The organism is Stenotrophomonas sp. 112478_Sma, assembly GCF_056479905.1.
In genome coordinates this window covers 2,349,560-2,406,684 of the sequence record NZ_CM151072.1, presented here as the reverse complement: position 1 = coordinate 2,406,684, position 57,125 = coordinate 2,349,560, and the positions used below count along the sequence as shown (strand labels likewise).

At 68.3% G+C, this 57,125-nt stretch carries 50 protein-coding genes (2 of these 50 running past the window's edge); 31 read left to right on the top strand and 19 right to left on the bottom strand.

The annotated features are described in order from the left end of the window. Window positions 1-6,540 carry the 3' portion of a filamentous haemagglutinin family protein gene (locus ACZK08_RS11110; protein WP_065182988.1) on the top strand. It extends 5,859 nt beyond the left edge of the window, so the window shows 6,540 of its 12,399 coding nt (coding positions 5,860-12,399); its start codon lies beyond the left edge, outside the window; it ends in the stop codon at window positions 6,538-6,540. Between the two features lie 222 nt (window positions 6,541-6,762). Here ACZK08_RS11110 and ACZK08_RS11105 read toward each other — a convergent pair whose 3' ends face one another. The 3 genes from ACZK08_RS11105 to gspH are packed head-to-tail and all read right to left on the bottom strand — an operon-like array spanning window position 6,763 to window position 8,179. Next, complete coding sequence (locus tag ACZK08_RS11105) at window positions 6,763-7,377, bottom strand: prepilin-type N-terminal cleavage/methylation domain-containing protein (RefSeq protein WP_065183019.1); 615 nt, start codon at window positions 7,375-7,377, stop codon at window positions 6,763-6,765. Then, window positions 7,374-7,733 (bottom strand): type II secretion system minor pseudopilin GspI, encoded by a 360-nt coding sequence (gene gspI, locus ACZK08_RS11100; RefSeq protein WP_219631540.1) that lies wholly within the window; start codon window positions 7,731-7,733, stop codon window positions 7,374-7,376. The genes ACZK08_RS11105 and gspI overlap by 4 nt, the downstream gene beginning before the upstream one ends. Beyond that, complete coding sequence (gene gspH, locus ACZK08_RS11095) at window positions 7,733-8,179, bottom strand: type II secretion system minor pseudopilin GspH (RefSeq protein WP_065183020.1); 447 nt, start codon at window positions 8,177-8,179, stop codon at window positions 7,733-7,735. Before gspH ends, gspI begins: the two co-directional genes overlap by 1 nt. Window positions 8,180-8,294: 115 nt before the next feature. Between gspH and ACZK08_RS11090 the strand changes: the two genes are divergently transcribed. Beyond that, entirely contained in the window at window positions 8,295-8,753 is a 459-nt protein-coding gene (locus ACZK08_RS11090; RefSeq protein ID WP_053516310.1) for a general secretion pathway protein, read from the top strand. A 7-nt stretch (window positions 8,754-8,760) separates the two neighbouring features. Here the strand turns inward: ACZK08_RS11090 and ACZK08_RS11085 are convergent, their stop codons facing one another. After that, window positions 8,761-9,036 carry a hypothetical protein gene (locus ACZK08_RS11085; RefSeq protein ID WP_231107814.1) on the bottom strand — a complete coding sequence of 92 codons (276 nt, stop codon included), beginning with the start codon at window positions 9,034-9,036 and terminating at the stop codon, window positions 8,761-8,763. 261 nt (window positions 9,037-9,297) lie between these two features. Between ACZK08_RS11085 and ACZK08_RS11080 the strand changes: the two genes are divergently transcribed. From ACZK08_RS11080 to ACZK08_RS11055, 6 genes are all read left to right on the top strand, one after another. Next, window positions 9,298-10,920 carry a ShlB/FhaC/HecB family hemolysin secretion/activation protein gene (locus ACZK08_RS11080; protein WP_478452184.1) on the top strand — a complete coding sequence of 541 codons (1,623 nt, stop codon included), beginning with the start codon at window positions 9,298-9,300 and terminating at the stop codon, window positions 10,918-10,920. A gap of 38 nt (window positions 10,921-10,958) precedes the next feature. After that, window positions 10,959-12,743, top strand: a complete 1,785-nt coding sequence (locus ACZK08_RS11075) for a DUF2341 domain-containing protein (RefSeq protein WP_053516304.1) — start codon at window positions 10,959-10,961, stop codon at window positions 12,741-12,743. A 10-nt stretch (window positions 12,744-12,753) separates the two neighbouring features. Then, window positions 12,754-13,167: an ExbD/TolR family protein gene (locus ACZK08_RS11070; RefSeq protein WP_053516303.1), complete on the top strand. Its 414-nt coding sequence runs from the start codon at window positions 12,754-12,756 to the stop codon at window positions 13,165-13,167. Between the two features lie 39 nt (window positions 13,168-13,206). After that, window positions 13,207-13,878, top strand: coding sequence for a TonB family protein (tolA, locus tag ACZK08_RS11065; RefSeq protein WP_476341363.1), 672 nt, complete (start codon window positions 13,207-13,209; stop codon window positions 13,876-13,878). Between the two features lie 35 nt (window positions 13,879-13,913). Then, window positions 13,914-15,659: a putative porin gene (locus ACZK08_RS11060; protein ID WP_065182344.1), complete on the top strand. Its 1,746-nt coding sequence runs from the start codon at window positions 13,914-13,916 to the stop codon at window positions 15,657-15,659. 98 nt (window positions 15,660-15,757) lie between these two features. Beyond that, window positions 15,758-16,087, top strand: coding sequence for a hypothetical protein (locus ACZK08_RS11055; RefSeq protein WP_065182343.1), 330 nt, complete (start codon window positions 15,758-15,760; stop codon window positions 16,085-16,087). Here the strand turns inward: ACZK08_RS11055 and ACZK08_RS11050 are convergent. Further along, window positions 16,084-16,497 carry an OsmC family protein gene (locus ACZK08_RS11050; protein WP_065182342.1) on the bottom strand — a complete coding sequence of 138 codons (414 nt, stop codon included), beginning with the start codon at window positions 16,495-16,497 and terminating at the stop codon, window positions 16,084-16,086. The genes ACZK08_RS11055 and ACZK08_RS11050 overlap by 4 nt on opposite strands. A 222-nt stretch (window positions 16,498-16,719) precedes the next feature. On the opposite strand from ACZK08_RS11050, the gene ACZK08_RS11045 reads away from it, so the two are divergent. The 7 genes from ACZK08_RS11045 (at window position 16,720) to ACZK08_RS11015 (ending at window position 26,085) form a co-directional block, all read left to right on the top strand. Then, window positions 16,720-17,220, top strand: a complete 501-nt coding sequence (locus ACZK08_RS11045) for an RNA polymerase sigma factor (protein ID WP_065182341.1) — start codon at window positions 16,720-16,722, stop codon at window positions 17,218-17,220. An 82-nt stretch (window positions 17,221-17,302) separates the two neighbouring features. Further along, on the top strand, window positions 17,303-18,259 hold the full coding sequence (locus tag ACZK08_RS11040) for a FecR family protein (RefSeq protein ID WP_065176175.1): 957 nt from the start codon (window positions 17,303-17,305) through the stop codon (window positions 18,257-18,259). A gap of 171 nt (window positions 18,260-18,430) precedes the next feature. After that, on the top strand, window positions 18,431-21,565 hold the full coding sequence (locus ACZK08_RS11035; RefSeq protein WP_065182340.1) for a TonB-dependent receptor: 3,135 nt from the start codon (window positions 18,431-18,433) through the stop codon (window positions 21,563-21,565). A gap of 54 nt (window positions 21,566-21,619) precedes the next feature. Further along, the gene (locus ACZK08_RS11030) at window positions 21,620-22,384 is read left to right on the top strand and encodes a Slam-dependent surface lipoprotein (RefSeq protein ID WP_065182339.1); all 765 of its coding nucleotides are present in this window, start codon (window positions 21,620-21,622) and stop codon (window positions 22,382-22,384) included. Between the two features lie 91 nt (window positions 22,385-22,475). Beyond that, window positions 22,476-23,930 carry a surface lipoprotein assembly modifier gene (locus tag ACZK08_RS11025; RefSeq protein ID WP_065182338.1) on the top strand — a complete coding sequence of 485 codons (1,455 nt, stop codon included), beginning with the start codon at window positions 22,476-22,478 and terminating at the stop codon, window positions 23,928-23,930. Window positions 23,931-24,075: 145 nt separating this feature from the next. Continuing rightward, the gene (locus tag ACZK08_RS11020) at window positions 24,076-24,480 is read left to right on the top strand and encodes a response regulator (protein ID WP_065176179.1); all 405 of its coding nucleotides are present in this window, start codon (window positions 24,076-24,078) and stop codon (window positions 24,478-24,480) included. A gap of 9 nt (window positions 24,481-24,489) precedes the next feature. Then, on the top strand, window positions 24,490-26,085 hold the full coding sequence (locus ACZK08_RS11015) for a sensor histidine kinase (protein WP_065182337.1): 1,596 nt from the start codon (window positions 24,490-24,492) through the stop codon (window positions 26,083-26,085). Between the two features lie 29 nt (window positions 26,086-26,114). Here the strand turns inward: ACZK08_RS11015 and ACZK08_RS11010 are convergent, their stop codons facing one another. Continuing rightward, on the bottom strand, window positions 26,115-26,339 hold the full coding sequence (locus ACZK08_RS11010; RefSeq protein ID WP_053516280.1) for a hypothetical protein: 225 nt from the start codon (window positions 26,337-26,339) through the stop codon (window positions 26,115-26,117). A gap of 166 nt (window positions 26,340-26,505) precedes the next feature. On the opposite strand from ACZK08_RS11010, the gene ACZK08_RS11005 reads away from it, so the two are divergent. From ACZK08_RS11005 to ACZK08_RS10995, 3 genes are all read left to right on the top strand, one after another. Next, window positions 26,506-26,922 (top strand): baeRF12 domain-containing protein, encoded by a 417-nt coding sequence (locus ACZK08_RS11005; RefSeq protein ID WP_053516277.1) that lies wholly within the window; start codon window positions 26,506-26,508, stop codon window positions 26,920-26,922. Window positions 26,923-26,927: 5 nt separating this feature from the next. Continuing rightward, window positions 26,928-27,251, top strand: a complete 324-nt coding sequence (locus ACZK08_RS11000) for a thioredoxin family protein (RefSeq protein ID WP_053516275.1) — start codon at window positions 26,928-26,930, stop codon at window positions 27,249-27,251. 91 nt (window positions 27,252-27,342) lie between these two features. Continuing rightward, the gene (locus ACZK08_RS10995; protein ID WP_065182336.1) at window positions 27,343-29,697 is read left to right on the top strand and encodes a GH92 family glycosyl hydrolase; all 2,355 of its coding nucleotides are present in this window, start codon (window positions 27,343-27,345) and stop codon (window positions 29,695-29,697) included. Window positions 29,698-29,731: 34 nt separating this feature from the next. On the opposite strand, the gene ACZK08_RS10990 is transcribed toward ACZK08_RS10995, so the two are convergent. Next, window positions 29,732-30,475: an SDR family oxidoreductase gene (locus ACZK08_RS10990; protein WP_065182361.1), complete on the bottom strand. Its 744-nt coding sequence runs from the start codon at window positions 30,473-30,475 to the stop codon at window positions 29,732-29,734. A gap of 107 nt (window positions 30,476-30,582) precedes the next feature. Between ACZK08_RS10990 and ACZK08_RS10985 the strand changes: the two genes are divergently transcribed. Further along, on the top strand, window positions 30,583-31,476 hold the full coding sequence (locus tag ACZK08_RS10985; protein WP_065176182.1) for a LysR family transcriptional regulator: 894 nt from the start codon (window positions 30,583-30,585) through the stop codon (window positions 31,474-31,476). Here the strand turns inward: ACZK08_RS10985 and ACZK08_RS10980 are convergent. From ACZK08_RS10980 to ACZK08_RS10960, 5 genes are all read right to left on the bottom strand, one after another. Continuing rightward, complete coding sequence (locus tag ACZK08_RS10980) at window positions 31,436-32,830, bottom strand: heavy metal sensor histidine kinase (RefSeq protein WP_065182335.1); 1,395 nt, start codon at window positions 32,828-32,830, stop codon at window positions 31,436-31,438. The two genes, ACZK08_RS10985 and ACZK08_RS10980, sit on opposite strands and share 41 nt — an antisense overlap. Continuing rightward, window positions 32,827-33,525, bottom strand: a complete 699-nt coding sequence (locus ACZK08_RS10975; RefSeq protein ID WP_053516367.1) for a heavy metal response regulator transcription factor — start codon at window positions 33,523-33,525, stop codon at window positions 32,827-32,829. Before ACZK08_RS10975 ends, ACZK08_RS10980 begins: the two co-directional genes overlap by 4 nt. Before the next feature lie 31 nt (window positions 33,526-33,556). After that, complete coding sequence (gene copD, locus ACZK08_RS10970; RefSeq protein ID WP_053516365.1) at window positions 33,557-34,441, bottom strand: copper homeostasis membrane protein CopD; 885 nt, start codon at window positions 34,439-34,441, stop codon at window positions 33,557-33,559. Window positions 34,442-34,450: 9 nt separating this feature from the next. Beyond that, window positions 34,451-34,828 (bottom strand): copper homeostasis periplasmic binding protein CopC, encoded by a 378-nt coding sequence (gene copC, locus ACZK08_RS10965; RefSeq protein ID WP_053516266.1) that lies wholly within the window; start codon window positions 34,826-34,828, stop codon window positions 34,451-34,453. 116 nt (window positions 34,829-34,944) lie between these two features. Then, entirely contained in the window at window positions 34,945-35,433 is a 489-nt protein-coding gene (locus tag ACZK08_RS10960) for a MerC family mercury resistance protein (protein WP_065182334.1), read from the bottom strand. 31 nt (window positions 35,434-35,464) lie between these two features. On the opposite strand from ACZK08_RS10960, the gene ACZK08_RS10955 reads away from it, so the two are divergent. The 8 genes from ACZK08_RS10955 (at window position 35,465) to ACZK08_RS10920 (ending at window position 42,044) form a co-directional block, all read left to right on the top strand. Further along, window positions 35,465-35,995: a ZrgA family zinc uptake protein gene (locus ACZK08_RS10955; RefSeq protein WP_065182333.1), complete on the top strand. Its 531-nt coding sequence runs from the start codon at window positions 35,465-35,467 to the stop codon at window positions 35,993-35,995. Continuing rightward, window positions 35,992-36,684, top strand: a complete 693-nt coding sequence (locus ACZK08_RS10950; RefSeq protein WP_065182332.1) for an ABC transporter ATP-binding protein — start codon at window positions 35,992-35,994, stop codon at window positions 36,682-36,684. The genes ACZK08_RS10955 and ACZK08_RS10950 overlap by 4 nt, the downstream gene beginning before the upstream one ends. Further along, window positions 36,677-37,930 carry an ABC transporter permease gene (locus ACZK08_RS10945; RefSeq protein WP_081284414.1) on the top strand — a complete coding sequence of 418 codons (1,254 nt, stop codon included), beginning with the start codon at window positions 36,677-36,679 and terminating at the stop codon, window positions 37,928-37,930. Before ACZK08_RS10950 ends, ACZK08_RS10945 begins: the two co-directional genes overlap by 8 nt. A 2-nt stretch (window positions 37,931-37,932) precedes the next feature. Further along, window positions 37,933-38,478, top strand: a complete 546-nt coding sequence (locus ACZK08_RS10940; protein WP_065182331.1) for a DUF3299 domain-containing protein — start codon at window positions 37,933-37,935, stop codon at window positions 38,476-38,478. Continuing rightward, a complete protein-coding gene (locus ACZK08_RS10935) occupies window positions 38,468-39,088 on the top strand; it encodes a DUF3299 domain-containing protein (RefSeq protein WP_065182330.1) in 621 nt (206 codons plus the stop codon). The genes ACZK08_RS10940 and ACZK08_RS10935 overlap by 11 nt, the downstream gene beginning before the upstream one ends. Beyond that, on the top strand, window positions 39,088-39,834 hold the full coding sequence (locus tag ACZK08_RS10930) for a hypothetical protein (protein ID WP_065182329.1): 747 nt from the start codon (window positions 39,088-39,090) through the stop codon (window positions 39,832-39,834). Before ACZK08_RS10935 ends, ACZK08_RS10930 begins: the two co-directional genes overlap by 1 nt. 127 nt (window positions 39,835-39,961) lie before the next feature. Continuing rightward, window positions 39,962-41,494, top strand: coding sequence for an MFS transporter (locus tag ACZK08_RS10925; RefSeq protein WP_065176191.1), 1,533 nt, complete (start codon window positions 39,962-39,964; stop codon window positions 41,492-41,494). A gap of 4 nt (window positions 41,495-41,498) precedes the next feature. Then, on the top strand, window positions 41,499-42,044 hold the full coding sequence (locus ACZK08_RS10920; protein WP_065182328.1) for a TetR/AcrR family transcriptional regulator: 546 nt from the start codon (window positions 41,499-41,501) through the stop codon (window positions 42,042-42,044). Between the two features lie 44 nt (window positions 42,045-42,088). On the opposite strand, the gene fdhD is transcribed toward ACZK08_RS10920, so the two are convergent. Further along, window positions 42,089-42,943: a formate dehydrogenase accessory sulfurtransferase FdhD gene (fdhD, locus tag ACZK08_RS10915; RefSeq protein WP_065182327.1), complete on the bottom strand. Its 855-nt coding sequence runs from the start codon at window positions 42,941-42,943 to the stop codon at window positions 42,089-42,091. Window positions 42,944-43,156: 213 nt separating this feature from the next. Here fdhD and ACZK08_RS10910 point away from each other — a divergent pair, with 213 nt between their 5' ends. Together ACZK08_RS10910 and ACZK08_RS10905 are read left to right on the top strand one after the other, a co-directional pair. Continuing rightward, window positions 43,157-45,448 carry an FdhF/YdeP family oxidoreductase gene (locus ACZK08_RS10910; protein ID WP_065182326.1) on the top strand — a complete coding sequence of 764 codons (2,292 nt, stop codon included), beginning with the start codon at window positions 43,157-43,159 and terminating at the stop codon, window positions 45,446-45,448. A gap of 504 nt (window positions 45,449-45,952) precedes the next feature. After that, entirely contained in the window at window positions 45,953-46,480 is a 528-nt protein-coding gene (locus tag ACZK08_RS10905; protein ID WP_081284412.1) for a DUF411 domain-containing protein, read from the top strand. A gap of 40 nt (window positions 46,481-46,520) precedes the next feature. Here ACZK08_RS10905 and blaL1 read toward each other — a convergent pair whose 3' ends face one another. The 6 genes from blaL1 to ACZK08_RS10875 form a co-directional block, all read right to left on the bottom strand. Beyond that, window positions 46,521-47,387 (bottom strand): L1 family subclass B3 metallo-beta-lactamase, encoded by an 867-nt coding sequence (gene blaL1, locus ACZK08_RS10900; protein WP_065182325.1) that lies wholly within the window; start codon window positions 47,385-47,387, stop codon window positions 46,521-46,523. A gap of 85 nt (window positions 47,388-47,472) precedes the next feature. Further along, window positions 47,473-48,114 (bottom strand): response regulator transcription factor, encoded by a 642-nt coding sequence (locus tag ACZK08_RS10895; protein ID WP_065182324.1) that lies wholly within the window; start codon window positions 48,112-48,114, stop codon window positions 47,473-47,475. Next, the gene (locus ACZK08_RS10890; RefSeq protein ID WP_065182323.1) at window positions 48,107-49,162 is read right to left on the bottom strand and encodes a sensor histidine kinase; all 1,056 of its coding nucleotides are present in this window, start codon (window positions 49,160-49,162) and stop codon (window positions 48,107-48,109) included. Before ACZK08_RS10890 ends, ACZK08_RS10895 begins: the two co-directional genes overlap by 8 nt. A gap of 119 nt (window positions 49,163-49,281) precedes the next feature. Beyond that, window positions 49,282-50,022, bottom strand: coding sequence for an MgtC/SapB family protein (locus ACZK08_RS10885; protein WP_065182322.1), 741 nt, complete (start codon window positions 50,020-50,022; stop codon window positions 49,282-49,284). Window positions 50,023-50,052: 30 nt separating this feature from the next. Next, window positions 50,053-52,812: a magnesium-translocating P-type ATPase gene (mgtA, locus tag ACZK08_RS10880; RefSeq protein WP_065182321.1), complete on the bottom strand. Its 2,760-nt coding sequence runs from the start codon at window positions 52,810-52,812 to the stop codon at window positions 50,053-50,055. Between the two features lie 64 nt (window positions 52,813-52,876). After that, window positions 52,877-53,176 (bottom strand): hypothetical protein, encoded by a 300-nt coding sequence (locus tag ACZK08_RS10875; protein ID WP_065182320.1) that lies wholly within the window; start codon window positions 53,174-53,176, stop codon window positions 52,877-52,879. 374 nt (window positions 53,177-53,550) lie between these two features. Between ACZK08_RS10875 and ACZK08_RS10870 the strand changes: the two genes are divergently transcribed. Both ACZK08_RS10870 and ACZK08_RS10865 read left to right on the top strand, forming a co-directional pair. Then, complete coding sequence (locus ACZK08_RS10870) at window positions 53,551-54,732, top strand: efflux RND transporter periplasmic adaptor subunit (protein WP_053515919.1); 1,182 nt, start codon at window positions 53,551-53,553, stop codon at window positions 54,730-54,732. Then, window positions 54,729-57,125 carry the 5' portion of a multidrug efflux RND transporter permease subunit gene (locus tag ACZK08_RS10865; RefSeq protein ID WP_065182319.1) on the top strand. 717 nt of this gene lie beyond the right edge of the window, so only the first 2,397 of its 3,114 coding nucleotides appear in the window; its start codon is at window positions 54,729-54,731; its stop codon lies off the right edge, out of view. Before ACZK08_RS10870 ends, ACZK08_RS10865 begins: the two co-directional genes overlap by 4 nt.

Sequence of the window (57,125 nt, the reverse complement as noted above, 5' to 3'; positions counted from 1 at the left end):
CAGGTCAATGGCGGCCTGCTGGCCGTCTCGAACCAGCGCCTGAACCTGATCACCGGTACGACCGGCGTGGCGGCCGGGCCGGTCGCGATCGACATCGGCGGCTGCCAGACGGACTGCGAAGGCGAGGCACGGCTGGTATCCGATGGCAGCATCGGGGTGGCCACCGATGGCGTGCTGCAGATGCGCGATTCCGCCCGTTATGGCACGCGCCAGCTTGGCGTGAGCATGGCGGCGCTCAACCTCGGCAGCGCCGAGGCGATCGCGCAGGCAGCGGCCGCAGGGGCGTTGCCAAATGGCATGACCATGAACCAGTCCGTGCTGCAGCAGCTGCTGCGCGGCAATGATGCCACCGGCGCACCGGCGCTGGATACGCTGAGCCTGGTCGCACGCGATTCGGTCAACGTGTTCGGCAGCGTCGACCTGGATGCGCGCGACAGTGCCACCGGCCGCGGCGGCCTGCAGACGCTGGTACTGGGCGCGCAGGCCATCCATGGCTATGGTGCGGCGAGCGACCGTGCGCGCATCCTGGTGGACACACTGGTCTGGGACGGTTCGCTGGCGGCGACGCAGGCGGCGGGCAGCGATGCATCGGTGCCGCCGGCCGATCCCATGGTGGACCGGCTTGGCGCGGGGCAGCTGGACATCGTCACCCGCAACCTGCAGCTGGCGCGCGCCCCGTTCAGCCGTCCCAGCTCCGAGGTGCCCGCGAACCGCCAGGTGCTCGGCTTCAGCGCGCTCAACCTCAGCGCGTCCGGGCAGCTGCTGTTTTCCGCGCAGGGTACGCTGGACGTGTACCAGCAGCGCGGCGACTATCTCGCGGACAAGGGCTGGCAGTACAGCGGTGGCAGTATCGGCATCGACACGCCGCTGCTGACGGCCGATCCGGGTGCGCAGCTGCAGGTACGGACCGGCGGCGACTTCCGCCTGCAGGGCGGCAGCGGAAGGGCCGGCGGCGACGCACTGGGCAGTGAACTGAGCATCGATGCCGAGCGGATCGCGCTGGACAGCACGATCGCACTGGCCTCCGGCCGCCTGTCAGCGAGCGCACGCGAAGGCATCGCGCTCGGCAGCCAGGCGGCGCTGGACCTGGCAGGGCGCAGGGTTACGCTGTACGACGTGGACCGGTACAGCTGGGGCGGCGACGTGCTGCTGTCCAGCGATGCGGGTGACGTCAGCACTGACGCCGCCTCACGCATCGATCTCTCGGCGCGCAACAACCGCGGCGGACGGCTGACGGTGAACGCCCTGGCCGGGAGTGCCGATCTGGCCGGCGGCATCGAGGGGGCTGCCAGTGGCCGTTACGACGCAGGTGGCACCGTGGTGCCTTACGACGGCGCAGACCTCGTGGTTCGCGCCGGCACGTTGCAGGACTTCGCAGGCCTGAACCAGCGCTTGAACGCAGGCGGTGTCACCGGCGGGCGCACGTTCCGGATCGGTGAGGGTGATCTTCTGATCGGTGATGAGGTGAAGGCGCGCAGGGTCGACATCAGCCTCGACGCAGGCAGCCTGCGCGTGGCGGGGCGCATCGACGCCAGTGGCGAGCAGGTCGGCGCGATCCGCCTGTACGCACGTGACGGTCTGCAGGTGGAGGGAACGCTGGATACGCATGGCACCGGCCTGCGCGTGGACAGCCAGGGCAAGATCATCGACAGCCCGAACCGGGCCACGATCGAACTGGGCAGCGCCGCCGGCGGGATCGACATCGGCGCCGGCGCCCATCTCGACCTGCGCGCGGGCACGGCGGTGGCGGTGGGCGGCGGCCTCGGGCAGAACGACGGCGTGGCCCGCGGCACCCTGAAGATCGATGCGCCCCGCATCGGCGGCAACGATGCGGCGATAACGGTCGCCAACGGTCTGCGCGTCGAAGGTGCGGCCGATATCCAGGTCAATGCGGTGCGACGCTATGAGGACGCGCCCTTGGCGGACACTGTCGACGTCAACGGCAACCGCGCGCAGCGCGTCACCCAGCAGTGGCTGGACCAGATCGTCGATCCGGACAACCGCGCGTGGATGGACGGCGCGCTGGCCAATGCGGATCTCCGACAACGCACGGCTGCGCTGGGCACGCATCGCCTGCGCCCCGGCGTGCAGGTCCTCGCCCGCCGCAGCGAGGCCAATCCCGGAGGTGACCTGACCGTATCCGGTGACATCGACCTGTCCGGCTACCGCTATGGGCCTGAGGCCGATCGCAATGATCCGGCGCGGCGCGGCTTCGGCGAGTCGGCGTCGCTGGTGCTGCGCGCGGAGGGCAACATCAACGTGCACGGCAGCATCAACGATGGCTTCGCGCCGCCACCGGCCAATCCGGACGAGGCAGGATGGCAGTTGCATGAGAGCCGCAACGGCACCGCCGGTCACACCCCGTTCGGCGGCGACCTGGTGGTGCCGGTGGAGGGCGTGAGGCTGCAGCCCGGTACGGAGTTCCGAGCCGGTACCCGCCTGAACTATGACGTGCCGGTCGAATCGGTAACGCTTCCGGTCGGTACCGTGCTGCCCGCGCCGATGGTGATCTCGCAGAACCTGCGCCTGCCCGCGGGCACGGTGCTGGGTGCGGCGGTGACCACCGACTCCGGGCAGACGCTGGCGGCGGGCACCGTGCTGCAGGAGCCGCTGGTGCTGGCGGCCGGTGCGCGACTGGGGGCTGGCTTCCGCCTGCGCAGCGATGTGCAGATGGCCGCCCAGGACTGGCCGGCCGGCGCGATGCTGCCGGTGACCCTGCGCCTGGCACGGGAAGTCGAGCTCAAGGTAGGCGCGTACATTCCATCGCTGACCAAGGTGGAGCTGCCCGGCGACGCATCGGTGAACCTGCGTCCTGCCGACGCCAACGGCAACCAGGGACGCAACTGGGCGCTTGCCCCGATGCTGGCCGAAGGTACGACATCGTGGGACATGACACTGGTGGCGGGGGCTGACAGCGACGCCGCGGATCCGCGTTCGCGACGCTGGGGAAGCGACGGCAGCGTGGTGCTTGCCGATACCCATCAGGGCTCGGTCGGCACCGTGACGACCGAGATCATCTGGGTGGGCGACCGGGTCCTGACCGAACAGGCGTCACTGGACTGGATGGGCGACACCTCCTATGCCGGCCGTCCGATTTCCGAGCTGGCAGACATGTTCGGCTTCAGCGAGGATGAGTTCTGCGCGCTTTCCGATGGCTATTGCGGCCCCGCGCCGCGACAGGTCGCCGCGCAGGGTTCGCTGGATTTCTGGGGCGATGAATCCTACGTCGGCACGCCGGCAAAGGACTTCGCCGAGCTGTTGGGCATGACCGAGGACGAATTCTGCGGAATGGCACCGGGCTACTGTGCCGGCGGTGGCACCCAGACCGAGGTCACCACCTACGGCAAGCGCGCCGGTACACCGGCCTGGAGTGTCCTGCGCACCGGCAAGGGCGACCTGGAACTGCTCGCGGCGGGCGACGTTGCGATGAAGTCCGGGTTCGGCGTCTATACCGCCGGTACGCCCAGCTCACTCGGCGAGGGCCGTGACGCCGCGTTTGATTCACCGCGCGCGGCGGCGCCCTGGAACACCACGCTGCTGGGTGAGAACCTGGTGCCGGGCAGCTATGACGCCGCAATCGCGGGATACCAGGCCTGGTATCCCGATCATGGCGGCAACCTCCGCGTCGAAGCCGGGCGCGATATCGTCGGTGACGTCTGGACCGGGCGCGCAGAGTCCGGCACCAGCGAGCGCGACTGGGCGCTGTACTCCAGTGCCGCGGTCGGCAATTGGCTGTGGCGGCAGGGAACCGGCAGCACCACCGGCGTGGAGCCGGTGCCGACCAGCTGGTGGGTGAACTTTGGCGCCTACACCAACGTGTCCGCTGCTGCTGGCGCCTCTCCGCGGATGGTCGGCTTCACCGGCTTCGGCACATTGGGCGGCGGCAACTTGACGCTGGAGGCCGGGCGTGACGCCGGCGTGCGCGATGCGATAGGTGACGCGCTGGATTCGACGATCGCACCGCGCTCGGGTGCGATCATCGCGGCGGTGGGATCGACCGGCCGGGTCAGCGATGGCCAGCTGCACCTGACCGGCGGCGGTGACCTGCAGCTGCGTATCGGTGGCGCACTGAATCCGAATCTGCGGGCGACGTTCTCCAGCCTCAATGCCTCCAGGGCGGGACAGAATCTCGACCTCAACGGTACCTTCAGCAACCTGCGTGGCAGCCTGCTGCTCGATGCGGGCCGCATCGGTGCAATGGGTGTCACCCTGGACAGCTACGGGACGCTGGGCCAGCTGCGTGCGGCCGATCTGTTCGCCGCCGACGCCGCCCGCCCGATGGGCGGGCCGGTGCTGGTGCTGGGCGATGCGGTCGCACAGCTGCAGGCGCGGGGCGATGTCGTGCTCGGCGGCGTCGCCGATGCCGGCCGGGTTCCACTGGCCAACTACAGCACGGTGGTGCAGGACAACGGCAGCCGCGCTGCGGGCAGCACCTGGTTCTCCCTATGGACCGACGCGACCGCCGTGGATCTGTTCAGCGCCGGTGGCGACCTGGCGCCGGGCCTCGCCGGGCCGGAGAATGTGACCGGCAGCAATCTGTGGCCCGAGCAGGTTGCCCTGGCACCGGGCAGCCGGGAGGAGCTGCTGAACTACTGGCTCTATCCATCGCGCTTCAGCGCCGTTGCCGCCCAGGGTGACATCAAGCTGGACCGGATCAGTGCCGTGACGGGGACGCAGGATGTGATCCTGCTGGCGCCCTCGGCTACCGGGCGGCTGGACGTCCTGGCGGGCGGCAGCATCTTCGCCCGCAGCGGCGCGACCCAGATCACGCGCTCCGGCGCGGATGCGCGCCTGCCGGGGCCGTTCGACCCCGCATTCGTTGCCGAGCAACGCGATGCCAGCGGTAATGTGACGCGCCCGCGGCACAACCTGTCGGTCGATGGCAACATCGCCTCGCCGGAGGCATCGCTTCCGCTGTTCGCGTTCGGCCCCGGTACGCCGTTGTCCACGGTCTCCGCGGCACTGGCACCAAGCCGCTTCTACGCCGTGCAGGGCGACATCATCGGCCTGGCGACAGGCGCCCAACGCACGCTCGACGGCACCGCCTGGCAGCGCACGCAGCTGAACTGGTTCGAGGCAGCAGGCGCGGTGCAGCTGCGGGCAGGGCGGGACATCCTCGGCGTGTCGATGACCGCGTTGAACAGCGCGCCCACCGATATCACGGTGGCGGCGGCGGGACGTGACATCGTGCATCTGGACGCGACGATCGCCGGCCCCGGCAACGTCGAGATCAGTGCCGGCCGTCAGCTGCGCCAGGAGGAGGCGGGCAGCATCGTCAGCCTCGGTGGCATCGTGCAGGGTGACACCCGTCCGGGTGCCAGCATCGCGCTGACGGCCGGCAACCAGCAGATCGATTTCGCCGCCCTGCGTGCCCGCTATCTGGATCCCGCAAACCTGGCCGATCCCGCGCAATCGCTTGCGTCGCAGCCGGGCAGGGCAGTCAAGGTCTACGACCAGGAACTGAAGCAGTGGCTGCAACAACGCTTCGGCATGGCCGCCGATGGCGAGGCAGCGCTGGCTGCGTTCGATGCGTTGCCGCAGGAACAGCAGCGCATCTTCCTGCGCCAGATCTACTACACCGAGCTGCGCGAAGGCGGACGCGAGTACACCGATGCGGAAGGGCCGCGCTTCGGCTCCTATCTGCGCGGGCGCGAGGCCATCGCCACGCTGATGCCGGACAGGAATGCGGCCGGTGCGACGATCGACCGAACCGGCGATATCGTGATGTACGGTGGCTCCGGTGTGCGCACCGAGGCGGGCGGCAACATCGAACTGATGGCACCGGGAGGCCAGATCGTGGTGGGTGTACAGGGGGTGGTGCCGCCTGCCAGTGCCGGCCTCGTCACCCAGGGGCAGGGCGATATCCGCCTGTTCAGCCAGGACAGCGTGCTGCTGGGCCTGTCGCGGGTGATGACCACCTTCGGTGGCGACATCCTGGCGTGGTCGGAACAGGGCGACATCAATGCCGGTCGCGGCTCGCGCACCACGCTGTTGTACACACCGCCACGGCGCGTCTATGACACCTGGGGCAATGTGATCCTGTCGCCCCAGGCGCCGGCCAGTGGTGCGGGCATTGCCACCCTCAATCCGATCGCGGAAGTCGCGCCGGGCGATGTGGATCTGATCGCGCCGCTGGGCACCATCGATGCGGGCGAGGCGGGCATCCGTGTCTCGGGGAACATCAATCTGGCCGCGCTGCAGGTACTCAACGCGGCCAACATCCAGGTGCAGGGAGACAGCAAGGGCCTGCCGGTGCTGGCGTCGGTGAACGTCAACGCGCTGGCTTCGGCCAGCGCCGCCGCCAGCAGTGCCAGCCAGGCGGCACAGGATGTGATCCGCAAGAGCCAGGAGGATGCCCGGCGCAACCAGCCTTCGGTGATCAGCGTGCAGATCCTGGGCTTCGGCAACGCCAGCAGCAGCATCAACCCGCCGGCACGCGGCACGACCGCGGCCAGCGGCTACAACGTAGACAGTGCTTTCCAGTTCCCGCAGGCCCGCGAACCGCAGGCGCGTGGAGAGGGTGGCACACAGCGGCGATAGTTGCCGGGGATGATCCACGCGGTGCGTGGAGATCCGCAATCGGGCCCGCTGCCACGGAGCGGTGGCGGCCCCCCGCCAGGACGGCACGGAGGGCAGGGAGCAGCCATCGGCGGTGAGGAGCACCGACAGGCGCCACCGGGCGCGGGACAGCGCCCGGTGGCCGGGATGGCGGACGCTGCGCCCCGGATGACGTGGATCGACGGCGTGCGGGTGCGTCTGCGGCTAGAGTTCAAGGACGCGACGGTAGCTCAACGGACCGCGGCCATCACGCAGCCGCAGCCTCAGTTCCAACCCGGTGGCCGGCAGCAGCACGCCCTGACTGGGCAGCGTCGTCCAGCCGGCGCCCGGCTGCCAGGCGCGCACATCGAAGAACTGGACATCGTGCGCTACGGCCAGCCCGCGTGACTGTTCAGGTGGCGGCAACGGATAGCGATCCGATGGCGGCCCGCTGGCCCGCCACAGGGTATTGCCCTGGCGCCACCAGCGCACCCGCTGCCAGCGCAGTCCGTCGCTGCCGACGCTGCGGGTGATCTCCAGCGCGAAACTGCCGTCGGCCTGCCGTTCGCTGACCAGCGCCGGCGGCAGCAGGCGCTGTGGCTGGTCAGCGGGGCGTACCGCACCATTCATCAGGGCATCGTCCGCGCGCATCTCGATGTCGCGCTGGAACTGCTGCAGCACCCGCAATGCGGCATTGGTTCCTGCATCAGCCTGGCGCAGTCGCTGGTCACTGGTGGACACGCTGTCCAGCGCACGCCAGCAGATCACGGCCAGCACGCCCATGAGGGTGATCGCGATCATCACTTCGATCAGGGTGAAGCCCTGCATGCGCCGTTTCACGGTGCAGCGGTCCATGGCAGCAGCATGCGTGCCAGCGACTGCGTTGGTGCATCCTCCGCCACCACGATGAGCTCCAGCTGAGGCTGCCCGTCGCTGCCGCTGCCCAGATGCTGCCGCACCAGGAAGCGGCTGCGACCCTGCACGCAGCGCTGCTGCACATCCGCGGGCGGTTGCGCGGCCAGCCGCAGTTCCTGCCAGCGGTCCTGTGCGCACAGCAGTGCCAGACGTCGGTCGCGCAGCCGCGACTGGTCATCGGTTGCCACTGCCACCGAGCGCATCACCGCCGCCAGCGCGACTGCCACGATGGCCAGTGCGATCAGTACCTCAATCAAGGTGAAACCCCGCCGCGGCCGCATCACTGCACGACCTGCAGCTGTCCACTGCCGTCGTCGCGAAGGCGCAGCTGTCGCCCCTGCAGCGACAGCGCCAGCTCCCACGGCACGCCGATCCATTCCGGACTCAGTTCGATGGCTGCCGCCGGCTGTACGGCGATGCCCGGGCTCTGCCACCGCTGGGGGCGCAGCAGGTCGTCGCGCTGCACGTCGGTCCAGCGGTCGCCCTCGCGTCGGCTGAAGCGGTAGCCCTCGGCATCCGCCTGCCAGCGGAGGCTGCGGCCATCGATGCGGGCCTCATCGCGTGCCAGCTGCAGGCGTTGCGCCAATCGCTCGCCTTCCTGACGGAGCTGGCGCGCAGGATCGAGCAGTGTGCCCAGGCCCAGGCCGATGGCCGTTGTACAGATGCCGATGATGACCAGCACCACCATCAGTTCCAGCAGGGTGAAGCCGCGCGGGATGCGCCGCATCGACATCGCCTCCTGTGCCTGCCGATCGCGGACAGGGTAGCGGCGGATGATGAAACAAAAGCGTCAGCGGCGACTGCTAGCGTGGTGGCCGTCAATGTCGACGAAGGTGCGGAACATGGACGGCAGGCGCTGGGATCGCAATCACCTGCTGACACTGCTGGCGGCGACGCTGCTGCTGGCCGTGATGGCCTACTGGGGCATTGCCCTGTTCGCTGCAGGACCACCCGCGGCGGCCAGCGCGGTAAGGCCGTCGACACCGGCCCGGCCACCGTTCGACGCTGCGGCCAGCGCTCCGCTGGTGCGGCTGCTGTCACCGGGTGCGATCCACACCGAGGTAGTGGTACTGGGTGTGATGGCCAGCGCGCACGCACCGCTGGCACTGCTGTCGGTCGATGGTGGCGCGGTCGATGCCTATGTGCCGGGGCAGCGCCTGGGACCGTCCACGGTACTGGCCGGCATCGGCGCAGAGACCATCGAACTGCAGCAGGCGGGGCGGTCGCGCAGCCTGCCGGTGCCCGCGCTGCCGCCCGTTCCTGCCGACGGCATCGTGCCTGCCGCTGCGGGGCGGCACTGAGGCGCGATCAGCGAGAGGGGCGCTGCGGTGTCACCGAGCGACCAAAGGCGTCGCCCATCCGTTGCCGGGTGCCTTCCAGGTTGTACTGCATGAGCTGGTTGCCGGGCTGCCGCATCAGCCGCTCCGACTCGGACAGGCGCGGTGATCGTGCACGTGGCGGTGCCGGTGCGAGCCTGCGCTGCAGACATTCCCAGGCCGGAATGCGCTCTCCGTTGACCTGCACGTCGATGCAGGGCGGTGTGTCCGCGCGCGTTGCGCGGTCATCGGCGTGCGCAACCGGCATCGCGATGGACGCGAGCAACGCCACGGCAGGCCAGCGCCATGCAGTCAGGATCATGCTCATCTCCTATCTCCCGCCACCCCATGTCGGCTGCTTCATGGACGGGTGGCGGGCGCAGTGTCCGCCTGCGCGCATTCCGCCGCCGTCAACAGATGACAGTGCTGTCACAAAACTGTTGGCGGCTTTGACGCGCCCTGCACGTCCTGTGGGTAGACCCACGCGCCGCTCCCTGGCCACTTCCTTCGATACGACGCGATGCCTTCAATGACGCCTGTTCCGTGCCGAGCTGTCCGACTCCCGCTGCGCCTGCGTCCGCGGGCACTCGCGCTGGCCGTGGCATCCCTGCCATTGCCGCTGCTCGCGCAGGATGCCACGCCGGCGGCCAGGGTGAACATCAACGAGTACATCGTGCGCGGCAACACCGTACTTGATCCGCGTCTGATCGAGCGTGCCGTTGAACCCTATCTCGGCCCGGGCAGGACGCTGGCCGACGTCGAGCAGGCGCGCGATGCGGTCAGCGCGCTCTACCAGCAGGCGGGATACCAGTCGGTGTACGTGGAACTGCCCGAGCAGCAGGTCAGTGCCGGCGTAGTGCTGCTGAAGGTGCAGCAGACGCCGATCGGCGAACTGCGCGTGGTCGGTGCGGCGCCTGCTGCGGCGGCGCGGATCCGCGCACGGGTACCGGCGCTGGCCGAGGGCCAGGTGCCGGATTTCGACCGGGCGCAGAAGGAACTGACCGCGCTCAACGAAGGCGGTCGCCGCCAGGTGATGCCGCTGGTCCGCGAGGGAAAGACGCCCGGCACGATGGACGTGGATCTGCAGGTGGAAGAAAAGTCGCCCTTGCGAGCGAGCGCCGCACTCAACAATGACCGCAGTGCCGACACCGAGAAACTGCGCCTGAGTGTCTCGCTGGCGCATGACAACCTGTGGGGACGCGGGCACAGCGCCAGTCTCGGCGTGTTCCTCGCTCCGGAAGATACTGATCAGGCCAAGGTGTTCTCGGCGTCGTACACGCTGCCGTTTGAAGGCAGCCCCTGGAGCCTGGAGGCATCGGGCTATACCTCCGACAGCCGCGTGCTCAATGCCGGTGGCCAGGGGGGCGCGGGAACCGGCACCAACGTGATCGGCAATGGTCATTCGATCGGCCTCAAGCTCAATTACCGCCTGCCCGGCAGCACTGCCTGGTGGCGGCAGCTCAGCCTCGGCGTCGACTTCAAGGACACCGAGGAGGACACCTGGATGGGCAGCGACAACCTGAAGACTCCCCTGAAGTACGCACCGCTCACGCTGGCATTCGTGGGTGTGCGCCAGGGCGAACAGGACCAGCTGAGCATCAGCACGCAGCTGGTGGCCGGAACCCGCCGCCTGTTCGGCTATGGCAGCAATGGGTACGACTTCAGCCAGAAGCGGGCGTGGGCCGATCCCAGCTTCGTCGCACTCAAGGCCGATGTGTCGAATACGCATACCTTCGGCAGCGATTGGCAATGGTATGCACGCGGGGCCCTGCAGGTGACCGATGCGCCACTGGTCTCGGCCGAGCAGTTCGCCGCCGGTGGCATGTACACCGTGCGCGGCTACCTGTCGGCCGAGGCGATCGGCGACTACGGCGGTGTGGCGAACCTGGAATGGCGCACCCCGGCATGGCCGCTGTGGAGCGGTAGCCAGCTTCGCGTGTACAGCTTTGCCGACGCGGCCTACCTGCGCCTGCGGCGGCCGCTGCCCGAACAGCGCGACCAGTACAACCTGGCCTCGGTCGGGCTCGGCGCGCAGCTGCGCCTGGGAGATCACCTGCAGTTGCGCCTGGACTATGCGTGGCCCTATGCCGATGGGCCGGTGACCCGCAAGGACGACCCGCGGCTGCATTTCAACATCAGCACCAGTTACTGACCCTTCCCTTGAACATGCGTTCTCCGGAGACCCCTCGCATGGACCGTTTGCTTTCCCGGATGTTGCTGCTGCTGGCCGCGCTGATCGCGCTGCCCGCCGCTGCGGCCGATGCCAGCTGGTGGCAGGCCGAATGGAAATACCGCAAGCCGATCACGATCGACGCAGGCCCGCAGGGTGCCGGTCTGGCAGGCGACCCCGGTCGAACCCCGCTGCTGCTGCGCTTGCATACGGGCAACTTCGGTTTCGACGGCACCCAGGATGCCGGCAGCGATCTGCGTTTCGTGTCGGCGGACGGGCGCACCGTGCTGGCGCACCAGATCGAACAGTTCGACCCGGCGCTGGGGCTGGCCCTGGTGTGGGTGGATGTGCCGGCCGTCAGCGCCGCCGCACCTCAGACGATCTGGATGTACTACGGCAACGACAAGGCGCCGGCCAGTGGGAATGGACAGCAGGTATTCGATCCGGACTACACGCTGGTCTACCACTTCGCCGACGCCAATGCCCCGGCACGTGACACCACGGCCTACGGCAACAATGCGGGCGCAGTGGTGCCGGCCGCCGAAGGTTCGGTGATCGGTCGCGGCGTGCAGTTCGCCGGCACTGCGCTGCCGCTGCCAGCCAGTGCTTCGCTGGCGCAGGAGGCCGGCGCGCCATTGACCGTCTCTGCGTGGATCAAGCCGGGTGCACAGAATGCGGCGCAGGCCATCTATGCCCGTCGCGATGGCAGCGCGGAACTGCTGCTGGGCATCGACAACCGGGTGCCGTTCGTGCAGCTCAATGGCCAGCGCAGCACGCCTGCGCAGCCGATTCCGGAGGGACAGTGGGCGCATCTGGCGCTGACGGCGGAGAAGGGGTCGCTGCAGCTGTATCTCAATGGCCACGTGGTGGCGCAGCTCAGCGGCGAACTTCCGGCCATGTCCACCGCAGCGGTGGTGGGTGCTGACGCGCCGGGTGCCGAGCAGCCGCTGGCCAGCTTCGACGGTGCGCTGGATGAACTGCGGATTTCTCGGGTTGCGCGTCCGGCGGCACTGCTGCTGGCCGATGCCACCGCGCAGGGCGCTGACTCACGCCTGATCAGCTATGGCGCCGATGAGCAGTCCACGGGCCAGAGTCACTTCGGCTTCATCCTGAAGGCGATGCCGTTCGACGCCTGGGTGGTGGTGGCCATCCTCGGCCTGATGATGCTGATGTCGTGGGCGATCATGATCGCCAAGAGCCGTCACTTCGGCCGCACCGGCAAGGCCAATGCGGTGTTCACTGATGCTTTCGGCAAGCTGGCCGGCGTGCCGCTGCGCACGCTCTCGGACATGGACCGGCAGGGCCAGGCACCGGCGGCCATGCGCGACGGTTCGCTGTGGCGCATCTATCAGGTGGCCATCGATGAGATGCAGCAACGCCACCAGCGCGACGGCAACGGCGGCTATCTGAGCGCGGCGACCATCGCGGCGATCCGCGCATCGATGGATGCGGTGATGGTGCGCGAGCAGGAGGCGATGTCGCGTCGCATGAACTGGCTGTCCACCACGATCGAAGGCGCGCCCTATGTGGGCCTGTTCGGTACGGTGATCGGCATCATGCTGGTGTTCGTGGTCGCGGCGATGGCCGGTGCGGTGGACATCAACTCGGTCGCGCCGGGCATGGCGGCGGCTTTGCTGTGTACGGCCGCCGGCCTCGGCGTCGCGATCCCGGCACTGTTCGGCTACAACTGGCTGGGCGCACGCGCCGAGGCCATCGGTGCCGACATGGCCGTGTTCATCGACGAATTCGCCGCCCGCCTGGCTGAAGAGCAGGACGGGCGCGGCCCGGCCACGGCGCAGGGCTGAGGAGCGCGTCATGGCCCAGAAGGCGAAGTTCGGCATCAAGAAGCGCGAGAAGGGCATCAACGTGACGCCCTTCGTCGATGTGCTGCTGGTGGTGCTGGTGATCTTCATCCTCACCAGCAACGCCTCCATTCCCGGCATCGAGGTCAACCTACCGAAGGCCAGCAACAGTGTGGCGCTGGAGAAGCCCAAGACCAAGGCGATCACCATCGATCCCAGCGGCCAGGTGTTCCTTGACGCCTACCCGGTGACGATGGCCGAGCTGGAGGACCGCCTGAGGACAGAGCGCGCGACCTCGCCGGACTTCCCGGTAATCGTGCGTGGCGACGCCCAGGTGCAGTACGCGCGCGTGGTCGAGGTGCTGGATCTGCTGCGGCGGCTGGAACTGGCCCAGGTTGGCCTGGTCACCGGCAAGGCACAGGGCTGAGGCATGACCGGCCCTCATTCCCCACGGCCGGAGCCCGGCATGCGTGACCGCCCGCTGCTGGTGACCGTCGCACTGGTGCTGGCGGTGCTGCTGGTAGTGGGCGCCGTGCTGTGGTGGCTGCTGTTCAAGGACACGGCCAGCACCCGCCGCCCCGTGGTGCAGCCGCCGATGCTGGCGTTGCCACCCCCGCCGCCACCCCCACCGCCGCCGCCTGAGAAGCCCCCCGAACCGGAGACCCCGCCGGAGGAGACCCTGCCCGAGCCAGAGCCGCTGGATCAGCCGACCCCGGCCGAGGAGCCGACGCCGACGCCGGACAACGCCGACCCGGTGACCATGAACGCCGACGCGCAGGCGGGCGGTGACAACTTCGGCATCCAGGCGGGCAGTGGCGGCGGCGCGTCCGGTACCGGTCGCGGTGGTGCCGGCAATGCCACCTATGGCCGCTATCTGGGTTACCTGATGCAGCAGGCGATTGCGCGCGATGCGCGGGTCAAGCGCCTGGCCTTCCAGTTGCAGGTGAACGTGTGGCTGGCGCCGGATGGGCGCCTGGAGAAAGTCGAGCTGGTGCGCGGCAGCGGCAATGAAGAGGCCGACGCCGCCGTGCTCGACGCGCTGCGCCAGATCGGCCGGGTGGACCAGCCGCCGCCACCTTCACTGGACTTCCCCGCGCGCGTGCTTGTGCAGGGCCGCAGGCCGGGGCGTGAACCGTGATTTCCCCGATTTCCCTTCTTCCGATGAGAACCGTGATGAACAACCACGTCCGCGCTCGAACCGACTCCCGCCCGTCGCGGCCGGCCCGACGGGCGCTGCTGTGCTGCGCTGTGCTGCTCAGCCTGGCGGCGCCGGCCGGTGCAATGGCTGCTGAGACCACCATGATCAAGCTGATCAAAGGCCTGATGGCCAGTGGCGCGCTCAAGCCCGAGGACGGCCAGGCGCTGCTGGTGCAGGCCGAAGCCGAGGCAGCAGCAGCCCAGCGCGGTGCTGCCGGTGCTGCATCGGCCAGCAGTGGAGGCATCGCGCTTGAGGCGGGCGATGTGCGTGTGCCCTATGTGCCGCAGAGTGTCCGTGATGGCATCCGCGACGAAGTGCGCCAGGACGTAATGGCGCAGGCGAAGGCGGAGGGCTGGGCGGCGCCGAATGAGGTCGCCGAATGGACACAGCGCATCAAGGTGACCGGGGACGTGCGTGTGCGCAGCGAGTCGCGCTTCTATGGCGATGACAACAGCGGCATCGTCAGCAACTGGGCCGCGGTCAATGCGGGCAGTGGATTCGACACCAACACCAATACCAACCTGCAGCTGCCGCCCTTGCTCAACACCCGACAGGACCGCCGTAACCTGTGGCGCATCCGCGCCCGCCTGGGGGTCGAGGCCATGATCGGCGATCACACCACCGCTGGCATCCGCCTGGCCAGCGGCAGCAGCAATGGCCCGGTGTCCACCACCGAGCAGCTGGGGGGCGGCCTGAGCAAGAAGGACGTGTGGCTCGACCAGGCATGGCTGGCCTACAGTCCGGCTGACTGGGTGACCGTGCGTGGTGGCCGTTTCGGCAATCCGTTCTGGAGCAGCGACACCCTGTTCTCCAACGATCTGAACTTCGATGGACTGGCCGCCAACCTGAAGTACGGGTTCGGCGACGGCGATCTGGACCTGTTCGGCACCCTTGCCGTGGCGCCGCTGGAGTACACCTCGGACAGCCTGCAGAGCCGCAGCGGAGAGAAGTCGCCGAACGAGAACAAATGGCTGTCCGGCGCGCAGGCTGGCGTGAACTGGCGCTTCAACGACGACAACGCACTGCGGGCCGCACTGGGCTACTACGACTTCAAGAACATCAGCGGTCGGCTGTCCTCGCCCTGTGCCCTGTACTCCGGCGCCGTCGGCTGCGACACCGACTGGTCGCGCCCGGCGTTCATGCAGAAGGGCAACACCCTGATGCTGATCCGCGACATCGCGCTCAATCCGATGGATCCGGCCGGCACGCCGACGCCGCAGTATGTCGGCCTGGCGTCCGCCTTCCGCCTGGCCACCCTGAACCTGCGTTGGGATACCCGGCTGGCGCAGGACATCGGACTGCGCCTGGAGGGCGACTTCATCCGCAACCTGGCGTACGACACGCAGGCGATGTTCCGCCGCGCCAACAACGGCATCGTCAACAATTTCGGTGCGGGTGACGCTCCCGGCATCGATACGTTCCGCAGCGGCGACACCGCGTGGATGCTGCAGGCAACGTTCGGCGCCACCGACCTGAAGGAGAAGGGGCAGTGGCAGGCACTGCTGGGCTACAAGCGGATCGAGGCCGATGCGCTGCCGGATGCCTACAACGATCCGAACTTCCATCTGGGTGGCACCAACGCGCGCGGCTATTACGTGGGTGGTGCCTATGCGTTGGACGCGCGCAGCTGGATCAGCGGCAAGTGGATGGCTGCCAAGGCGGTGTCGGGCCCGCCGCTGGCGATCGATGTGTTCCAGCTGGAGTTCAACACCGGCTTCTGAGCCGCCAGCGATGACGGGCCGGCACGAAACGTGGCGGGGGTGCAGCGATGCGCCCGTCTAGGGAAAGGAGACCACGCGTGGCAACAAGGAGGAGTGTGATGAGCCGTCGCAAGCTGTTCGAAAATCCCGGGACGTCCAGCCAGATGCTGGGCATCGGTCCGGCCTATGTCTCGGTGGAGGGCCTGCGCCAGCACCTGGCCGAGTTCCTGCTGTACGCCGGCCGCCCGGTGGTGATCATGCGCGGGCGCAGCGAGGTGGGCTATTTCCTGCCGTCCCGCTGCTGGCGCCAGCGTGACGACGATCCGCTGGCGGCCGCCGCGGCCAACCAGATGCTGGATGCCGCGGGTTTCCAGGCCGAGGACATCCAGCAGGTGGAGCGGGAGTTCAACGCGATGCGCCGGCGCACCGTGCTGCATCCCCGCCGCTAGCACTTTCCGGGAGCGGCGTTCTGGCCGCGTTCGCTGGTGATGCGCGCCCCTTCGCGCATCACCAGGGTGACCGGGGTCTTCTCGACCACCTCCAGCAGGCGCTGCCACTGGGCATCGTCCAGCGCGGCGCTGGCATGCAGTATGCGGTGCACATGGAAACGACCATCAGGATCGCGCTCCGAGCGCAGTTCGGCATGGAACTCACCCAGCTCCCAGCCCTTGCGCTGGGCGTACATGCGCAGGGTGATGGCGGTGCAGGCGGCCAGTGAGGCCAGGTACAGGTCGAACGGGGCGAATCCCTTGCCCTGGCCACCCAGCGAGGCCGGCTCGTCGGCGTTGACATCGAAGGTGCCGTTGCTGATGTGGTGCAGGTAGTTGTCAGCCGTCGAGACAATGCGTGCGTAGGCCATGGGCTTCTCCTGTGCGGGGGATGTGGGGCCGGATCAGGCGCGGTGCCGCGCGGCCATCACCGGTGATGATCGGGTGGCAGGGCTATCGTGACAATGGGACTGACGATCCCGGGAGTGGCGGGTGCCGTAGTGCGGGCTGGGCGTGATGGGGTGCCGCGCCCTACAATCACGTCCCGGACCGTCGCCATCACGCCCATCATTCCCCGGTCCGGCCTGGCACCTATGTCTCCCAATGCCCTGGCGCTGGTCGAGCTGTTGATCCGCGAGCGCCGTGCGTTGTCACGCTTCATCGCGCGCTACCTGGACCCGGCCAGCACCGAGGACACCCTGCAGAACCTTTATCTGAAGGCCAGCAGCGTGCCCGGCGATCCGCCGATTCTTGAACCGCGCGGTTACCTGTACCGCATGGCGTACCACCACGCCCTCAACCGCAGCCAGGCCGACGCACGTGAACGGCGGGCGATGGCCGAGTACGCGTGCGAGGTCGGCGATGCCGTTGGTGGTGAGCAACAGGCGCTGGACCAGGCGCAGCTGCGCGAGATCACCCGGACCATCCTTGCGCTGCCGCCGCAGGTACGGGAGTGTTTCGTGCTCAACCGCTACCTGGGCCTGAGCGAGCGTGAGATCGCCGCCCGCCTGGGCATTTCCAAGAGCCTGGTCGGCAAGCATGTGCTGCGCGCGGCAATGCTGATCCAGCAGCACCAGCAGGGCGTACGCCGATGACCCGCAATTACCGTGGGCAGAGGCCGCCCGCCCTTGTCACACCAGTCACGCGCACCGGTTCGTGGTGCGACAGGCTACGACCATGACCACGTCCGAACCCTCGCCGCGACAGGCCAGGCAGGCGTTGCGCTGGGTGATCCGGTGCAGTGCAGGCCCGTTGCCGGACCGGCAGCAGCGGGCCCTGCAGCGATGGCTGCAGGCCGATCCGCGCCATGCCTTGGCCTGGCGCCGCCAGCAGGCATTCTGGGACGGCCTGGACGCGGCTGGGCCGGAGGTGCTGGCCGCACTGCCGGCACTGACCTCCGATCGCCAGGGCCTGCGCCCGATCGCCCCGCGCAGGCGCCTGTCCTGGTGGTGGGCCAGCGTGGCCGCGGTGGTGCTGGCGGTCCCAGCCCTCCCCGGGGTCGCATTGTGGGCGCGCAGCGATCTGCGTAGCGGCGATGCACCCCGTGTGGTGCAACTGGAGGATGGCAGCACGATCGTGCTGGATGCCCGCACCGCGCTGGCCGTCGCATTCGATGGGGATCAGCGGCAACTGCGGCTGCTGCGCGGCCAGGCGTGGTTCCGGGTCGCGCATGAAGCGCGGCCGTTCCGGGTCGAGGCCGGCGGTGGCCTGGTGCGCGACATCGGTACCGCGTTCAGCGTTTCGTTGCAGGACGCGGTGGTGACCGCCCAGGTCAGCGAAGGGGTAGTGGACGTACATCCCGGTGATGGCAGCCTGCAACGGCTGCATGCAGGGCAGGCACGCGCGTTCCGTGACGGACGCTGGCTGCAGCCGGTGAGCAGCCTCGCCAGCGACGCGGTGGCACCCTGGCGGCGCGGTGAGGTTGCCATCGACGATCTGAGCGCGGCGCAGGCCATCGAACGGTTGGCGCGCTATCGGGCCGCACCGGTCTGGGTGCTGGGGAGAAAAGCGGAGCAGATCCGGGTCAGTGGCCTGTTCCATCTGCGCCAGCCGGACCCGGCCATCTCCGCAGTGGCGGCCCAGGCGGGCCTGCGCGTGCAGCGGCTGCCGGGTGGCGCGCTGGTGGTCTGGTGATGCCGGCAGGTTTAGATCGCGATGAAAAAAGCCTGAAAAAAGCGTGGGCAGCCTGCAGCGTGCGCTGTCTATAGAGGTACAGCCAGAGCGAAACACCGTTTTTCCTCAAGCCAGACACACCACCGGCAGCGGCTGTGCCCGTGGTTTCCCCACGCTTGAGGAGTTCCGTCCATGCCGTCCACGGCGTCTGCCTGTCACCGTCGCGCCACCACACTGGCCCTGGCCATCTGCACTGCACTGCTGCCGCTGGTCCGGGTGCCGGCCGCGCAGGCGCAACCCAGCACAGCGGCGGCGCTGCGCCAGTACGCCATCCCGGAGCAGTCGCTGGCAGACGCGGTACGCGCGTTCGGGCGCCAGGCCGATGCGCAGGTGGTGTTCCGCAGCGACCTGGTCGAAGGGCGTCGTTCCAGCGCAGTGCAGGGCCAGTACAGCCAGATGCAGGCGCTGCAGCGGCTGCTGCAGGGCAGTGGGGTGCGTGCCCAGCGAGGCCTGGATGGCACCTGGAGCCTGCGCGCCGCGGCGGACGCAGCGCAGGCATCGGCCGAGGGGGAAGGGGTGCGGGTGACCGATACGCTGGACGTCGCCGGTCGCCTGCAGCCGGAAGGCGGCGAAGCGCGCGATCGCCGTGGCTATGACGACGTGTTCGCGCTGGACCTGACCACGGTGTATTCGGGGCGGGACCGGGTGGAGCGCTTCCGCGGCGCCAACCCGGCCGACGTGGTCAAGGATCTGGTCGGCGTTTTCAGCGGCGATGCGCGCAACAGCGGCGCGCTGGACATCAACATCCGCGGCATCCAGGGGCCGGGGCGGGTGCCGGTGAGCATTGACGGCGGTGAACAGGCCCTCACGGTATGGCGGGGCTACAACGGCGTCAGCAACCGCAACTACATCGATCCCAACCTGATCGGTGGCATCCAGGTCATCAAGGGGCCCGGCCTGGTGCGTGACGTGCACAGTGGCATCGGCGGCGCGCTGGTCATCAGGACCATCGACATCGATGACGTCGTGCCGGCGGGCGAACGCTTCGGCGGGGAGCTGAAGATGGAAGGCAGCAGCAACGCGGTGGCGCCACGCCTGCCACGCCTCCACAGCGGCGAGGACTACCGGACGGTGCCGGGCTTCCCGCAGGGGTCGCCGAACTCGCCCTATGACGACCGCACCCTGGTGGTGCCGGTGCAGTCGCGCAGCGGCAACAATCCATTCGATGGCGAGGACCAGGCGTGGCGACTGGCGCTGGGCCTGCGCGGCGAGACGGTGGACGTGATGGCGGCCTATGCCTGGCGCCGGCGTGGCAACTATTTCTCCGGCAGCCAGGGCAGCGACTACTACGACCAGGACCCACGCGAGCAGTACGAGTACCAGGGCATCGACTACATCACCACGCTGGCCCGCTACTTCAAGCCGGGTGATGAAGTGCCCAATACGTCGAGTGAACAGGAGTCGTGGCTGCTCAAGGCGACGTGGCAGATCAATGACGACCAGCAGCTGAAGGCGAGCTGGCGGCACACGCTCTCGCACTACGGCGAGATCATGCCTTCGCGCATCCTGTCGGCGCCGGACTACGGCCGCATCCAGTGGCCGTTGAGCCGCGTCGACTCGGATGCCTGGAACCTGGAGTATCGCTGGCAGCCGGCCGGCAGCCGCTGGCTGGATCTGTATGCCAATCTGTGGCGCACCGAGACCGACAGCGATACCTATACCGCGGGCGGCTTCCCCAACTTCGCGCCGGGCAATCCGCAATGGGACCCTGAAGCCAGCCCGATCCTGCGCAACACCGCTCTGGCCAACGCGCGCAACGATCGCACCGGCCTGACGGTCAGCAACCGCTTCGCGTTGCACTCCAGCCTCGACCTGACCGTAGGGGGCAACTGGCAGTACGAGAGCCTGGGTTCGCGCGATCCGTACTTCGGCACCACTGATGGCTGGCGCATGTTTCCGCGTGCCGGCCGCCGCCAGGAGGGCGAGGGCTACCTCAACCTGGAATGGCGTCCGCTCGATGTCATCACCCTCAACGCCGGCGTCCGCTACAGCCGCTACTGGGCCTTCGACGACTTCCTCGACGCGCACCCGGAGCTTCTGACCAAGGGGGTGGGCAGCAAGCAGGCTACCTATCGGGTCAACGAGCTGCCCGAGCGACCGGCCAGCCTGCAGGCAGAGATCGATGCGCTGGAAGCAGAACGCGAGTTCTGGGAGAGCATCGGCATGGGCTCGGTGATCGATGATTCGATCCGGGGACTGCTGGCCTATTACGAAACACCGCAGGCAGTGGAGCACAACATCGCGTGGCTGCCCGACGCCAACGGCAACTATGCCCGTGCCACCAACCCGTGCCTCAACGGCGAGGTGGCTGCGATCCCGGGCGTACTGCCGTTGTTCGCCGGCAGCGACCTGGTCTGCAGCATCGGCAACACCGTGCAGGCGCGGCCGGTGGATGGCAGCAACCGGCGCCAGCGCGATCACGCGTGGCTGCCCACTTTCTCGGCGACGGCGCATCTGTCGCCTGCCGCGCGCATCTACCTGCGCTACAGCGAAGCAGTGCGTTTCCCGAGCATGTTCGAAAGCACCATCGCGTTCTCCAGCAGCCTCAACCCGCTGTATGACCTCAAGCCGGAGCATGCCTACAACTACGAGCTGGGTTACGTGCACGACCTGTCGGCGCTGTTCGGAAACACCGCCGACGCCGACGTCAAGCTGGCCTATTACGTGCACAAGACCCGCAACGTGATCGAGCGCGATGCCTACTTCCTGTTCGACAACATTGACAAGCAGACCATCCGCGGCATCGAACTGCAGGCACGCTTCGACAACCGCCGTTTCTTCACCGATCTGGGCATCGCCCGCACGCTGGAAAACGAGGTCTGCGACGAGAGCAGTGCCGTGCTGCTGGATGCCAATCGTGGCCTTGTCCCGAACTGCGTGCAGGACGGGTTCGTCAGCGGCTACCTGCTGACCCAGGCGATTCCGAAGCTGTCGGTCAACGCGTCACTGGGCACCCGCCTGTTCGACGAACGACTGGAGCTGGGCAGCCGGATCATCCACTACCGGCGCCACGAAAACCCGGACCTGCAGGCCTACCGCGACCGGTTGCTGGCCGGTGGCAGCAGCCTGCTCTGGCAGAACGTGCCGTTCACCTGGGGAAACATCACCACGGTGGATGCGTATGCGCGCTGGCGCTTCAACGAGCACGCCAGCGTGGAGCTGGTCGGCAGCAATCTCGGCAACCGCTACTACGTCGACCCGGCCACGCGGTCCACGCTGCCGGCGCCGGGCCGCACCCTCAAGCTGGGCATCACCGCACGCTTCTGAGCACCTGCATTCAAGCGTTGTACCCGTAGTTCCCTCAACCCAAGGAGCAACACCATGAAAATGATCTCCCGTTCCGTCCTGGCGGTCGCCGCCTCCTTCGCCCTGGCCGGCGCGGCGCAGGCAGCCGACATCGTCGGTGCGGCCAGCCCGGTGACCGATGCCGAGCTGTATGTCGCCGTCGGTGATTCCCAGGTCAACGGTGGCCCGCACTCGGCCGGCAAGGCCGGTATCGGCGTCGGCACCGTGTCCAACGCCCGCCGCGTCGATTTCCAGGGCCTGGCCAGCTATTCGGTGCCGACCACCATCAATGGCACCACCGTACGCACGCTGGCCATGCCGATCACCGGTGCGCCGGGCAGCCACTCGGGCATGGGCCACTTCAACTTCGTCAAGGTCGGCAGTGGCGATGTCTGGTTCGGTGAATGGTCCAAGGACGGCGCCGCAGGTGGCTTCAACAACCGCCAGGTGTACTTCGTCGGCGACCGTGCCGGCACCACCCTGCCGGCCGGCGTGGCCACCTACAGCGTGGCTGGCCTGAACAAGTTCAACGGCAGCAACCTGCTCAGCGGCACCTTCCGCGCCAACTTCGGCACCGGCACTCTGCTGGGCGGCCTCAGCGGCGGTGGCCTGTCGGTCAACATCAACGCCACCATCAACAGCGCCACCGCCTCGTTCGCAGGCGCGGCCACCGCCAACGGTTCGGTCAGTGGCACCACCCAGGGCCAGTTCTTCGGTGCCAATGCCGCCACCCTGGCCGGTATCGCCACCTTCGCCGGCAACAGCCAGTACGACACCGCCTTCGGCGGCAGCAAGAACTGATCGCCACGCCCCTGACGGGGCAGGGCAGGGACAAGCCGCGATCCGCCAGTCCCTGCTTCGGCCCGCTGCATCGCTTCACACCGGATCGACCATGCGCCTCCCTCTTTTCTGCCTCCTTCTGCTGGCGCTGACCGCCACGGCGCACGCCCAGCAGGATGACCTGCGCCGCGTGCTGGAGCAGGGCAACGACGTGCGCCATCAACGCCAGGACCAGCAGCGGCTGCAACAGGCCGAACCGGATCGGCCGACCGTCACCCTCGATGGCCGGACCCTGCGCGTGGAGCGCACGGTCGACGACCTGGGCCAGGCGCTGTACCTGTCGTTGCAGCACCAGCAATGGCCCGCCGCGCAGGCCTTCCTGCACGAGTACATTGAACTTCCCGGCCATGACCCGCTGCTGCGCCACTACGCGCAGGGCGCGCTGGCGCGGGTTGCGGGCGAGCATCATCGCGCGGCCCTTGAGTACGAGGCCCTGCTGGCCCTGCAGCCGGATTTCCTGCCTGCGCGGCTTGAACTGGCGCGGGTCTACGCCGAGGACCAGCGTGACCGGGAGGCGACGTCGCTGTTCACCGCGATCGCCGCCCACATCGATGACCGCGACCCTGCCACCGCCGGCGTGCGCGGCCGGGTGCAGGGGTATCTGCAGGCGCTGCAGGCGCGGCGGCGCTGGAAGGGCGCACTGTCCGCCGGACCTGCATGGAGCGACAACATCAACCGCAGTTCGGCCAGCCGCACCTGCCTGTTCGGCGTGGGCGAGGACTGCATCATCGAGCGCAGGTTGCCCGATGCCCAGCGCGCACCGGGGGTGGACTACGACGGCAGCCTGGAACGCCGCTGGGCACTGGCCGGCCACCACGGCCTGTATGTGCGCGGGTTGGCCTTCGGCCAGGCATGGAAAGACAACCGCGCCTACAACGAACTCAACGCCACTGTGCAGGTGGGCTACAGCTGGCGCAGTGCGCGGCACACCCTGCTGCTGGCCCCCGGCTACGACTATCAGGCACTGGGCAACCGTACCCTGCAGGGCGCCGCAGGCGCGCATGCGGAATGGCAATACGCACTGGACCCGCGCAGCCTGCTGAAGCTGGAGGCGGACTGGAAGCGCCAGCGCTATCGGCAACCGGGGCTGGCCGACAACTACGATGGCGCGATGGGAGCACTGTACGCCACCTGGTTCCGTGCGCTCACTGCGCGCTGGACCGTCTTCGCCGGCATCGATCTGGCCGACAGCGGAGCGGCCGACGCAGCCAATGCCTATCGCCAGCGCGGCCTGCGCGTCGGCGCGGCGCGGCAGTGGAGCGGCACGACTGCCACGCTGTTCCTTTCGCTGCGCGAGCGCAGCTACGATGCCTGGAGTCCGCTGCTGGAAGCGCGCCGGCACGACGACGAGCAGAACCTCATCGCGCTGGTACGCAGCGAACGGCTGGCGGTGGCAGGCCTGGTGCCCAGCCTGAGCCTGCGCTACACCCGCATCGACAGCAATGTGGACTGGCTGTACAGCCATGACCGCAGCCTGCTGAGCCTGAAATGGGAGCGTGCGTTCTGACCGCGGGCCGGGCACACAGCGTGTTTGGCCGAGGTGAATGCGATCTCGCTGTTGTCTTCATCCGTCATCACGCGTTCTTGTAGGGCAACTCGCGCATCCTGCGGGCATTGCGGCCGGATGGGCCGCGCGTGTCAGGGAGTACAGCGTGCTGGAGTCGGGCGATGAACGGGAGGGGCTGCAGGGGCTGCGGGTGCTGGTGGCCGAAGATGAATTCGCCATTGCGATGTTCCTGGCCGACTATCTGCAGCTGAAGGGCGCGCACGTCGTGGGCCCGGCCGGTGACCTGCGCGAGTTGGCGCGTCTGGTCGATGATCACCCGATCGACGTCGCCCTGCTGGACATCAACCTGGGTGGTGAACAGGTGTACCCGCTGGCCGACCGCCTGTCCGAGGCGGGGACGCCGTTCCTGCTGACCTCCGGTTACGACGACAACCTGCCGAGCCGCTTCGCCAGCGCGCCGCGCTGCCCCAAGCCCTACCATATCGACGCGTTGGCCCGGCAGCTGGCCGGACTGGTCGCCGCACCGCGGGCTGCTGCGGGCAAGGTCTGACTGCGCGGCATGGGCCGGCGATTGGATACCGCTGCTCCCTCGTCCGTGCGCGGCACAGCACCTCCGGCGCATCGTCTGGGTGGACTGCATGATGGCATGGATGCGCGCATCGCGCGCCATGACTGGTCAGGGACGCCGCTTGGCCCGACTGGGCGGTGGCCGGCGCATCTGCGCGCCACCGTGGACATGATGCTGGCTCATGGGTTTCCCATGATCATCCTATGGGGCCAGGAGCTCATCCAGCTCTACAACGACGGCTATGCCGAGATCCTTGCCGACAAGCATCCCGCTGGCCTGGGGCAGCCCACCCGCGACTGCTGGCCCGAGGTCTGGCACATCAACGGGCCGATCTACGACCGGGTCTGGCAGGGTGAGACCGTCACGTTCGAGGACAAGTTGTACCCGCTGGCCCGGCAGGGCCGGCTGGAGGACGTCTGGTTCACCATCACCTACAGCCCGCTCCGCGGCGAGGAAGGGCAGGTGGGCGGTGTGCTGGTCACCATGTTCGAGACCACGGCAGCGCACGTGGCACAGGCCGCGCGTGAGCGCGAGGAGCGGCGGCGGCAGGAGAGCGACCGGCGCCTGGCGCTGGTGTTCAAGGTATTGCCGGTCGGCCTGTGCATTGTCGATGCGCAGGGGCGGATGCAGCTGTCGAACGACCAGATGCGCGCCTATCTTCCCAGCAGCCAGGTGCCCTCGGCCGATCCGGTCAACCAGCACCGATGGCAGGGCTGGCATGCCGATGGCAGCCCGATCGCACCCGAGGATTTCGCCATCGCACGGGCCCTGCGCGGAGAAACCGTGGTGCCCGGACTGGAGTTCCAGTTCACCCACGATGATGGGTGTGTCCGCTGGACGCGGGTCGCGGCGGCGCCGCTGCGCGATGTCGACGGCGAGGTGACGGGCGTGTTCGCCATCGCTGTGGACATCGATGATCTCAAGCGTGCCACCGAGCGGCAGGCGGTATTGCTGGCCGAGCTGCAGCACCGCGTGCGCAACATCATGGCCACGATCCACGCCATCGCCTGGCGCACACGCGAGTCGGTCGACAGCGTGGACGAGTACGCTGACCGCCTGTGCGCACGCCTCATGTCGCTTTCTCGCACGCAGACCCTGCTCACCCGCAGCGCCAATGCCGGGGTGAGCCTGCGTGGCATGCTGGACCAGGAGATCGCGGTGCAGGGACACGCGCCCGACGGATTCCTTCTGCAGGGCGAGGAGGACGTGCTGCTGCCGCCCAAGGCGGCCGAGGTGCTGTCGCTGGCGGTCCATGAACTGGCCAGCAACGCGCTCACGCACGGCGCATCGGTGCATAGCGATACGCGGATCGAGGTGTCCTGGTCGATGCAGGACATCGACGGTGAAGCCTGGCTGGACCTGCACTGGTGCGAGCGGCGCGCGGTGAACGACGACTGGGTCGTCCCTTCGCATCGCGGGCTGGGTCGGGCGCTGGTCGAACAGCGCATTCCCTACGAGCTTGGCGGTAGCGGCGAACTTGCGTTCTCACCCCAGGGCGTGGATGCGTGGATCCGCTTGCCGCTGCGCGAGCGCGACAGCCTGCTGCAGACCGATGCCACCTCCAGCCTGTCGCCGCCGCGCGGGTAGCGCCTGCGTTCCTTCAATGGCTGGCCGGGTCAGTGCGTGGCGGCTGCGCCGATCAGGGTGCAGGCGAGCGCCATCGCGACCGGTACCGCCAGATGACGCGTCGCCAGCGCGGTGCCCGTGGTCATCAGCGAAGCCAGGGCAATGCCGAGCGCGAGCACCGGCTGGCCCTGCAGGAACTGGTGGATGCAGCCGGCGCATCCAGCGACGGCCAGGCCAACGGCGAAGCAGACATGGAGCAGGGAGGCAGCATGCATGGGGGGGTCCTCGCGGTGATGCCGTGGGTAGCGGCCGGCGCCGGGGCAAGTTGAGCCGCGATCTTCCATTCCAACGAATGGATCACATTGTGTGCGCGCCACGGTTACGGTGGGCGACCTAGGGTGGTGCTGCAGAAACATTCGAAACGCGTACGAGGAGGCAGCGATGGCACGAACGATTCCCGAGGGGACGCTGGTGGTGGTGGCCGATGGTGGTTCGGCCCGGGTGTTCACCAATGTCGGCAGCGCGCAGCAGCTCACGCTGAAGCAGGAGGGCGAACTGCGGCTGCAGGACATCAGCGAGACGGGCGTCTCCGGGCAGGGCCCGGCCGGTGCCGTTCCCAAGGACATGTCCATCGCCCAGCTCAACGAAGCCACCTTCGCCAAGCAGGTGGCCGAACAGCTCAACGAGGATGCGCTCAACAACCGCTATGCCCACCTGCTGCTGGTGGCCGACCCCACCACGCTCGGACGGATCCGTCCGCTGCTGCACAAGGAGACGCAGGCACGGTTGCTGGGCGACATCGCCAAGGACCTGACCAACGCGCCGCTGGCAGACATCCAGCGCAGCCTGGCGGGGTAACCTCGGTGCCCTTCATGCGCACGCACCTGTCCAGCGAGCCGTCACGCGCCGAAGTGGAGGCGCGCGACGGCTGGCAGCTGCTGGAATTCGGTGCGCCCTGGTGCGGCCATTGCCAGGCGGCACAGCCGGCGCTGCAGGAGGTCGTGGAAGCACATGATCTGGCGCACTGGAAGATCGAGGATGGGAAAGGGCGGGCGCTCGGGCGCTCGTTCCAGGTGAAGCTGTGGCCCACGGTGATCCTGCTGCACGACGGCCGGGAAGTGGCACGCGTGGTGCGTCCGCGCGTGCGTGCCGATCTCGCCGCGCTGGAGGGCGCGCTGCCCGACTGAGGGCACGCTGCACCGGGGACTGCGGCCGCACTGCAGCATGCGATGCACGGGCACTGGTGCTAGCATCGGTACACCATCTGAATCGATCCAAATGCCGATGCCCACGCTGGACCGTCGTCTCCTGATCGCCTTCGCCGCCACCGCCATGCTCGCCTCCGGCGCGGCCTGGGCAGCGCCTTCGAAGTCCGCCGCCGACAAGGCGTATGCCTCGGTGGACCCCTTCATCGGTACCGGTGGTGAAGGGCATACCTACCCCGGCGCGACGATACCCTTCGGCATGGTCCAGCTCAGCCCGGACACGCGCATCCAGCCGCGTGAGAAGGCCTACGGCTGGGCCGCCGGATACCGTTATGACGACAGCAGCATCGTCGGCTTTTCGCACACCCACTTCTCCGGCACCGGGCATTCTGATCTCGGCGACATCCTGGTGATGCCGTTCACCGGAAACCCGGGATTGGAACGCGGCGACCCCGAACGGCCCCGCAGCGGCTATGCGTCGCGCTTCCGCCATGACGACGAAAAGGCCGAACCGGGCTACTACGCGGTGACCCTGGACGATTACAAGGTGCGCGCCGAACTGACCACCAGCGCCCGGGTCGGTGTGCATCGCTACGCCTTCCCCAAGGGCGTCGATGCCAAGGTACTGCTGGACATGCGGACCAGCATGTACGACTACCCGGGCAAGGTGCTGTGGTCGCGGGTGCGGGTGCGTACGGACGGCACCATCACCGGTTTCCGCGAGACCCGCGGCTGGGCGCCGGGGCGCCAGCTGTATTTCGCCATGCGCTTCTCGCAACCGTTGGCAGGCCATGCGCTGCACAACACCGAGCAGGACATCGTGTACAAGGGCTTCCCGCCGCCGGGTGAGAAAGATCCGGCACAGCGCGCACAGATCGAAGGCCGCCAGCTGGTCGGCACGTTCGATTTCGGCAGGCTGGATGCTCCGCTGGTGGTGAAGGTGGCGATCTCGCCCGTGAGCGAGGCCGGTGCGATCGCCAACCTGGATGCCGAGGTCGCCGACTTCGACTTCGACCGCGTGCGTGCGCAGGCCCGGCAGGAATGGACGCAGGCACTATCGGTGCTGGACATCGATGCGCCGGAGCATGCGCGGCGTAGCGCCTACACGGCCCTGTACCACACGATGCTGGGGCCGACGCTGTTCATGGATGTGGATGGCCAGTATCGCGGCCCCGACAACGCCGTGCATGTCGCCAAGGGGTATGCCCACTATTCCACGTTCTCGTTGTGGGACACCTACCGGGCGCTGCATCCGCTGCTGACTCTGGTGCAGCCGGAAAAACGCAACAGCGACTTCATCAACTCGATGCTGGCTCACCACGAACACAGCCCGTACGGCATGCTCCCGGTGTGGTCGTTCCACGGCCTGGAAGACTGGTGCATGATCGGTTACCACGCGGTGCCGGTCATCGCCGACGCCTATGTGAAGGGCATCCGCGGCTTCGACGCCGCAAAGGCGCTCGACGCGATGGTGGAGACCGCCAATTACGGTCCCTACGACGGCATCGCGCAGTACCGTGAGCTGGGGTATGTGCCCATCGATGAAGAGGGCGAAGCGGCCAGCAAGACCCTGGAATACGCGTTCGACGACTGGACCATCGCGCGCATGGCGCAGGCGATGGGCAGGAGCGAGATCGCGGCGACATTCGACAAGCGTGCGGCGAACTGGCGCAATGCCTTCGACAAGGACACCGGCTTCATGCGTGCGCGCAAGCGCGACGGCAGTTTCCGCACCCCGTTCGATCCCAGCGCCAGCGGCTACGGCACCGACTACACCGAGGGCAATGCCTGGCAGTACTCGTGGTACGTCCCGCAGGACGTGGCGGGCCTGGCCGCCGCGCATGGCGGCAGCGACCGGCTGCTGGCGAGGCTGGACGAGGTGTTCAACGCCACGGTCGATCCGGCGGTCTTCGAGCACATGGAAGACATCACCGGCCTGATCGGCTGGTATGCGCATGGCAACGAGCCCAGCCATCACGTTGCGTACCTCTACGCCTACGCTGGTCAGCCCTGGCGCACGCAGGCGCGCCTGAAGCAGATCATGGACACCCAGTACGCCGACCGTCCCGATGGCCTGGCCGGCAACGATGACGTGGGCCAGATGTCGGCGTGGTACGTGTTCACCGCGCTGGGCTTCTATCCGGTGGCGCCGGGCTCGGGGGAGTACATCCTGGGCCGCCCGTTCCTGCCAAGGACCGCCATGCGCCTGCCCAACGGCAGGACCTTCACCATCGTGGCCGAGGGGCTGGATGACAGGCACACCTATGTGGGCAGTGTGTCCCTGAACGGCAAACCGCTGCAGCGCACCTTCCTGCGCCACGACGAGATCATGGCCGGGGGCGAGCTGCGCTTCACCATGCAGGCCGAGCCGAACAGGGACTGGCCCGGGCAGGGCGCGCAGGCGCCGTACTCGATGTCAACGCCGTAACGGTAGCGCCGGGCCATGCCCGGCGGCTTTGCTGTCACACCATCCCGCCATTGGCTCGCAGCACTTGGCCATTGATCCAGCCGCCGTCGGTGCCAGCCAGGAAAGCCACCGCGCCGGCGATGTCGTCCGGCGTGCCCAGCCGCTCCAGCGGATTCATCTGCGCCAGGCGCTCGATCAGTTCCGGCGACTTGCCCTCCAGGAACAGGTCGGTCGCGGTCGGGCCGGGTGCCACGGCATTGACCGTGATGCCACGGCCACGCAGCTCCTTGCTGAGTATCGCCGTCAGGGTTTCCACGGCCGCCTTGCTTGCGGCGTAGACACCGTAGTTCTCCAGCTTGAGGCCGACCACGCTGGTGGACAGCGCGACGATGCGGCCGCCGTCGCGGACGCGTCGCGCGCTCTCGCGCAGCACGTTGAAGGCGCCCTTGAGATTGATGGCGGTGACCCGATCGAACAACGCGTCGTCGGTGGCTGACAGCGGCGCAAGCTGCAGCACTCCGGCGCTGTTGACCACCACATCGATGCCCTCGAATCGAGCCTCGACGGCATCGAACAAGCGGCTCACCGCCTGCGGATCGGCCACGTCGGCCTGCAGCGCAATGGCTTGGCCGCCGGCGGAGACCAGCTCGGCGGCCAGGGCATCAGCCTCTTCGCGGCGGCCGGCATAGTTGATCGCAACCGCATGGCCGTCGGCCGCCAGCCGACGCGAGATCGCGGCGCCGATGCCGCGGGAGCCGCCGGTGACCAGGGCGACGGTACGGGGAGAGGAGCTGGACATGAAGGCTTCCTTCGAAGACGCGCCCGCGTGGCGCCCCATCATCTTGCTGGTTCCTGCCGCCCGGATAATCATGGAGAATCCGACAACATCATCCGGATGTTCGAACAATGGATCGATTCACCGCCCTGCGCGCTTTTGTCCGTATCGTCGAACGTCGCAGCTTCACCCGCGCTGCAGAGGACCTGGGGCTGCCGAGGGCCACGGTGACCGACGCGATCAAGGCGCTGGAGCGGCGGCTGGGGGTGAGGCTGTTGCACAGGACCACGCGACGGGTGGTGCCGACCCTCGAGGGCGAAGCCTTCTATGGCCGCTGCCTGCGCCTGATCGCCGACATGGACGATGCCGAAGCCGCATTCCGTGATGTCCCGCCGCGCGGCACGCTGCGCATCGAAGTGCACGGAACGCTTGGTCGGCACTTGTTGTTTCCGCACCTGCCCGAGTTCCTGCAGCGCTATCCCGACATCGAGCTGGACGTGAGCGAGGGAGATCGCTACGTGGATCTGCTGCGCGAAGGCGTGGATGCCGCGCTTCGGGTCGGCACCCTGGCCGACAGCGATCTGGTCGCGCGGCGACTGGCACTGCTGCGCGAAGTCACCGTTGCCTCACCGTCCTACGTGGGTTCGCATGGGCTGCCGGACAGCATCGACGCGCTGCTGTCCGGTCATCGGATGGTCGGTTTCCGTTCCGGTGCCAGCGGACAGTTGATTCCTCTGGAGTTCCAGCAGGCCGGGCAGGTGCGCCATGTGCCTCTGCCGGCAACCGTGCGGGTATCCGGCGCAGATGCCTTCCTGGGGGCGGCACTGGCGGGGCTCGGCATCATCCAGGCGCCGCGCTACCGGCTGGATCCCTATATCGAACGTGGTCAGTTGCTGGAGTTGCTGGCGGAATCGCCGCCCACACCCAGCCCGTTGAGCCTGGTTCACCCGCGCAACCGCACGCCGTCGCCGCGGTTGCGGGTATTCATCGACTGGATTGCCGGCGTGTTTGCGCCGGACCGCTAGCGCCCGGCAGGGCCAGCTCGAACACGGTGCCCGATGCGTCGGAGACCACGCTCACCGATCCACCATGGGCCTGCACGATGGCGCGGGTGATCGCCAATCCCAGCCCGGCGCCCTCGTGCCGGCCGCGCTCGCCGCGGAAGAACCGGTCGAACAAGCGGGGCAGTGCCTGCATGGGAATCGGCGGACCGAGGTTGTGGACAGCAATCCGGCTCGTGGGCCCGGTGCCGTCCAGCCGCACCACGATCTCCGTACCCGGCGTGGCGTGCTGCAGGGCGTTGGAAAGCAGGTTGGCGACCGCCCGGTGCAGCATCAGGCGGTTGCCGTTGGCCTCTGCGCTGCCTTCCCGCCGCAGCGTGAGCTGGCGCTCCTCGGCCAGCAGATCGTAGAACTCCAGCAGCGCATCGACCATCGCATCCAGCGCCACCCCCTCGCGCGAGGGCAGGGCGCCGGGTGCTTCGGCCTGGGCCAGATAGAGCAGATCGCCCACGGTCTGTGCCAGCCGTTGCAGCTCTTCCGCGCAGGAGAGCAGCGTCTCGCGATAGGACTCGTTGCTGCGGGGGTGCGCGAGCACCACCTGCACCTGGGTCAGCATGTTGGTGATCGGCGTACGCAGTTCGTGGGCGAGGTCTCCGGAGAACCCGCTGAGGCGCTCGAAGTCCTGTTGCAGCCGCGCCAGCATCCCGTTCAGGCTCTGCGCCAGCTGTTCCAGTTCGACGGGCACGTGCTCGGCCGTGAGCCGGCGCTGCAGTCGTCCGGCGGTGATATGGCGGGCCTCGTCGGCCAGCGTGCGCAGTGGGCGCAGCGTCTGCCGCACGACGTAGCCCCCCAGCAGGCTGCTGGCCACCGCAGCAGCGACCAGAGCGACGGCCAGCAGGTGGCGGAAGCGCTGCAGGAAGTCGGCATGGCGCGCATCGTCGATCGCCAGCAGGGTGGCCAGGCTGCTGCCATCGGCCAGCGTCTGCCGCAGATTGAGGGCGTGCAGGCGGCTTCCGTCGGCCAGCGTCCAGTCATGGCGGCGCGGTTCAGTGTCGGCGGGTTGGGTCCGCGCATGCGCGCGCAAGGCCTCCGGCGCGGTGGAGAAGAGCACGCCGCCCTGCTCATCGACGATGTGGAAGGCGATATCGGGATGGTGGCGCAGCGCATCGCCCAGGCGCTGGGCGCGCTCATCGGACGTGCCGCTGCCGGCGAGGTCGGCGATCAACGCGGCCTTGTTCTCCAGTTCGGCGAAATCCTGTGCGACCAGATCATGGCGCGCGCTCAGGTAGATCGCCACGCCCAGTGCAGCAAGCACCAGCGTACCGACCGTGGCGAACAGCACGGTGAGGCGGACGGCAATGGAGCATCGCAGGCTCATTGCGGTTGCGCTGCTTCGACCTCGGGTGCCTCCAGCACGTAGCCCATCCCGCGCACAGTGACCACCAGCTTTTCGGCGAAGCCATCGTCGATCTTGGCGCGCAGGCGGCGTATCGCCACATCGATGACATTGGTGTCGCTGTCGAAATTCATGTCCCACACCTGCGAGGCGATCAACGAGCGTGGCAGGACCTCGCCGCGCCGTCGTGCCAGCAGCTCCAGCAGCGCGTATTCCTTCGGGCTCAGTGTGATGCGCTGGCCACCGCGCTCCACGCGCCGGCGAAGCGTATCCACCACCAGATCGGCGACGACGATGCGGTCAGGCTGAGACTGGCCCTGGCCGCGTCGCAGCAGGGTACGCACGCGCGCCAGCAGCTCGGCGAAGGCGAAAGGTTTGGCCAGGTAATCATCGGCACCCAGTTCCAGCCCCTGCACGCGGTCGGCAATGCTGCTGCGCGCCGACAGGAACAGCACCGGCACCTGCCACCCCGCATCGCGCAGGCGCGACAGGACGTTCCAGCCATCTAGACCGGGCAGCATCACATCGAGGATGACCAGCTGGTACTCGCCGCTTGCCGCCAGATGCAGGCCGTCCACGCCGTCGCAGGCGAGATCGACCACGTAGCCCGCTTCGATCAGGCCCTGTCGCAGGTAATTGCCGGTCTTGGGCTCGTCTTCGACGATCAGCAGCTTCATCGTGTGCATGCCGGCCCGCGCAGCGCCGCCCTCATGCCAGCGGGTCCAGCGTGCCGAGCACGGCCACGCAGGCCAGTACCAGCAGCCCGAGTGCGGCCTCGAAGGTGAGGCTGTGACGCAGCGAGCGCAGCGGGCGGAACTGCCAGCCGCCACGGATGGCGGTGGCGAGTGCCGGCACCAGCCGCCAGCGGTGCAGCGCGGCCAGGCCGAGCATGCCCGCGACCAGGGCCAGCTTGAACAGCAGCCAGCGCCCGTGCGCGGTGTTGAACAGGGTCTGCAGCGAGCCCTGCAGATCCACGTAGGTATAGGTGCCGGTCATCGCCAGCAGGGCCACGATTACCGTACCGGGCAGGGCGAAACCATGCGCCACCTGCCAGAGTTCATGGGTGCGTTCACGCAGGGAAGGGCCCTGGGTGCGCAGGGCCAGATGCAGCACCGCGGCGATCGCGCCGACCCATGCGCCTGCGGCGAGCAGGTGGACGGTCCCGGCCGCCAGGCGCAGCGCACCGCGGATGCCGTCGCCGGCGGCGGCGTGGCCGTTCCAGGCCAGGCTTGCCAGGGCGACCGCCGAGAGCGGCAGCAGGATGACACGGCGTGCCCCGGCCACTTTCGCGCTTGCGGCAAGCAGCGGCAGCATTGCCAGCAGCGCCAGCGCACGCACCAGTGCCGCTTCGCCGACCGGTGTGGCGGTGGTGAACCATGCGACGGTCGCTTGATCGACCGCGGCAAGCGGAAGCCCCAGCACGCCTGTCACCCGCACCGCCGCGTCCAGCAGCACGACTGCCAGCGCGATCACGGCCAGTGGCAGGAACATGCGACGCGCAGGCGCAGGGCGGATGAACAGCATCCTGCCGAACAGCAGCATCAAGGCCAGGTACAACGCCAGCCGCAGGGCATAGGGAGACAGTTCGATCACCACCGCAGCTTACTTCACGCTGAAACGATAGTCGCCGGTGACGGGGTGGCTGTCCTGGCCGACGGCGCGCCACTGCAGGCGATAGTCTCCGGCAGGCAGCGGCTTGGCGAAACTCACGACCAGCCGGTGACCATCGTCCGACACCTGCTGGGAAAGGGCAGGCATCGCCATCAGGGTGCGGCCATGGGCCATGCTCAGTTCGATGCGGGTGGCGCGCGGCATCACCCGCTCGCTGAAGGTCAGCTCGATGCGGTTGGCAGGCGCGACGCTGGCATCGGCGGCGGGCGTTGCCTTCACCAGGCTGGGGTGTGCAAGGGCCAGCGGAGCGGCGGCGACGCCCGGCAGCAGCAGGAGCAGAGCGGCGGAGCGGCGGAGCGAAGACGACATGGTGGGTGCCTGCAGGAATGGGGCGCTCAGGCTGACGGCGGGCACCTTTCGTGGCCCTGACCCGGACATTACCGATCTGTCAGGTTGGCCGGTGCCGGGCCGACCCGCCCTTCCCATCATCGGCGCGCGCGTGCGCAGGCACGCAGGGCGCGGCGGTTGCACAGGTGGGCCATCGCCAGCAGCCCACCGCCGCAGGCGGTGGCCATGCCGTGCCAGAGCAGCGATTCCTTCAGCGGTGGATACAGCGATGCGGACAACAGCAGGCCAGCCCCAGCCAGGGCCAGCCGCATCGGCAGCCAGTGGCGGTGCCGGCGCAGGCCCGCAGCGGTGCTGGCCAGCGCCAGCAGCGAGGCGAGCAACGCGAACGCCCACTCCCAGCGTGACATCAGCAGCAGGGTGGTCATCAGGGCATGGCCGGGGTGCTGGAACGAGCGCAACGCCATCATGGCCGCCGGGACGAAGGCCAGCAGCAGCGGCAGCGCGATGCAGTGCGCTGCGCAGGCCAATGACAGCCCTGCGCCGGCCAGATCGAAACGGGGATGCCAGCGTGCCGATGCTGGCGGCTGTGGCAGACCCCTTGCAGGAACGGTGGGGATGTGGTCCATAATGTTACATAGTAACACTAACGGTACCCTCATGAAGCTTCCCGCCACGTTTCTGCTGCTGCTTTCTGCGGCGTCCGCCCACGCCCATGAGGTGCGCCAGCAGGGCGCGCATGTGCATGGCCAGGCCACGGTCGATGTGGCGCTCGAACGGGGAACACTGGACCTGGCAATGCAGGCCCCCGGTATCGGCCTGCTCGATTTCGAGCGACCGCCCGCCACCCCGCAGGAGCGCGCCGCGCTCGCACGTGCGAAGGCACTGCTGAAGGAAGGCGCATGGGTCACCCTGCCGACTGCGGCCCAGTGCCGCCTTGCCGCCAGCAGCGTGGCCGCCGACGGATTCGCTGCAGACCCGATGCACGATGCCGGGCACCACGGCCATGCCGGCTTCAGTGCCGGACTGCGTTTCCAGTGCGCGCATCCGTCCGCGCTGCGGGTGCTGGTGGTCCGCCTGCCGGTGCTGTTCCCTGGCCTGCATGAGGTCATCGTCAACAGCACCACGCCCGCCGGACAGGCACGGCACGTGCTGACCGCCGAGACTCTGCGCGTGGTACTTGCGCCGTGAGTGCGGCGGTCATCGATGTGCAGGACCTGCGCTTCGCCTACGGCGATCGCCCGGTACTGGAGATTCCGGCATTGCGCGTCGATGCGGGCAGCAGCGTGCTGCTGCGCGGTGCCAGTGGCGGTGGCAAAAGCACCCTGCTGGGTGTGCTGGCCGGCGTGCTGCGCGCTCGCCAGGGCCGGGTCGACGTCGCCGGACACTCCCTGCATGCGATGAACGGTCCGGCCCGCGACCGCTTCCGTGCCGACCAGCTGGGCGTGATCTTCCAGCAGTTCAACCTGCTGCCGTTCCTCAGCGTGCGCGAGAACATCGCGCTGGGTCTGCGCTTCTCGCGGCTGCGCAGGCAGCGCGTCGGCGCAGCGCTGGACGAGGAGATCGCACGGCTGCTGCAGTCCCTGCAGATCGACCCGACGCTGATGGGCCGTCCGGCGGGCAGGCTCAGTGTCGGCCAGCAGCAGCGCGTGGCAGCAGCACGCGCACTGATCGGGCGGCCGCAGGTGCTGCTTGCCGACGAGCCCACCTCGGCACTGGACCGGCACGCGGCGGACGCGTTCGTGCGCCTGATGACCCGGCAATGCCAGGCCTGCGGCACCACCGCGCTGGTGGTCAGCCACGATGAAAGCCTGCAGCCTCTGTTCGACCGGGTCATCGTCCTGGCCGAGATCAATCATGCCGGAGCTGCCCATGCTTGAACTTGCCTGGGCCAGCCTGCGCAGCCGCGCGCTCAGTGTTGCCCTCACGGTGCTGGTGATCGCCCTCAGCGTGGTTCTGCTGCTGGGCGTGGAGCGGGTCCGCACGCAGGCGCATGAAGGTTTTGCCAGCACAGTGTCCGGAACCGATCTGATCGTGGGTGCGCGCTCCGGACCGGTGAACCTGCTGCTCTATTCGGTGTTCCATATCGGTGATCCAACCAACAATGTCTCCTGGCAGTCCTATCAGGCGCTGTCGGCGCTGCCGCAGGTGAAGTGGTCGGTGCCACTCTCGCTGGGCGATTCCTGGCGGGGCTACCGCGTGGTCGGCACCACCGGCGGCTACTTCGAGCATTACCGCTACGGTGCCGGTCATGAACTGGTCTTCGCACAGGGCGGGCCCTTCTCGGACCTGTACGATGCGGTGATCGGCGCGGAGGTGGCGCAGGCGCAGAACATCACGCCGGGCGACCCGATCGTGCTGGCGCATGGCACCGGGGCGGTGCCCCTGGCCACGCATGCCGACAAGCCGTTCCGCGTGGTGGGGATCCTGCAGCGCACCGGAACACCGGTGGATGCGTCGGTACTGGTATCGCTGCCGGCGATCGAAGCCATCCACATCGACTGGCGTTCCGGCGTGCAGCTGCCCGGCCAGCATGTCAGCGCGGAGCAGGCGCGGCGGCTTGATCTGACCCCGACCAGCATCACTGCCTTCATGCTCGGCCTGAATACCCGCATCGCGACGTTCTCCGTGCAGCGCACGATCAACGACTATCCGGAGGAGGCGATGCTGGCGATCCTGCCGGGCGTCACCCTGCAGCAGTTGTGGCAGTCGTTGGGCACGGCCGAGCGGGCACTGCGGTTGATCAGCGCGATGGTGGTGCTGCTGGGAATGGTCTCGCTGGTGGCGCTGCTGGTATCAACCCTGCAGGAACGGCGCCGCGAGATGGCGGTGCTGCGCGCGGTCGGCGCGCGTCCGCGCTACATCGCCGGTCTGCTGGTGGTGGAGGCGGTGGCGACCAGCGCGCTGGCGTGCGGGCTGGCACTGGCGGCGCTTGTGCTGGCCAGTGCCGTGGGACGCAGCTGGGCGCTGGCGCAGTATGGCCTGTCGATCACCCACGTCTGGCCGGATGCGCGCGAGCTGGGCTGGGTGGCGGGCCTGCTGCTGGTCAGCGCCGTGGCGGGCCTGCTGCCGGCCGCGCTGGCCTACCGGCGCACGCTCGCCGATGGTTTGGCGTCGCCGGGATGAGCATGCGCCGGCTGGGTGGCTTGCCAGTGTTGCTGATGCTGGTTGCCTGCGAGCGGCCGGTCGACACCGGCGTGCAGGCGCTGCCGCCATCGGTGGCGGATCAGGGCGCAGCGACCGTGGAAGAGCAGGAGCTGGACTGGCTGCAGATGATGCCCGCCGACGAGCTGGCGGCGCTGGAACGTGGCGAAGGCCCTGAGGTGGAACACAACGGCAGCCGACGCATGCCGCAGTTCGGCACGTTCCGCACCGTCGACGCCGTGCTGCAGCGGCCGGTGCGCCTGCCGGGCTACGTGGTGCCGCTGGCCAGCACTGCGGAAGGACGGCTCAGTGAATTCCTGTTCGTCCCGTATTACGGCGCCTGCATCCATGTGCCACCACCGCCGCCGAATCAGATCGTGCACGTGGTACTGGACCGGGCAATCGAGATGCCTGACATGTACGCTCCGTTCTTCCTGGCCGGAAACCTGCACGCCGAGCGCCTGGACGATGAGCTGGCAGGCTCTGCCTACAGCATGCGCGATGCACGGCTGAAGCCCTATGCGCCGTGATTGCCTTGCATGGCTCGCTGGATGCGCGCTGCTGGCCGGATGCGCCCGCGTGCCCGACGGTGCCGGACAGCACCCTGCACCGTTGCCGGCGGCGGCGCCGTCTCCGTCGGCACGCCCGATCGACCGCTGGGACGCCCTGATGCCGGACGAGGACCGTTTCCAGCGACCGCCGCCGCAGATCGGCCTGTCACGCGACGGCATGGCCGGCGTCGGTGGCCTGATTGACGACAGCGGCGCCGGCACGCCGCCCGGTCAGGCGATCGACCACTCCCGTCCGGAGCGCGCCCGGCAGTTCGGCTCTTCGCGCGTGGTGGCATCGGTGGATGGACGTGCGGTGGACCTGGACGGTTACGTCGTGCCCCTGGGCACCACCGACGACGGACGCGTGGACGAGGTGCTGTTCGTCCCGTTCTATGGTGCCTGCATCCATGTACCCCCACCACCGCCGAACCAGATGATCCACGTGACGTTGGCCACGCCGATCACGCTGGGTGCGCTGTGGGACCCCTATCGACTCGCCGGGCGGGTGCAGGTCAAGCGCTTCGACGCCGACATCGCCAGCGCTTCCTACGATGTGGCGGCCGCCACACTGACGCCGATCCACAACTGATGCGCGGGCGTCCACTACTGGCGATGGCGCTGCTGGCGGTGACGGCCACGGCGGTCGGGTGGCTGTACCTGCGGACAGCGCAGCCGCAGCCGCCGCAGGCCACTTCCGTGGCGCCCACCGATGAGATGCGGCAGCGGATCGAGCGGCGGATGGGGGACGATGCGGCCTTCCGCAACGACGTGGCATTCCTGCTGGTGGCAACCCTGCGCGACCGCTGCCGGCCGGCAGAGGCAGGGCTGCTCGCGCGCATGGCCAACCGTGCCGCGCTGCCGGTACTGGCCGCGGTGAGTGCGGTGACTGCGGAGGATCCAGGCCTTGACCGTCCCATCTACCGTTACATCCAGCACCGCGCCGACAGTGCCCGCTGCACGGATCCGCTGCCCCTCGCAGCGGCCGGTGGCCGCGTGCTGCACGTCGATATCGAGCAGTATGCACGCACCTTCCCGGACAGCTACTTCGATCCCACGCGCAGCAGGGCGCCGCGGGATTTCGGTGGGCATACGCTGCGCGAGCGGGCCTCCAACGCATGCAACAGCGTGGTTTATTCGGTACTGCCGCTCGGCGACGCGGACTGGCGCTGTGCGTCGCTGCGGGCGAACGCGCGGGCCCGGGTGCGCAGCCTGTGCGAGGACGAGCTGCGGCGCCAGCACGGTGACATCGCGGGCGAACTCGACATGGCCGTGGGGCAGGGCATGCAGGAACAGGTGGTCGCGGCGGTGTCGGCGTTGCCGGTGGACTGCAGGTAGCACCAGCGGCGCCTGCCGGGGCTGAACAGCGCCTGGATCGAAACCTGAACGTGTCGCTGCAGGGCTATAACTATACAGGACATCCGGTATAGTTATCCGAATCCATTTTTTCCCTAGGTTCGTTCCCATGGCCTTGTCCCAGTCCTTGGCCGATGCTCCGGCCCTGTCCCGTGCCCGGCGCTGGTCGCTGTTGTTCACGGTGGCCGCCGGCCTGCTGCTGGTGACGCTGGACAACTCGGTGCTGTACACGGCGCTGCCCACGCTGACGGCAGAACTTTCCGCCAGCGCGGGTCAGGCGCTGTGGATCATCAATGCCTATCCACTGGTGATGGCTGGCCTGCTGCTCGGTGCGGGCACGCTGGGCGACCGCATCGGCCACCGTCGCATGTTCCTGATCGGCCTGGTGGTCTTCGGCGTGGCTTCGCTGGCGGCAGCGTTCTCTGTCACCGCAGCGCAGTTGATCGCTGCCCGTGCGCTGCTCGCCGTGGGCGCCGCGGCGATGATGCCGGCCACACTCGCGCTGATCGGCCTCAGCTTCCATGAAGAGCGTGAGCGCAACATCGCCATCGCGATCTGGGGCTCGGTGGCGATCGTCGGCGCCGCACTCGGACCGATCATCGGTGGCTGGCTGCTGCAGCATTTCTGGTGGGGATCGGTGTTCCTGGTCAACGTGCCGGTGGTGATCGTGGCCTTCGTCGCGACGCTGCTGCTGGCGCCGGAGGGGCAGCGCGACACGTCCCGGCCGTGGGATCTGCTGTCCTCGCTGCTGGCGCTGGCGGCGCTGTCGGGGCTGGTGCTGGCGATCAAATCGCTGATCGCCACGCCGCCTTCCTATGGCCTCGGCGCGGCGGCATCGGTGCTGGCGCTGGCGGCGGGCGCCGCGTTTGCCCGCCGCCAGCAGCGCCTGCCGCATCCACTGCTGGACTTCGCGATCTTCCGCAATCCGGCATTCCTGGCCGGTACGCTGTCTGCGGTGTTCACCCTGTTTGCGATGGCGGGCCTGCAACTGCTGACCACCCAGCGTTTCCAGCTGGTCGCCGGATTCACGCCATTGCAGGCGGGCCTGCTGGTATCGGTGGCGGCGCTGGGCAGCCTGCCCAGCGCACTGCTCGGCGGCAGCATCCTGCACCGCGTCGGCCTGCGTCCGCTGATCTGCGGCGGACTGGCCGCGGGGGCACTGGGAGTGGGCGTGGTCGCGTTCGGTTTTCCGCACGGACTGGGCTGGGTCGTCGCCGGCATGGCGATCACCGGGTTCGGCATGGGCTCGGCAATCTCGGTCGCATCCACTGCCATCCTCAACAACGTGCCTGCGCACCGTGCGGGCATGGCGTCCTCCGTGGAGGAGGTCTCCTACGAATTCGGCGGCCTGCTGGCGGTGGCGATGCTGGGCAGCCTGGGGGCAGCGATGTACGGCGCCTTCCTGCCGGTATCGGCGGATGTTCCGGCACTGGCGCGGGAAGGATTCGCCCAGGCGCAGCAGGTCGCCCGCGAAGCCGGCCCGGGCGAGTGGTTCGCCGGCGCCACCGCCGCCTATGACCGCAGCTACCAGATCGTGCTGCTGGTCATCACCGCGGTGCTGGCCGTGGGTGCAGCGCTGATCGCGCGCCTGCTGCGCGGGCGGGCGGGGAGCCGCGAGGGAGCGGCCGATCGCGTAAAGTAGTGCGATGAGAACCAGCAAGCGCCAGCGCATCCTCGATGCCGCCGTCAACGTGATCAATCGAGACGGCGTGCGCGCGGTGACCTTCGAGTCGGTGGCGGCAGAAGCCGGCCTCACGCGCGGCGGCCTGCTGTATCACTTCCCGTCGCGCGAGGCACTGCTGCGCGGCATCGACGAGCACCTGGTGCACAACTGGGAGGCATCGATGGAAGCGCTGCTCGGAAAGCGTGCCAGCGAGGCCACGGCGCTCGAGCGCTATCAGACCTTCGTCCGCGTGTCGGCGCAGAGCGCGACGCGCGCCGAGCTGATGTTCATGCTCGAATCGGTGGACCCGGAGGCCGGTGAGCGGCCATGGAGCCCGGCCGTGCAGCGCTGGGCGCCATCGCCGCCGCCGGCCGGCGTGGTTGATCCTGCGGCGCTGGACAATTTCGTGGCACGGTTGGCGGCCGATGGGCTGTGGATCTACGAGGCCATGTACGAAGGACAGCTGGACGACGCGGTGCGCGCCCAGGTGGCCGAGCGCATCGCGGGCCTGTTGTCACCCGGCCGATGATGGGGGTTGCCCACTGACGATGGCGGGTCCCGCCATGGCCGCGTTCATGCCGTTGGCATGTCTTCCGGCCGCAACCGCTCTGGATGGGTGTACACATTGAATCCACTGCCGCGGGCGAAGCCGACCAGGCACAGCCCTGCGCTGCGCGCCAGATCGATCGCCAACGCCGTTGGCGCGGACACGGCGGCCAGTACGCTGGCACCGGCGCGCACTGCTTTGCTGACCATCTCGTAGCTGGCCCGGCTGGAAATCAGCAGCAGTCCACCGTCGATGGCGTGCTCGTTGTGATGCAGGGCGCCGATCAGCTTGTCCAGTGCATTGTGGCGGCCCACGTCCTCGCGCACCCAGCCGATGCGCCCGTTGGCGTCGGCCCAGGCGGCCGCGTGGGTGGAGCCGCTGGCCGCATTCATCGGCTGGTGCTGCGACAGCGTGGCCAGTGCCCGCTGCAGGGCCGCCGGCGCGTAGGTCCGTCGTTCGCGTACCGGGGGCAGGGGCCGCAGCACATCCTCGAGCTGCCGTGTTCCGCACAGGCCGCAGCCGCCACGGCCGGGCAGCAGGCGGCCATCGGCCGGATCCAGACCGGCGCCCGGTGCCTCGGCGGCAACCGTCATCCGCAGTTCGATGCCTTCCAGCTGCGGCGCCACATCGATCGAGAGCAGCTGCGTCGGCGTGGTGATCAAGCCCTCGCTGAGCGAGAAACCGAGCGCAAAGTCCTCCAGGTCACAGGGCGTGGCCATCATCACCGCGAACACGGTGCCGTTGTAGTGCAGCGCTACCGGCACCTCTTCGGCGACCACGTCGGCCTGCGCCTGCACCTGCAGCCCGCCCTCACGCCAGCGCTGCAGCGTGCGCTGCGCGGTGCCGGCAGGCGGAGAGGGCGGCGGGGGCGAGTCAGCCATGCAGAGTGTCCGGACAGAGTGAGCGTGTCATGGGCCGTTCGCCCACCCCCCGGAGGATAGCGCAGTGCGTCCGTGGCGATGCAGCAGCCACCGGCGCGCCGAAGATGGCGCGCTGGGAGATGCGGGGCGGCTCTGGCGAAGTGGTCCCGGCCGTGCTTGACTCTGTCTGTCGTGCCCTTCGCAGTCTCGTCTCCTGGCGCCAGGTCTTCGAACATGTCCGAGCAGAAACCACCCCGTTACAAGCCCTACAACCAGCCCGCAGGCGGCTGGGGTGCGGCCGGCGCCACCGCCCGGGTTCTGCTGCAGCAGAGCGTGATCGGCAACGGCTCTAGGGCACTGCTGGCGATGAACCAGCCCGCTGGCTTCAAATGTCCCAGCTGCGCCTTCCCCGACGCCGACGAGCGCAGGAAACTGGAGTTCTGCGAGAACGGGGCCAAGGCACTGGCCTGGGAGGCGACCCGGTTCCGGGCGGATCGCGAGCTGTTCGCGCGTTATACCGTCAGCGAGCTGATGGAGCGGACCGACTACTGGCTGGAAATGCAGGGGCGGCTGACCGAGCCGATGCGTTACGACGCAGCCACCGACCACTATGTGCCATGCAGCTGGGACGAGGCGTTCGCACTCATCGGCCGTCACCTGCGGTCACTGGACAGCCCGCATCAGGCCGAGTTCTACACGTCGGGCCGCACGCCGAACGAGGCGGCGTTCCTGTATTCGATCTTCGTACGCGAGTTCGGCACCAACAACTTCCCCGATTGCTCGAACATGTGCCATGAGCCGACCAGCCGTGGCCTGCCACCTTCCATCGGTGTGGGCAAGGGCACCATCGTCCTGGAGGATTTCGAACACGCCGAGGCGATCTTCGTGATCGGCCAGAACACCGGCACCAATTCGCCGCGGATGATGGGCAACCTGGTCGAGGCGCGCAGGCGCGGCGTGCCGATCGTGGCGGTCAACCCGATGCCCGAGCGCGCCCTGATCCGGTTTGCCGAGCCGCAGGATGTGGTGCAGATGGCGACCTTCGGCTCCACCGAGATCAGCAGCGAATTCGTGCATATCCGCATCGGCGGTGACCTGGCGCTGATCAAAGGCATGATGAAGGTGATGTTCGAGCGCGAGGCACAGGGCCAGCGCGTGCTCGACCATCGGTTCCTGGATGAACATACGGTCGGCCTGGAGGCCTTGCGCGCGGACGTGATGGCGCAGGACTGGGACGACATCGTCAGGGTCTCCGGCATCTCGGAGGCGCAGATCCGGCGCTGCGCCGAGATCTACATCTGCTCCAATGCCACGGTGATCTGCTATGGCATGGGCCTGACCCAGCACCAGTATGGCTCGCGGCTGCTGCAGCAGGTCGCCAATCTGCTGATGCTGCGCGGCAACTTCGGCAAGCCGGGGGCGGGGATCGGCCCGATCCGGGGTCATTCCAACGTGCAGGGCGATCGTACCGTCGGCATCGACGAGAAGCCGGCGGCAGCGTATCTGGATCGCCTGCAGGAGGTGTTCGGTTTCAATCCGCCGCGGGAGCACGGGCATCATGTGGTCGAGTCGATCGAGGCGATGCTCGACGGCAGCGCCAGGGTGTTCATCGGGCTGGGCGGCAATTTCATCCATGCCGTGCCGGACACGCCCCGGGCCTACGAAGCCATGCGCAGCCTGCAGCTGACGGTGGGTATCGCCACCAAGCTCAACCGCGGGCACCTGGTGCATGGCCGCGATGCGCTGATCCTGCCGGTAGTGGCGCGCTCGGAACGTATCGTCACGCCCGCAGGCGAGCAGTTCGTGACGATCGAGGATGCGATGTCGAACGTGACCGCATCGCGCGGTGTTCTTGAGCCGGCCAGCGACCAGCTGCTGCCGGAGGTCGAGATCGTCTGTCGCATGGCGATGGCGACGCTGCCGGACAGCAGGGTCGACTGGGCAGGTTGCAGGCATGACTATGCGCGGATCCGTGACCTGATCGCTGCCGTGTACCCGCAGATCTATGCAGGCTTCAATGAGCGCATCCGGCAGCCGCACGGCTTCCATCTGGACATTGCACCGCGTCGCCGGGTGTGGCCCACCGCCAACGGCAAGGCCAACATCCTTGTGATGCCGGGCCTGGATGTGGACGACCCGGTGCACGATCCGGACATGCTGCGACTGGCCACGGTGCGTTCGCATGACCAGTTCAACACCACCATCTACAGCTACAACGACCGCTATCGCGGCGTGTACAACGATCGCAGGGTGGTGTTCATGAACATCGAAGACCGGCTGGCACGCGGTCTGGAGAAGGAGGCGCGGGTCAGCCTGGAGACGCTCAGCGCAGATGGCGTGCGGCGTCGCATCGACGGGCTGACCGTGCTCGACTACCCCATGCCACGGGGCGCGCTGGCGGGCTACTACCCTGAGTTGAATGCGCTGCTGCCGCTGGACTACTACGATCGCCTCAGCGGCACGCCTGCGGCGAAGTCGATTCCGGTACGCATGCGGGCAGACACAGGCAGCGCGGACACCGCATAGGGTCGGGCGGCGGCCCAGCTTGCCACGCCCATGGGCTATGATGCCTGCGATGAATGCTGCTGCTCTCCTGCTGCGCTGGCTGTTGCTCGTTGCCCTGGTGCTGACCGCACCGGGACTGGCGCGGGCTGCATCGGGCGACGGTGGACAGGGCGACACGGAGTACTGCGCCGCGTCGCATGAGACGGCCGTGGATCGGGCCGGATGCTGCGGCGATCGATCATCGGGCGACTGCGCATCCAGTGAGTGCCCGTGCCCTCCCGCGTGTACCGGCGTGCCTGCGACCTCTTCCGCCGTGGCGATCACACCCTGGCGCGAGGCGCCACGCGCTGCCCTTGCACGACGGCCTGTGCCGCCGCCCCTGACCGACGCGTTGCGACCTCCCATCGTGTGATGGCCTGCAGGCGCCAGCCGCCTGTTGTCCTGCCTGTCCCATTCCCGATTTTCCCGCGCCTTCGATGCGTGGGTCGCGGGCGTTCCGCCCGCATGCACAAAGGAACCAACACGATGAACCGTTCTCTCTCTCTCGGCCTGCTGCTGGCCAGCATTCTGTCCGGCGCCGGCTGCGCCCGTGCAGCCGAAGAGGTGGCCGCGGCGCCGGGCCATGCCCACGCAGCGGCCGATGCCGCCTCCGTCCCCGATGCGCAGCTGCCGACCGCCATCGTCCACAAGACCGCCAGCTGCGGTTGCTGTGGCGTCTGGATCGAACACCTGCAGGCCGCGGGCTTCGCGGTGGACGTACGGGATACCGATGACATGAACCCGATCAAGCAGCGCCTGGGTGTGCCGGTCGGCAAGGGGTCCTGCCATACCGCCGAGATCGACGGCTATGTGGTGGAGGGGCACGTTCCGGCCGAGGACATCAAGCGGCTGCTGAAGGAGCGTCCTGCGGCGCGTGGACTGGTGCTGCCGGGCATGCCGGCCGGTTCGCCCGGCATGGAGATGCCCGACGGTTATGTGCAGCCGTACACGGTGGAACTGGTGCGCGGTGACGGCAGCACCGAGCCGTTCGCCCACCACGGCCAGGGCGGCTGAGGGTCGCTGCTGCTGTGGCGGCTCACAGGCCGCCACGGCTTCAGTGCGCGTTGTCGCGTTCCCTGGCCAGCTGTGCCTCGAAACTGCGCTCGGCTGAATCCGCGTAGGCGCTGCAGCGCATCGCTGCAGCACTGGCCTTGGCGCCTGCGGCATAGTCCCAGCCGCTGGCGCCAGGATGCGGGGTCAACAGCACGTCGCAGGGCAGGCGGCGCACGGTCGCGAAGCTGCGGCGATAGTCCTCGATCAGGTGCGGATAGCGGGGATTGCCCTGCAACCGGTAGCCCGGCGCACTGAGGCTGTCCGCATAGGCAATGCGTACCGGCCTGCCATCGCGGGTGTCGTTCCAGGTCCAGGCGGTGCTGCCCGGTGTGTGACCCGGCATGAAATGCGCGGTGAAGTGCATTCCGCCCAGCGACACGACCTCGCCGTCCATCAGGATGCGGTCGGCATTGGCCGGAGGGAAGGTGATGTCATCGCCGAAGTGCAGATCGTTGCTGCCCCCGCGCGCCAGCAGGACGGCCGTTTCGGCGTTGCTGGCGATCTGCGCGCCGGTGCGGCGCTTGAGTTCGGCCACCGCACCGGCGTGGTCGGCATGGGCATGGCTGAGCAGGATCCAGCGCAGCTGCTGCGGTGCGACGCCGCGCTGCTGCAGGTTGGCCAGCAGGTGATCGGCCATCTGCGGCATGCCGCCATCGATCAGCACCGCGCCGTCGTCGGTCTGTACCAGCAGTGCGGTCAGGTTTTCGGTGCCGATCTGCCAGGTATGGTCGGCGATCTGCAGCGGCCTCATCGGCTGCAGCCACGAAGCATCCACCGTGTAGGCCCGCAGCTGGGGCAGGGGCGGCTCTGCTGCATGTAGCGGCGGGACCGCCACGGCAAGGACGAGGGCAGGCAGGAAAGAGCGCATCGTGAAGGTTCGCTGGGAGGAGGCGCAGAAACTAGCATGGGCCTCGTCGGCCGCGTTCCGCATAGATTTCATGGCTCCCATAAGGCTAGTCCAGCCCGGCCCGCAGCCGGTCGTACAGGCGGACCAGGTCGACCAGCGTGCGCGCGCCCATCTTGCGCATCACCTGGGCGCGGCGCACCTTCACCGTGATCTCGCTGACGCCCAGGTCCGCAGCGATCTGCTTGTTGAGCCGGCCCCGGACCACGCCATCCACCACGTCGCGCTCGCCGGCCGACAGCGACTCCCAGCGCTGCTGGAGGGCGCCCAGTTCGTCGCCTTCGCGGCGGCGCTGGCGATCGATGCCGATGCCCTTGTGGATCGCATCCAGCAGTTCCTGGTCGCGGAAGGGCTTGGTCAGGAACTCGATCGCACCGTCCTTGATCGCGTTGACACCCATCGCGATGTCACCGTGGCCGGTGATGAACACCACCGGCAGGTGCAGGCCACGCTGGCGCATGCCGCGGTGGAATTCCAGGCCGCTCTGGCCCGGCATGCGCACATCCAGCACCAGGCAAGCGGGTGCATCCAGCAGCGGTTGTTCGAGGAACGCCTGGGTGGACGCGAAGCCCCGTACCTGCAGGCCCATCGAGGCCAGCAGATCCTCCAGCGCCGCGCGCACCGAGGGATCATCGTCGATCACGTACACGATGGGCGCCGGCTCGACGGCCGGTGCAGCGGGTCTACGCATGGCGGTCCCCGATGGCAACAGGCAGGTCGAACACGAAGCAGGCGCCACCGCCGGCAACGCGTTCCGCGCGGATGTGGCCGTCATTGGCCTCGATCATGGAGCGGCTCAAGCTCAGGCCCAGGCCGAGGCCGCTCGACTTCGTGGTCCAGAACGCCTCGAACACGCGCTCCGGCTGTTCCGCCGGCAGGCCGATGCCACGGTCGCGCACGCTCAGGGTGATCCGTTGCCCGTCGCGCCGGCTCAGCAGTGACAGCCGGCGTTCGGCCACCGCTACGCCTTCCATCGCATCGACGGCATTGAGAATCAGGTTGCCGATCACCTGCTGCACCTGCACGCGGTCGGCCTGCACCGGCGGCAGGTCCGGCTCCAGCAGCAGGGCCACGGTCACCCCATGCTGGTCGAGTTCGCTGCGCGAGAGCGCAAGCATTTCCTCCACGGCCTGATTCAGGTCGAAGGTGTCGCGCTGGGGTGCCGCACCCCGGGGCAGTCCGCGGATGCGGGCGATCACATCGCCGGCACGATGCGCGTCGGCGAGGATGCGTGACAGCGCCTGCCGTGCCTTGTCAACATTCGGCGGTTCCTGCGCCAGCCAGCGCTGGCAGGCGTCGGCGCTGCTGGCAATGGCCGCCAGCGGCTGGTTCACCTCATGCGCGATGGACGTGGTCAGCTCGCCGACGGTGGACGCGCGGGCGACCCGCAGCAGGCGTGCCTGTGCCTCCTGCACGGCCGCCTTGGCGGCTTCCATCTTCAGCGCCAGCCAGGTGGTGATGGCGACCACCAGCATGCCGATCACCGAATTGACCAGACCGATGCGGTAGGTGCCGAAACGCGTCAGCACGAAGCTCAGGCCGGTCAGGGCGACACAGGCCACGGCCAGGGCCAGCAATCCGCGCGGCGAAAGCACCCGCGAGGCTGCCAGGATCACCGCCGCATAGAAGCAGGCGGCTGCCACCGCGTAGTCGGTCAACGTGTCGAGCAGGAAGATCGCCACTACGGAGACGATCAAGGCCAGCAGCACCAGTGGACGGCGGGACGACAGCGAAGGCATCGGGACAGCTCCCTGGCGGGATGGAAAGGATAGCAAAGCTGGTTCTGCCTCCCGTGGCTGGGCGTGTGCACCTGGACGGCAGCGGCTGCCGCGCTGCACGTGCGCGCGATGATCTCGCGTCACTCCTCCAGGCTGGCATTCCAGAACCCCTGCAGGACGCCGGGCGTGGTGGATAACGCCGCCAGGACCGCATCCAGCTCGTCGCCGTCGGCGGTGGTGGCATACAGCACCGCTTCGATCTCCACATCGCGCTCGCCGAAGGGATGGTGGTCCACCGCGCGCACGGGGTACTGGGCCTGTTCCAGCAACAGCAGCAGGCGATCCAGTACCTCGGCCTGCTGTTCGCGCTGGCAGACGACATTGATGGCATAGATGGCTTCGCTGAACGTCTCCGGCAAGGGCTGCCGCTGGATGCGGTTGACCACCGGCCGCAGCAGCGTGTTGGCGGCGAGCACGAACAGCGTGGCCATCACCGCCTCCGGCAACAGCTTGATGCCGGCACAGGCCCCCACTGCCGCCGAGCCCCACAGGGTGGCGGCGGTGTTCAGGCCCGAGACCTGCGCGCCCTCCTTCATGATCGCGCCCGCGCCCAGGAAGCCGACACCGGAGATCACGTAGGCGACCACGTGCAGCGGCGACGGCGGCCCGCCGTACAGGTCGTGGAAACGGACAGCCAGGTCGACGAACACCGCTGCGCCGACGGCCACCAGCGTGTTGGTGCGCAGCCCTGCGGTACGTTGGCGCAGCTGGCGCTCCAGGCCGATGGCGGCACCGAGGACGAAGGCGGTGGACAGGCTCAGCAGCGAGCCGAGCGTGGCGCCGGCGTTGAACGCGGGCAGGTTCAGGTTGATGGCGGACATCGGGATCTCCCCAGGCACGGCCGGCAACGCCTACTGCCAGCCGTAGCGACGGATGTAGAGCTTCTTCAGTGCAGTGGTCAGTGCGGCATAGCCGAACAGGATCGCCACCAGGAACGGCCAGTACCCTGCCGGCAGGGCCTGCAGCCTGAAGTAGGCGGCCAGCGGGCTCATCGGCAGGATCACGCCCAGGGCCATGATCAGTCCCGTCATCAGCAGCAGCGGTGGCGCGGCGATGCTCTGCAGGAACGGCAGCTTCGGCGTGCGGATCATGTGCACGATCAGGGTCTGGGTCAGCAGGCCGACGACGAACCAGCCTGACTGGAACAGGCCCTGGTCGGCGGGTGTGCGAGCGTCGAACACATACCACATCAGGGCGAAGCAGCTGAGGTCGAAGACCGAGCTGATCGGTCCGAAGAACACCATGAAGCGGCCGATGTCCGTCGGGTTCCATTTCAGCGGCTGCCGCACCAGTTCCTCGTCCACGTTGTCGAACGGAATGGCGATCTGCGAAACGTCGTACAGCAGGTTCTGCACCAGCAGCTGCAGCGGCAGCATCGGCAGGAACGGCAGGAAGGCGGACGCTACCAGCACCGAGAACACGTTGCCGAAGTTGGAGCTGGCGGTCATGCGGATGTACTTGAGCATGTTGCAGAAGGTGCGCCGGCCCTGGATCACGCCTTCCTCCAGCACCATCAGGTTCTTTTCCAGCAGGATGATGTCGGCCGCTTCCTTGGCGATGTCTACGGCGCTGTCGACGCTGATGCCGATGTCGGCGGCGCGCAGCGCGGGCGCATCATTGATGCCGTCGCCGAGAAAGCCGACCACCTTGCCCTGCGCGCGCAGCTGGCGTACCAGTCGTTCCTTGTGCAGCGGCGTCAGGCGGGCAAACACGCGGTGGTGCTGCAGGGCGTGTGCCAGCGCTTCATCGCCCATGCGTTCGATCTGCGGGCCGGTCAGGATCGTGTCCGCGTCGAGTCCGACCTGGGCATAGACACGGGCGGTGACCAGTTCGTTGTCGCCGGTGAACACCTTGACCTCGACGCCATGCATCGCCAGTGCCTGCAGTGCCTGTGCAGCCGATTCCTTGGGCGGATCAAGAAAGGCCACGTAGCCGATCAGGGTCAGTCCACATTCGTCGGACTGGGTGTAGGTCGCCTGCTGCGCGCTGGTTTCCTTCATCGCCACCGCCACCACCCGCAGGCCCTGTTCGTTCAGTTCCTCGGTGGTCTGCCGGACCCGCGCCAGCCGCCGTTCGTCCAGTGGCATGTCGTGGCCGTTCTCGCGCACGGTGGAGCACACCGCGAGCATCTCCTCGACCGCGCCCTTGCAGATCAGCTCATGGTGATTCCCGCATTCGGATACCACGACCGACATGCGGCGGCGCTCGAAGTCGAACGGTATCTCGTCCACCTTCCGGTAGTCCTGGCTCAGGCGCAGCGAGCTCTGCAGTTCCACGTGCTCCAGCACGGCGCGGTCCAGCAGATTGATCAGGCCGGTCTGGAAGTGGCTGTTGAGATAGGCGAACTTCAGCACGTCTTCCGAGTCACGGCCGAACACGTCGGTATGCCGTTCCAGGGCGATCCGGTCCTGGGTAAGCGTGCCGGTCTTGTCCGTGCACAGCACGTCCATCGCACCGAAGTTCTGGATGGCGTCCAGGCGCTTGACGATCACCTTGCGGCGCGACAGCAGCACCGCCCCCTTGGCCAGGGTGGAGGTGACGATCATCGGCAGCATTTCCGGGGTCAGGCCGACCGCCACCGACAGGGCAAACAGGAAGGCTTCGGTCCAGTCACCCTTGGTCCAGCCATTGACCAGCAGCACGAACGGCACCATCACCAGGGCGAAGCGGATCAGCAGCCAGCTGACACTGTTGACCCCGGCCTGGAAGGCCGTGGGCGCACGGTCGCTGGCGATGCTGCGCTCGGCCAGAGTGCCGAAATAGGTGCGGTTGCCGGTAGCCAGTACCACCGCGGTGGCCGTGCCGGAGACCACGTTGGTACCCATGAACAGCAGGTTGTGCTGATCGAGCAGGCCGGCCTGCGCATCGCCCGGATGGGCGAACTTCTCCACCGGCAGTGATTCCCCGGTCATGGCCGCCTGGGCCACGAACAGATCCTTGGCCGACAGCACCCGGCAGTCGGCCGGAATCATGTCGCCGGCCGAGAGCACGAGGTGATCGCCGGGTACCAGCTCGCGGATCGGCAGGTCCAGCAGCCGTGAGGGCCGCCGGCTGTGCAGGTGCGCACCGAAGTACTGATCGGCCAGGTCTGCCGCTTCCGTTCCAGGGGTGCGCCGCAGTACACGCGCCGTGTTCCCCACCAGTGCCTTCAGCCGTTCAGCGGCGCGGTTGGAACGCCCTTCCTGGACGAAGCGGATCAGGGTGGACAACAGCACCATCGCGCCGATCACCACCGTGGCCTTCGCATCCTCCGTCAGCCAGGAGACCGCTGCCAGCACGGTCAACAGCAGGTTGAACGGATTGCGGTAGCACTGCCACAGGTGGCGCCACCACGGCAGCGGCTTTTCGTGATCGACTTCGTTCGGGCCGAGGGCGGCCAGCCGTTCGTCCGCCTCGTGCTGGCCCAGGCCATCGGCGTGCGAGTCCAGCCTGCTCAGCAGGTGCGCTTCATCGAGCTGCGCCAAGGTGACCAGGCCGGCGGTGAGGTTGAACGGTACGCTTCCGCTGTTGCCGGGACCGAAGCCGGCTTCGGGCATCGCCCGGCGCCGGAACAGGTTGCCGGCGCGCCGGCTGCGCAGGAAAGCGTTGAACCAGGCATTGAGCAGGCTCATGGGGAACTCCTTGATGGGGCCGGCGCAGGACCGGCACGCAGGGGGCAGGGCGTCGCGTCGCCGTTCAGGCGGAGCGCAGGGCCAGTACGTCAGGCGACCAGGGCTGCATGCGAAGGCGCTGGCTGCCGCCGATGCACAGCGGCTTCATCGCGTCGCGGAGGGGGTAGGGCAGATGGCGCAGGACGCTGATGCGCTCGCTGATCGGCAGCAACGAAAGGACGTCGGCCACCACGCGTGGCGAGCCCAGCGCCAGCGAACGGGCAAACAGCACTGGGCCATGCACCCACAGCTGGCTGCGCAGGGCGGTGACATCGCGCGTACCCATCAGGCGGCGCAGGGTGATGTAGAGGGTCTTGCAGGACATGGGGGCACTCTCCAGGCAGGTGCGCCTGGCGGCCCCCGCACTCACGCAGGCAGGGACCGGCCGCCAGGCGCCCGGTACGGGCGGAAACAGGCAGGCAGGGGCGCGTTGCGCCCGGCAGGGTCGGGATCCATCGGCGTCTCCGTGCAGGTGGGAAGGGGCTGCCGGGCGCGTTTCCCGGCGGTGGTGCCATTGTCGGCCGCTGGCCGGGCACGGCCTAGAGGCCCGTGGGTTAGCGTCGCTATACCTTGGTATAGCGGCCGCAGTCGAAGCTGACGGAATTGTCAGGCAGGCGACAGCATGGTGCCGGAGGTTGCCACCCAGGATGACGGCAGGCCTGCGCAGACCGGCGCGGGCACCGGATTGGACCCCCTGCCATGCGATTGCCTGATGTCACTGCGCTGCTGCGCCGCCGCCACCTCGCGCTGGGAGCGGCACTGCTGGTTGCCCTGTTGCTGGCGATGTTGTTCCACGGCGTTTCCCGCGGCGACGCACAGCCCAGCGCAGCACCGCCACCGGTACCGGTGGTCACCACGCGCGTCGAGCAGCGTGATGTCCCGCACTGGCGAAGCGGCGTCGGCACGGTGCAGTCGCTGCAGAGCACCGTGCTGCGCCCGCAGGTGGATGGCGTGCTGACCGAAGTGCTGTTCGAGGAAGGGCAGAAGGTGCGCAAGGGGCAACTGCTCGCGCGTATCGATGATCGCGCCATCCGTGCCGGTCTGGGCGGTGCACAGGCGGCGCTGGTGCGCGACCGCGCCACGCTGGACGCGGCGCGCTCGGATCTGTCACGGCTGCAGCATCTGTCCAGCGACCAGCTGGTGTCGCGGCAGATGCTGGAGCAGCAGGCCGCCACCGTGCAGCAGTTGCAGGCCACCGGCCGCGGCAACCAGGCTGCGGTGGACGCAGCGCAGGTGCAGCTCTCGTATACGCGCATCGTGGCGCCGATGGACGGCCGCATCGGTCTGCGCCAGGTGGATCCGGGCAATCTGGTGCGCGCCAGTGACACGCAGGGGTTGGTGACCGTGCAGCAGACCGATCCGATCTCGGTGGTGTTCGCGCTGCCGCAGGACGCGCTGCCGCAGCTGCGACAGGCGCTCGCCGCAGGCGGCGCACAGGTGCAGGCACTGGACCGCGAGGGTGGCCAGCTGCTGGCTGAGGGCACGTTGCAGGTGATCGACAACCAGGTGGACGAGGCCTCCGGTACGGTGCGGCTGCGCGCGCGCTTCAGCAATGCGTCCGACCAGCTGTGGCCCGGACAGCTGGTCAGCGTGCGGGTGCGCACCGGCCAGAGCACGGGCGCGCTGGTGCTGGATGCCGCGGCGATCCAGCGTGGCGTGCAGGGCAGCTTCGTCTACCGCGTGGTCGCTGATGGCAGCGTGGAATCGCTGCCGGTCACGGTCGGTGAACAGGACGGCGGGCAGGTGGTCGTGCAGGGTGAGCTGCGGGTCGGCGATGTGGTGGTACGCGATGGACAGTCGCGGCTGCGGCCGGGCACGGTGGTGGCCGAGGCCAAACCCGCCGCGGCGCCTGCAGCGGTCCGGCGCGGGGCGGCACCGTGAGCGCGCGCACCTCGCTGTCCAGCTGGTTCGTTCATCACCCGGTCGCCACGACCCTGTTGACCCTGGCGGTGGTGCTGCTGGGCGTGGCAGCATTGCCGCGCCTGCCGGTGGCGCCGTTGCCGGAGGCTGAGTTCCCGACCATCCGGGTCAATGCCAATCTGCCCGGTGCCAGCGCCGAGACCATGGCCTCGGCGGTGGCCACGCCACTGGAAACCCAGCTGACGGGCGTGCCCGGCATCATCGAGATGACCTCGACCAGTGCACTGGGCAGCACTTCGATCACCCTGCAGTTCGATCTGGAAAAGAACATCGACACGGCCGCGCAGGAAGTGCAGGCGGCGATCAACGCCGCCGCCGGCCGCCTGCCCAGTGAACTGCCGAACATGCCGACCTGGCGCAAGGTGAATCCGGCCGACAGTCCCATCCTGGTGCTCAGCGTGGTGTCGACCCAGATGTCGATGACCGAATTGAGCGATCTGGCCGAGAGCCGACTTGCACGCTCGATCAGCCAGATCAGCGGCGTTTCGGAGGTCGGCATCGTCGGCCAGCAGCGTCCGGCGATCCGCATCCAGGCCCAGCCGGAGCGGCTGGCGGCGATGGGCCTGACCCTGTCCGACCTGCGTGGCGTGGCGCAGAACGCCAGCCTCAACCAGGCCAAGGGTGCACTGATGGGCGAGCAACGCACGTCCACCTTCGAAGCCAACGACCAGCTGTTCAGTGCCCAGGACTACCGGCGCCTGGTCGTTGCCTATCGTGACGGCGCACCGGTGGTGCTGGGTGATGTCGCGCAGGTGGTCGACGGCGCCGAGAATGCCTACGTGCAGGCGTGGCCCAACGGCCAGCCTGGGGTCGGCCTGATCATCAGCCGGCAGCCCGGCGCGAACATCGTGCGCACCACCGATGCGGTGCTGGCCGCCTTGCCGGAACTGAGCGCGAACCTGCCGGCCAGCGTCGATGTGGAGGTGCTCAACGACCGTACGCGCACCATCCGCGCGTCGCTGCACGAGGTGGAGCTCACCCTGGTACTGACCATCGTGCTGGTGGTGCTGGTGATGGGCCTGTTCCTGCGCCAGCTTTCCGCCACGCTGATCGTCGGCGCGGTACTGGTGGTCGCGCTGGTGGCGACCTTCGCCGCGATGTACGTGGCCGGCTTCAGCCTCAACAACCTGACCTTGGTGGCACTGGTGGTTGCGGTCGGCTTCGTGGTCGACGACGCGATCGTCGTGGTGGAGAACATCCACCGTCACCGCGAGGCCGGGCTCGGTCCGGTGGACGCCGCCCTGAAGGGCGCCGGCGAAATCGGCTTCACCGTGGTCTCGATCAGCCTGTCGTTGATTGCCGCCTTCATCCCGCTGCTGTTCATGGGCGGGGTGGTCGGGCGCCTGTTCGCCGAGTTCGCGCTGACCATCACCGTGGCGATCCTGATTTCCATCGTCGCCTCGCTGACCCTGGCACCGATGATGGCCGCGCACCTGATGAAGCGCATGCCGGCGCACCGGGACAGCGAGCGGACCCTGGCCGGGCGCCTGCTGGCCGGCTACGACCGCAGCCTGCAATGGGCCCTGCGCCGCCAGCGGCTGGTGCTGGCGGGCTTCGGCCTGACCGTGGCGGTGGCGGTGGCCTCGTACATAGTGATTCCCAAAGGCTTCTTCCCCCTGCAGGACACCGCCTTCGTGTTCGCCACCACCGAGGCGGCGCAGGACATCGGCTACGAGGACATGGTGGCCAAGCACCAGCAGCTCGCGCGCATCGTTGCGGATGATCCGGCCCTGCAGGCCTACAACCACGCGGTCGGTGCCACTGCCGGCAGCCAGACGCTGTCCAACGGCCGCTTCTGGTTCGTGCTGAAGGACCGCGGCGACCGCGATGTGGACGTGCACGGCTTCATTGACCGGGTGCGGGCGAAGATGGCCAGCGTGCCCGGCATCACCGTGTACATGCGCGCGGCGCAGGACGTCAATCTCGGCGCCGGGCCGGCGCGGACGCAGTACCAGTACGCCCTGCGCGGACAGGACAGCCGCGAACTGTCGCAGTGGGCCGAGCAGCTGACCGAGCGGCTGCGGGGCCTGCCGCAGCTGCGCGACGTGTCCAATGACCAGCAGGTCGGCGCCAGCGTGACCCGGCTGGAGATCGACCGCACGGCAGCGGCGCGCTTCGGCCTGACCGCCAACGACATCGACCAGGTGCTCTACGATGCCTTCGGCCAGCGCCAGATCAACGAGTTCCAGACCGAAACCAACCAGTACCGGGTCATCCTGGAAATCGCGCCGGGCATGCTGGGGCAGGTCGATGCGCTGTCCTACTTCCACCTGCGTTCGCCACTGACCGGGCAGATGGTGCCGCTGTCGGCCGTGGCCCAGGTGCAGCCTCCGGGCAATGGTCCGCTGTCGATC

Coding starts and splice junctions, on each gene's coding strand:
- gspI (WP_219631540.1), bottom strand. CDS start 7,733: ATGCGGCCGCGGCGGGGTTTCACCTTGATTGAGGTACTGATCGCACTG.
- gspH (WP_065183020.1), bottom strand. CDS start 8,179: ATGCGGCGCATCCCGCGCGGCTTCACCCTGCTGGAACTGATGGTGGTG.
- ACZK08_RS11090 (WP_053516310.1), top strand. CDS start 8,295: ATGGACGGCAGGCGCTGGGATCGCAATCACCTGCTGACACTGCTGGCG.
- ACZK08_RS11085 (WP_231107814.1), bottom strand. CDS start 9,036: ATGCCGGTTGCGCACGCCGATGACCGCGCAACGCGCGCGGACACACCG.
- ACZK08_RS11080 (WP_478452184.1), top strand. CDS start 9,298: ATGACGCCTGTTCCGTGCCGAGCTGTCCGACTCCCGCTGCGCCTGCGT.
- ACZK08_RS11075 (WP_053516304.1), top strand. CDS start 10,959: ATGGACCGTTTGCTTTCCCGGATGTTGCTGCTGCTGGCCGCGCTGATC.
- ACZK08_RS11070 (WP_053516303.1), top strand. CDS start 12,754: ATGGCCCAGAAGGCGAAGTTCGGCATCAAGAAGCGCGAGAAGGGCATC.
- tolA (WP_476341363.1), top strand. CDS start 13,207: ATGCGTGACCGCCCGCTGCTGGTGACCGTCGCACTGGTGCTGGCGGTG.
- ACZK08_RS11060 (WP_065182344.1), top strand. CDS start 13,914: ATGAACAACCACGTCCGCGCTCGAACCGACTCCCGCCCGTCGCGGCCG.
- ACZK08_RS11055 (WP_065182343.1), top strand. CDS start 15,758: ATGAGCCGTCGCAAGCTGTTCGAAAATCCCGGGACGTCCAGCCAGATG.
- ACZK08_RS11050 (WP_065182342.1), bottom strand. CDS start 16,497: ATGGCCTACGCACGCATTGTCTCGACGGCTGACAACTACCTGCACCAC.
- ACZK08_RS11045 (WP_065182341.1), top strand. CDS start 16,720: ATGTCTCCCAATGCCCTGGCGCTGGTCGAGCTGTTGATCCGCGAGCGC.
- ACZK08_RS11040 (WP_065176175.1), top strand. CDS start 17,303: ATGACCACGTCCGAACCCTCGCCGCGACAGGCCAGGCAGGCGTTGCGC.
- ACZK08_RS11035 (WP_065182340.1), top strand. CDS start 18,431: ATGCCGTCCACGGCGTCTGCCTGTCACCGTCGCGCCACCACACTGGCC.
- ACZK08_RS11030 (WP_065182339.1), top strand. CDS start 21,620: ATGAAAATGATCTCCCGTTCCGTCCTGGCGGTCGCCGCCTCCTTCGCC.
- ACZK08_RS11025 (WP_065182338.1), top strand. CDS start 22,476: ATGCGCCTCCCTCTTTTCTGCCTCCTTCTGCTGGCGCTGACCGCCACG.
- ACZK08_RS11015 (WP_065182337.1), top strand. CDS start 24,490: ATGGGCCGGCGATTGGATACCGCTGCTCCCTCGTCCGTGCGCGGCACA.
- ACZK08_RS11010 (WP_053516280.1), bottom strand. CDS start 26,339: ATGCATGCTGCCTCCCTGCTCCATGTCTGCTTCGCCGTTGGCCTGGCC.
- ACZK08_RS11005 (WP_053516277.1), top strand. CDS start 26,506: ATGGCACGAACGATTCCCGAGGGGACGCTGGTGGTGGTGGCCGATGGT.
- ACZK08_RS10995 (WP_065182336.1), top strand. CDS start 27,343: ATGCCGATGCCCACGCTGGACCGTCGTCTCCTGATCGCCTTCGCCGCC.
- ACZK08_RS10990 (WP_065182361.1), bottom strand. CDS start 30,475: ATGTCCAGCTCCTCTCCCCGTACCGTCGCCCTGGTCACCGGCGGCTCC.
- ACZK08_RS10985 (WP_065176182.1), top strand. CDS start 30,583: ATGGATCGATTCACCGCCCTGCGCGCTTTTGTCCGTATCGTCGAACGT.
- ACZK08_RS10980 (WP_065182335.1), bottom strand. CDS start 32,830: ATGAGCCTGCGATGCTCCATTGCCGTCCGCCTCACCGTGCTGTTCGCC.
- ACZK08_RS10975 (WP_053516367.1), bottom strand. CDS start 33,525: ATGAAGCTGCTGATCGTCGAAGACGAGCCCAAGACCGGCAATTACCTG.
- copC (WP_053516266.1), bottom strand. CDS start 34,828: ATGTCGTCTTCGCTCCGCCGCTCCGCCGCTCTGCTCCTGCTGCTGCCG.
- ACZK08_RS10960 (WP_065182334.1), bottom strand. CDS start 35,433: ATGGACCACATCCCCACCGTTCCTGCAAGGGGTCTGCCACAGCCGCCA.
- ACZK08_RS10955 (WP_065182333.1), top strand. CDS start 35,465: ATGAAGCTTCCCGCCACGTTTCTGCTGCTGCTTTCTGCGGCGTCCGCC.
- ACZK08_RS10945 (WP_081284414.1), top strand. CDS start 36,677: ATGCTTGAACTTGCCTGGGCCAGCCTGCGCAGCCGCGCGCTCAGTGTT.
- ACZK08_RS10940 (WP_065182331.1), top strand. CDS start 37,933: ATGCGCCGGCTGGGTGGCTTGCCAGTGTTGCTGATGCTGGTTGCCTGC.
- ACZK08_RS10935 (WP_065182330.1), top strand. CDS start 38,468: ATGCGCCGTGATTGCCTTGCATGGCTCGCTGGATGCGCGCTGCTGGCC.
- ACZK08_RS10930 (WP_065182329.1), top strand. CDS start 39,088: ATGCGCGGGCGTCCACTACTGGCGATGGCGCTGCTGGCGGTGACGGCC.
- ACZK08_RS10925 (WP_065176191.1), top strand. CDS start 39,962: ATGGCCTTGTCCCAGTCCTTGGCCGATGCTCCGGCCCTGTCCCGTGCC.
- ACZK08_RS10920 (WP_065182328.1), top strand. CDS start 41,499: ATGAGAACCAGCAAGCGCCAGCGCATCCTCGATGCCGCCGTCAACGTG.
- fdhD (WP_065182327.1), bottom strand. CDS start 42,943: ATGGCTGACTCGCCCCCGCCGCCCTCTCCGCCTGCCGGCACCGCGCAG.
- ACZK08_RS10910 (WP_065182326.1), top strand. CDS start 43,157: ATGTCCGAGCAGAAACCACCCCGTTACAAGCCCTACAACCAGCCCGCA.
- ACZK08_RS10905 (WP_081284412.1), top strand. CDS start 45,953: ATGAACCGTTCTCTCTCTCTCGGCCTGCTGCTGGCCAGCATTCTGTCC.
- blaL1 (WP_065182325.1), bottom strand. CDS start 47,387: ATGCGCTCTTTCCTGCCTGCCCTCGTCCTTGCCGTGGCGGTCCCGCCG.
- ACZK08_RS10895 (WP_065182324.1), bottom strand. CDS start 48,114: ATGCGTAGACCCGCTGCACCGGCCGTCGAGCCGGCGCCCATCGTGTAC.
- ACZK08_RS10890 (WP_065182323.1), bottom strand. CDS start 49,162: ATGCCTTCGCTGTCGTCCCGCCGTCCACTGGTGCTGCTGGCCTTGATC.
- ACZK08_RS10885 (WP_065182322.1), bottom strand. CDS start 50,022: ATGTCCGCCATCAACCTGAACCTGCCCGCGTTCAACGCCGGCGCCACG.
- mgtA (WP_065182321.1), bottom strand. CDS start 52,812: ATGAGCCTGCTCAATGCCTGGTTCAACGCTTTCCTGCGCAGCCGGCGC.
- ACZK08_RS10875 (WP_065182320.1), bottom strand. CDS start 53,176: ATGTCCTGCAAGACCCTCTACATCACCCTGCGCCGCCTGATGGGTACG.
- ACZK08_RS10870 (WP_053515919.1), top strand. CDS start 53,551: ATGCGATTGCCTGATGTCACTGCGCTGCTGCGCCGCCGCCACCTCGCG.